At 72.9% G+C, this 57,671-nt stretch carries 51 protein-coding genes and 2 pseudogenes (1 of these 53 running past the window's edge); 23 read left to right on the forward strand and 30 right to left on the reverse strand.

Annotation, left to right across the window (positions count from 1 at the left end):
• A partial coding sequence (locus tag BBK14_RS23325; protein ID WP_131802403.1) for an RNA-guided endonuclease TnpB family protein occupies positions 1–394 on the forward strand: 394 nt, incomplete at its 5' end.
• Positions 395–918: 524 nt separating this feature from the next.
• Here BBK14_RS23325 and BBK14_RS23335 read toward each other — a convergent pair.
• Positions 919–1,350: a nitroreductase/quinone reductase family protein gene (locus BBK14_RS23335; RefSeq protein ID WP_071065405.1), complete on the reverse strand. Its 432-nt coding sequence runs from the start codon at positions 1,348–1,350 to the stop codon at positions 919–921.
• Positions 1,351–1,689: 339 nt separating this feature from the next.
• Between BBK14_RS23335 and BBK14_RS23340 the strand changes: the two genes are divergently transcribed.
• Positions 1,690–2,415, forward strand: coding sequence for a TNT domain-containing protein (locus tag BBK14_RS23340; protein ID WP_071065406.1), 726 nt, complete (start codon positions 1,690–1,692; stop codon positions 2,413–2,415).
• Positions 2,416–2,464: 49 nt separating this feature from the next.
• Here the strand turns inward: BBK14_RS23340 and BBK14_RS23345 are convergent, their stop codons facing one another.
• Entirely contained in the window at positions 2,465–2,827 is a 363-nt protein-coding gene (locus BBK14_RS23345; RefSeq protein ID WP_235014504.1) for a VOC family protein, read from the reverse strand.
• A gap of 243 nt (positions 2,828–3,070) precedes the next feature.
• Entirely contained in the window at positions 3,071–4,303 is a 1,233-nt protein-coding gene (locus tag BBK14_RS23350; protein ID WP_071065408.1) for an aminotransferase class I/II-fold pyridoxal phosphate-dependent enzyme, read from the reverse strand.
• Between the two features lie 366 nt (positions 4,304–4,669).
• On the opposite strand from BBK14_RS23350, the gene BBK14_RS23355 reads away from it, so the two are divergent.
• On the forward strand, positions 4,670–5,569 hold the full coding sequence (locus BBK14_RS23355; protein ID WP_083391196.1) for an LLM class flavin-dependent oxidoreductase: 900 nt from the start codon (positions 4,670–4,672) through the stop codon (positions 5,567–5,569).
• Between the two features lie 105 nt (positions 5,570–5,674).
• Here the strand turns inward: BBK14_RS23355 and BBK14_RS23360 are convergent, their stop codons facing one another.
• The gene (locus BBK14_RS23360; protein WP_071065410.1) at positions 5,675–6,850 is read right to left on the reverse strand and encodes an amidohydrolase family protein; all 1,176 of its coding nucleotides are present in this window, start codon (positions 6,848–6,850) and stop codon (positions 5,675–5,677) included.
• A 184-nt stretch (positions 6,851–7,034) separates the two neighbouring features.
• On the opposite strand from BBK14_RS23360, the gene BBK14_RS23365 reads away from it, so the two are divergent.
• A complete protein-coding gene (locus BBK14_RS23365; RefSeq protein ID WP_083391197.1) occupies positions 7,035–7,682 on the forward strand; it encodes a GntR family transcriptional regulator in 648 nt (215 codons plus the stop codon).
• 39 nt (positions 7,683–7,721) lie between these two features.
• On the opposite strand, the gene BBK14_RS23370 is transcribed toward BBK14_RS23365, so the two are convergent.
• Positions 7,722–9,380 (reverse strand): PKD domain-containing protein, encoded by a 1,659-nt coding sequence (locus BBK14_RS23370; RefSeq protein WP_071065412.1) that lies wholly within the window; start codon positions 9,378–9,380, stop codon positions 7,722–7,724.
• Positions 9,381–9,980: 600 nt separating this feature from the next.
• Here BBK14_RS23370 and BBK14_RS23375 point away from each other — a divergent pair.
• The gene (locus BBK14_RS23375; protein WP_071065413.1) at positions 9,981–10,643 is read left to right on the forward strand and encodes a TetR/AcrR family transcriptional regulator; all 663 of its coding nucleotides are present in this window, start codon (positions 9,981–9,983) and stop codon (positions 10,641–10,643) included.
• Positions 10,644–10,740: 97 nt separating this feature from the next.
• A complete protein-coding gene (locus BBK14_RS37865) occupies positions 10,741–10,920 on the forward strand; it encodes a hypothetical protein (protein WP_131802404.1) in 180 nt (59 codons plus the stop codon).
• A gap of 73 nt (positions 10,921–10,993) precedes the next feature.
• On the opposite strand, the gene BBK14_RS23380 is transcribed toward BBK14_RS37865, so the two are convergent.
• Both BBK14_RS23380 and BBK14_RS23385 read right to left on the reverse strand, forming a co-directional pair.
• Complete coding sequence (locus BBK14_RS23380) at positions 10,994–12,328, reverse strand: NAD(P)/FAD-dependent oxidoreductase (protein WP_071065414.1); 1,335 nt, start codon at positions 12,326–12,328, stop codon at positions 10,994–10,996.
• A gap of 9 nt (positions 12,329–12,337) precedes the next feature.
• Entirely contained in the window at positions 12,338–13,108 is a 771-nt protein-coding gene (locus tag BBK14_RS23385) for an Hsp20/alpha crystallin family protein (RefSeq protein ID WP_071065415.1), read from the reverse strand.
• A gap of 279 nt (positions 13,109–13,387) precedes the next feature.
• On the opposite strand from BBK14_RS23385, the gene dnaK reads away from it, so the two are divergent.
• From dnaK to BBK14_RS42970, 6 genes and pseudogenes are all read left to right on the forward strand, one after another.
• Positions 13,388–15,358 carry a molecular chaperone DnaK gene (dnaK, locus tag BBK14_RS23390; protein ID WP_071065416.1) on the forward strand — a complete coding sequence of 657 codons (1,971 nt, stop codon included), beginning with the start codon at positions 13,388–13,390 and terminating at the stop codon, positions 15,356–15,358.
• Positions 15,348–15,833, forward strand: coding sequence for a nucleotide exchange factor GrpE (locus BBK14_RS23395; RefSeq protein WP_235014499.1), 486 nt, complete (start codon positions 15,348–15,350; stop codon positions 15,831–15,833). The genes dnaK and BBK14_RS23395 overlap by 11 nt, the downstream gene beginning before the upstream one ends.
• Positions 15,830–16,888: a DnaJ C-terminal domain-containing protein gene (locus BBK14_RS23400; RefSeq protein ID WP_071065418.1), complete on the forward strand. Its 1,059-nt coding sequence runs from the start codon at positions 15,830–15,832 to the stop codon at positions 16,886–16,888. Before BBK14_RS23395 ends, BBK14_RS23400 begins: the two co-directional genes overlap by 4 nt.
• On the forward strand, positions 16,885–17,199 hold the full coding sequence (locus tag BBK14_RS23405) for a chaperone modulator CbpM (protein WP_071065419.1): 315 nt from the start codon (positions 16,885–16,887) through the stop codon (positions 17,197–17,199). The genes BBK14_RS23400 and BBK14_RS23405 overlap by 4 nt, the downstream gene beginning before the upstream one ends.
• A gap of 5 nt (positions 17,200–17,204) precedes the next feature.
• Positions 17,205–17,561, forward strand: a pseudogene (locus BBK14_RS42965) (alcohol dehydrogenase catalytic domain-containing protein); the annotation flags it as partial.
• A 185-nt stretch (positions 17,562–17,746) separates the two neighbouring features.
• On the forward strand, positions 17,747–18,340 hold the full coding sequence (locus BBK14_RS42970) for a zinc-binding dehydrogenase (protein ID WP_241831782.1): 594 nt from the start codon (positions 17,747–17,749) through the stop codon (positions 18,338–18,340).
• 95 nt (positions 18,341–18,435) lie between these two features.
• On the opposite strand, the gene BBK14_RS23415 is transcribed toward BBK14_RS42970, so the two are convergent.
• The 3 genes from BBK14_RS23415 to BBK14_RS23425 all read right to left on the reverse strand — a co-directional run bounded on the left by BBK14_RS23415 (position 18,436) and on the right by BBK14_RS23425 (position 20,794).
• Positions 18,436–19,023: a TetR/AcrR family transcriptional regulator gene (locus tag BBK14_RS23415; protein ID WP_071065420.1), complete on the reverse strand. Its 588-nt coding sequence runs from the start codon at positions 19,021–19,023 to the stop codon at positions 18,436–18,438.
• Between the two features lie 5 nt (positions 19,024–19,028).
• On the reverse strand, positions 19,029–20,369 hold the full coding sequence (locus BBK14_RS23420) for an MFS transporter (protein WP_241831783.1): 1,341 nt from the start codon (positions 20,367–20,369) through the stop codon (positions 19,029–19,031).
• Positions 20,370–20,497: 128 nt separating this feature from the next.
• Positions 20,498–20,794 carry a hypothetical protein gene (locus BBK14_RS23425; protein ID WP_071065421.1) on the reverse strand — a complete coding sequence of 99 codons (297 nt, stop codon included), beginning with the start codon at positions 20,792–20,794 and terminating at the stop codon, positions 20,498–20,500.
• 431 nt (positions 20,795–21,225) lie between these two features.
• Between BBK14_RS23425 and BBK14_RS23430 the strand changes: the two genes are divergently transcribed.
• A complete protein-coding gene (locus tag BBK14_RS23430) occupies positions 21,226–23,835 on the forward strand; it encodes an MMPL family transporter (protein WP_241831784.1) in 2,610 nt (869 codons plus the stop codon).
• A 16-nt stretch (positions 23,836–23,851) separates the two neighbouring features.
• On the opposite strand, the gene BBK14_RS40505 is transcribed toward BBK14_RS23430, so the two are convergent.
• The 4 genes and pseudogenes from BBK14_RS40505 to BBK14_RS38470 all read right to left on the reverse strand — a co-directional run bounded on the left by BBK14_RS40505 (position 23,852) and on the right by BBK14_RS38470 (position 25,517).
• Entirely contained in the window at positions 23,852–24,340 is a 489-nt protein-coding gene (locus tag BBK14_RS40505) for a hypothetical protein (protein ID WP_241831788.1), read from the reverse strand.
• Positions 24,341–24,414: 74 nt separating this feature from the next.
• A pseudogene (locus BBK14_RS42380) lies at positions 24,415–24,873 on the reverse strand (DNA methyltransferase); the annotation flags it as partial.
• Complete coding sequence (locus BBK14_RS41770; RefSeq protein WP_071065424.1) at positions 24,874–25,122, reverse strand: class I SAM-dependent methyltransferase; 249 nt, start codon at positions 25,120–25,122, stop codon at positions 24,874–24,876.
• Entirely contained in the window at positions 25,119–25,517 is a 399-nt protein-coding gene (locus tag BBK14_RS38470) for a hypothetical protein (RefSeq protein ID WP_071065425.1), read from the reverse strand. The genes BBK14_RS41770 and BBK14_RS38470 overlap by 4 nt, the downstream gene beginning before the upstream one ends.
• 174 nt (positions 25,518–25,691) lie before the next feature.
• Between BBK14_RS38470 and BBK14_RS23450 the strand changes: the two genes are divergently transcribed.
• The gene (locus BBK14_RS23450) at positions 25,692–26,201 is read left to right on the forward strand and encodes a helix-turn-helix transcriptional regulator (protein WP_071065426.1); all 510 of its coding nucleotides are present in this window, start codon (positions 25,692–25,694) and stop codon (positions 26,199–26,201) included.
• 8 nt (positions 26,202–26,209) lie between these two features.
• On the forward strand, positions 26,210–26,827 hold the full coding sequence (locus BBK14_RS23455; RefSeq protein ID WP_157904323.1) for a nucleotidyl transferase AbiEii/AbiGii toxin family protein: 618 nt from the start codon (positions 26,210–26,212) through the stop codon (positions 26,825–26,827).
• 277 nt (positions 26,828–27,104) lie between these two features.
• On the opposite strand, the gene BBK14_RS23460 is transcribed toward BBK14_RS23455, so the two are convergent.
• The gene (locus tag BBK14_RS23460; RefSeq protein WP_071065427.1) at positions 27,105–29,129 is read right to left on the reverse strand and encodes a DUF6461 domain-containing protein; all 2,025 of its coding nucleotides are present in this window, start codon (positions 29,127–29,129) and stop codon (positions 27,105–27,107) included.
• A gap of 447 nt (positions 29,130–29,576) precedes the next feature.
• Between BBK14_RS23460 and BBK14_RS23465 the strand changes: the two genes are divergently transcribed.
• Entirely contained in the window at positions 29,577–30,326 is a 750-nt protein-coding gene (locus BBK14_RS23465) for a hypothetical protein (protein ID WP_071065428.1), read from the forward strand.
• Positions 30,327–30,358: 32 nt separating this feature from the next.
• On the opposite strand, the gene BBK14_RS23470 is transcribed toward BBK14_RS23465, so the two are convergent.
• The 4 genes from BBK14_RS23470 to BBK14_RS23485 all read right to left on the reverse strand — a co-directional run bounded on the left by BBK14_RS23470 (position 30,359) and on the right by BBK14_RS23485 (position 36,428).
• Positions 30,359–31,252, reverse strand: a complete 894-nt coding sequence (locus tag BBK14_RS23470; protein ID WP_071065450.1) for a pentapeptide repeat-containing protein — start codon at positions 31,250–31,252, stop codon at positions 30,359–30,361.
• 204 nt (positions 31,253–31,456) lie between these two features.
• Positions 31,457–32,203, reverse strand: coding sequence for an SDR family oxidoreductase (locus BBK14_RS23475; RefSeq protein WP_071065429.1), 747 nt, complete (start codon positions 32,201–32,203; stop codon positions 31,457–31,459).
• A gap of 167 nt (positions 32,204–32,370) precedes the next feature.
• Positions 32,371–33,381 carry an alpha/beta hydrolase gene (locus tag BBK14_RS23480; RefSeq protein ID WP_071065430.1) on the reverse strand — a complete coding sequence of 337 codons (1,011 nt, stop codon included), beginning with the start codon at positions 33,379–33,381 and terminating at the stop codon, positions 32,371–32,373.
• A gap of 119 nt (positions 33,382–33,500) precedes the next feature.
• The gene (locus tag BBK14_RS23485; protein ID WP_071065431.1) at positions 33,501–36,428 is read right to left on the reverse strand and encodes an ATP-binding protein; all 2,928 of its coding nucleotides are present in this window, start codon (positions 36,426–36,428) and stop codon (positions 33,501–33,503) included.
• Positions 36,429–36,659: 231 nt separating this feature from the next.
• Here BBK14_RS23485 and BBK14_RS23490 point away from each other — a divergent pair, with 231 nt between their 5' ends.
• On the forward strand, positions 36,660–37,652 hold the full coding sequence (locus BBK14_RS23490; RefSeq protein ID WP_071065432.1) for an NAD(P)-dependent alcohol dehydrogenase: 993 nt from the start codon (positions 36,660–36,662) through the stop codon (positions 37,650–37,652).
• A gap of 55 nt (positions 37,653–37,707) precedes the next feature.
• Here the strand turns inward: BBK14_RS23490 and BBK14_RS23495 are convergent, their stop codons facing one another.
• Genes BBK14_RS23495 through BBK14_RS23505 form a run of 3 tightly spaced genes read right to left on the reverse strand, consistent with a single transcriptional unit; the run spans position 37,708 to position 39,974 of the window.
• Complete coding sequence (locus tag BBK14_RS23495) at positions 37,708–38,214, reverse strand: hypothetical protein (RefSeq protein ID WP_476739402.1); 507 nt, start codon at positions 38,212–38,214, stop codon at positions 37,708–37,710.
• Between the two features lie 32 nt (positions 38,215–38,246).
• On the reverse strand, positions 38,247–39,431 hold the full coding sequence (locus BBK14_RS23500) for a helix-turn-helix domain-containing protein (protein WP_071065434.1): 1,185 nt from the start codon (positions 39,429–39,431) through the stop codon (positions 38,247–38,249).
• Between the two features lie 54 nt (positions 39,432–39,485).
• Positions 39,486–39,974, reverse strand: a complete 489-nt coding sequence (locus BBK14_RS23505; RefSeq protein WP_071065435.1) for a MarR family winged helix-turn-helix transcriptional regulator — start codon at positions 39,972–39,974, stop codon at positions 39,486–39,488.
• Positions 39,975–40,392: 418 nt separating this feature from the next.
• On the opposite strand from BBK14_RS23505, the gene BBK14_RS23510 reads away from it, so the two are divergent.
• Positions 40,393–41,433, forward strand: coding sequence for a phosphotransferase family protein (locus tag BBK14_RS23510; protein ID WP_071065436.1), 1,041 nt, complete (start codon positions 40,393–40,395; stop codon positions 41,431–41,433).
• Positions 41,434–41,466: 33 nt separating this feature from the next.
• On the opposite strand, the gene BBK14_RS23515 is transcribed toward BBK14_RS23510, so the two are convergent.
• From BBK14_RS23515 to BBK14_RS23535, 5 genes are all read right to left on the reverse strand, one after another.
• Entirely contained in the window at positions 41,467–42,240 is a 774-nt protein-coding gene (locus BBK14_RS23515) for a PaaI family thioesterase (protein ID WP_071065437.1), read from the reverse strand.
• 197 nt (positions 42,241–42,437) lie between these two features.
• On the reverse strand, positions 42,438–43,391 hold the full coding sequence (gene pheA / locus BBK14_RS23520; protein WP_071065438.1) for a prephenate dehydratase: 954 nt from the start codon (positions 43,389–43,391) through the stop codon (positions 42,438–42,440).
• Between the two features lie 59 nt (positions 43,392–43,450).
• Entirely contained in the window at positions 43,451–44,851 is a 1,401-nt protein-coding gene (locus tag BBK14_RS23525; protein WP_071065439.1) for a dihydrolipoamide acetyltransferase family protein, read from the reverse strand.
• Positions 44,852–44,855: 4 nt separating this feature from the next.
• The gene (locus BBK14_RS23530; RefSeq protein ID WP_116430140.1) at positions 44,856–45,833 is read right to left on the reverse strand and encodes an alpha-ketoacid dehydrogenase subunit beta; all 978 of its coding nucleotides are present in this window, start codon (positions 45,831–45,833) and stop codon (positions 44,856–44,858) included.
• An 11-nt stretch (positions 45,834–45,844) separates the two neighbouring features.
• Positions 45,845–47,107, reverse strand: coding sequence for a thiamine pyrophosphate-dependent enzyme (locus tag BBK14_RS23535; RefSeq protein WP_071065441.1), 1,263 nt, complete (start codon positions 47,105–47,107; stop codon positions 45,845–45,847).
• Between the two features lie 1,082 nt (positions 47,108–48,189).
• Between BBK14_RS23535 and BBK14_RS23540 the strand changes: the two genes are divergently transcribed.
• From BBK14_RS23540 to BBK14_RS23555, 4 genes are all read left to right on the forward strand, one after another.
• A complete protein-coding gene (locus BBK14_RS23540) occupies positions 48,190–49,353 on the forward strand; it encodes a phosphotransferase (RefSeq protein ID WP_241831786.1) in 1,164 nt (387 codons plus the stop codon).
• Positions 49,354–49,442: 89 nt separating this feature from the next.
• Positions 49,443–50,684 (forward strand): CaiB/BaiF CoA transferase family protein, encoded by a 1,242-nt coding sequence (locus tag BBK14_RS23545; RefSeq protein ID WP_198541407.1) that lies wholly within the window; start codon positions 49,443–49,445, stop codon positions 50,682–50,684.
• A 96-nt stretch (positions 50,685–50,780) separates the two neighbouring features.
• Complete coding sequence (locus BBK14_RS23550; protein ID WP_071065443.1) at positions 50,781–51,215, forward strand: hypothetical protein; 435 nt, start codon at positions 50,781–50,783, stop codon at positions 51,213–51,215.
• Complete coding sequence (locus tag BBK14_RS23555) at positions 51,212–51,508, forward strand: hypothetical protein (protein ID WP_071065444.1); 297 nt, start codon at positions 51,212–51,214, stop codon at positions 51,506–51,508. The genes BBK14_RS23550 and BBK14_RS23555 overlap by 4 nt, the downstream gene beginning before the upstream one ends.
• Positions 51,509–51,768: 260 nt before the next feature.
• Here BBK14_RS23555 and BBK14_RS23560 read toward each other — a convergent pair whose 3' ends face one another.
• The 3 genes from BBK14_RS23560 to BBK14_RS23570 form a co-directional block, all read right to left on the reverse strand.
• Entirely contained in the window at positions 51,769–52,905 is a 1,137-nt protein-coding gene (locus BBK14_RS23560; protein ID WP_071065445.1) for a hypothetical protein, read from the reverse strand.
• Positions 52,898–53,428, reverse strand: coding sequence for a SigE family RNA polymerase sigma factor (locus BBK14_RS23565; protein WP_071065446.1), 531 nt, complete (start codon positions 53,426–53,428; stop codon positions 52,898–52,900). Before BBK14_RS23565 ends, BBK14_RS23560 begins: the two co-directional genes overlap by 8 nt.
• 201 nt (positions 53,429–53,629) lie before the next feature.
• Positions 53,630–56,182 carry a CaiB/BaiF CoA-transferase family protein gene (locus BBK14_RS23570; protein ID WP_241831787.1) on the reverse strand — a complete coding sequence of 851 codons (2,553 nt, stop codon included), beginning with the start codon at positions 56,180–56,182 and terminating at the stop codon, positions 53,630–53,632.
• Between the two features lie 635 nt (positions 56,183–56,817).
• Between BBK14_RS23570 and BBK14_RS23580 the strand changes: the two genes are divergently transcribed.
• A protein-coding gene (locus tag BBK14_RS23580; protein WP_071065448.1) for a WS/DGAT domain-containing protein crosses the window boundary here: on the forward strand, positions 56,818–57,671 show its 5' portion. Its footprint extends 721 nt past the window's final position; 854 of the gene's 1,575 nt are visible here — the first part of the coding sequence; its start codon is at positions 56,818–56,820; its stop codon lies beyond the right edge, outside the window.

Below are 57,671 nucleotides of genomic sequence, written 5' to 3' on the forward strand. Positions count from 1 at the left end.
GCGTCGGGATCATCTCCACCAGCTGTCCACGAGGATCATCCGCGAGAACCAAACGGTGGTCATCGAGGATCTGTCCGTCCGCAACATGGTCAGGAACCATTCGTTCGCGCGGGCGATATCCGACGCTTCGTGGTCGGAGCTGCGGCGGATGTTGGAGTACAAGGCCGGCTGGTACGGTCGCACCCTCATTGCGATCGATCGATTCTATCCGTCGTCCAAAACCTGTTCGGTGTGTGGGTCGATCGTGAAGGAACTGCCGCTCAACGTCCGGGARTGGGCCTGTCGTGGCTGCGGCACGGTCCACGACCGGGACGTGAACGCGGCGGTCAACATTCTGGCCGCGGGGCTCGCGGTGGCTGCCTGTGGAGATGGAGTGAGACCGCCTCGCTCCTGAAGCGAGGAGGCATCCGTTGATGAAGCAGGAACCCGCACCGCGAGGTGTGGGAATCCCCGGTCTTCAAGCCGGGGAGGAGGTCAAGTCTGGTCCGGCAGCCACCACCGCGGAGTGCAGCTGCACGACCTCCGCGAGGCCGTCGTCGTGTGGGGCGCGCGGTACGGCCAGCGGGCCTGGCTGCGCCAGCTCGAGCCGACGGCGGGCCGTGAGGCCGAGGAGGCCGTCCTGCGCACGGTGGCCCACACCGTTCCCGTCCACGGCCCGGCTCGCCACCCGGTGGCTGGGGGGCCGGCTGCCGGCGCCGCGGCCGTTCCGGCGCCGCCGGGCCCGGACCGGTGTCGAGACCGGGGGTGGGCTGGAGTCCGCCTACTGTGCCGAGATCGCCGTCGAGCTGCCGGCCCCGCCGAGCCGTGGGTGAACACCACGAACACCACGAAGCCGAAGCCGACACCGAGCCCGGGGGAACGCGTGCCGCCCCCGAAGCCCGTGGCGGTCCGCCACGGGCTCCCCGCATCACGGACCGGTCAGGAGTTGCCGGCGGGGACGAGCTCGACGACGGGGATGACCCTGGACGTCGCCTCCTGCAGCACCTCGAACTGCGGGTACCGCCGCGCCTGGCGGGCGTACACCGAGCTGCGCTCCGCACCGTGCAGCTCGGTGGCCGTGACCCGGAGGACCTGGCCGTCGACCTCGATCGTGGCGTTCGGGTTCGCCCGCAGCTGTTCCATCCAGTGCGGATCCTCGTCCGCGCCGTCGTTGGCCGCGAACACGAAGTAGCGGCCGCGTTCGGCGTAGAAGTTCAGCGGGCTCACGTGCGGCGACCCGTCGGCCTCCGGACCACTGTCCAGCAGCAGCAGGGTGGCGCCCTCGAACCTGCCGGCGGGCCGGCCGCCGTTGGCCCGGAACTCCTCGATGAACTCCTTGATCTCCTGCGCGCTGTACATCTTCCTGCTCATCGTCCTGCTTCCTTCTCGTTGTGCCAGGGCCTGGCACCTGCTCGCCGTCCCAGGCCCTGAAGCCGTGCCGACTCCGCGCGAAGCACTCTGATTACGTCCCGGACCCGGCCGGCCACTGTGCGACGTCCTTCACGCGACGTGAGCCACGCTGCATCCGGCAGGCCGGTATCCGGCCACGGGGTCACGCGGGGGCGCGTTCGGAGGCCTGGGCCGCGCGGTGTTCGCCCGAAGGTGGCGACACGCGACGCAATGCTCCAATCCGACCTCGCGCTCCAGGTGAAGATCAGCTAATTACCGTTCGAAGTCGCCGCGCCAGGCGCAGGACTTCGGGAGGAAAAGGTGCGTTTCCGTAGGACGCTGGTCTCGCTGGCGGCCGGAGGGATGCTGTGCTCCGCAACGGCCCCGGCCGCCGCCGACGCGATCTCACCGCCGAAGATCCAGCCCTTCGATGAATGTTCTGCGGCGGACTACCAGAACGATCCCCGGCTGGGGCCGGCAAAGCTTCCGTTCTTCGGCGACGTCGGTGATGAGGTCGACGACTACTCGCGGACCGGCGGCCATTCGACCGATCAGTTCCTGGGGACCTGGTGGGACCCGTCCGCCAGTTTCTCGCCGTTCCCGTCCATACCGGGGAACTGGATCTTCCCGCCGGCGGACGGCTATTACATCAACCCGGACGGCTCGCCGATCAGGACCGAGGTGTCGCTGGTTCCGGGCCAGCGGATCGACCGTTTCGGCCTGCCGCGCGGCAGCTTCCTCTCGCCTCGGGGAACGGACTACGAGAACAGGTCGATCCCGCCGTCCAACCTCGACGACGCCGCGGAGCCGGGCGACTGCAATTACCACACCTACCAGGTGGTCCGGGAGTTCCGGGTGTTCTCCGGGGCGATCCGCCCGTGGTTCGACCAGCCCGGTAACGGCCTGCAGTACCAGGTCGTGTGTTCGCTCGTCCCGGGGGGGACTACGTCGCCACGGTGCAACCAGACGACGGGAAACCTGCAGGTCCAGTACCTGCTGGACAACAAGTACCTCGTGGAAGTTCCCACGGACGACCGGATCGTCTGACCCGCCGGCCCGCCTCGGTGAAACGGGCTCGGCCGGCGGGCCCGGTGGGCTACCGGCCGAGCATGGCCTCCAGCGCGATGTTGTCGGCGTCGCGGAAGGCGAGGATCCACCCGAACGGAAGCTCCTGGGTGGGGGTGAACACGGCCCCGGCCTTGGCCAGCCTTTCCTCGAGGACGTCGAGATCGGTCATGCTCTCGACGGAGAAGGACAGGTGGTCGAGGCCGGGCCGGGTCTCGTCGAACAGGTCCGCGCCGCCGCCGTCGTGTTCGCGCAGAACGATGCTCAGGCCGCCGGGAAGAACACCGTGGGCGAAGGACGTCGTGTCACCGCGGCCCCGCACCAGCTCCTTCCAGTCGAGAATCTCGGTGTACCAGCGGCAGCTGATGTCCAGGTCCCGCACTGTCAGGCTCACGTGTGACACACCGCTGAGCGGCATTTCCGTCCTCCAGGTCTCGGACAGCCGGACCGGCGTGCTTCGGCCTGCGCCGGCCCGCCGGGGTGTTTCGTGCCTCGGCGGCTCGTGCGGCCGTCCGGGCAGGGCCGACTGTAGGGAAGGGCGTCATCGGGTGCGCGATCCGAACGGCCTTCCTGTACACCGGGCCGGCCGCGTCCGCGACGGCCGCGCCCGCGACGGCCGCGCCCGCGACGGCCGGTCTCAGCGCGAGGCGCCGGGGTGCGCGCCGAGTTCCGCGGTGAGCGCGGCGACGAACCGGTCCCGCCGCGGCGCGGGGAGTTCCGGGTAGGCAGGCAGGAACACCAGGCCGGTCAGGACTCGCCGAGCGCCCGGTGGGGCGGGTTCGACGGCGCCTATCTGACTGGTGGTCGGCGCCGCGTCGACGCCCGCCGCCCGCAGCGCCTCGACCACGCGGGCCGGGTCGTCGACGATGACGGGGAACAGCCAGTAGGTGTGGTGTTCCGCGGCACCGCCGGGACGGAACACCTCCGGTGGCAGCGCGCCGGCGAGCGCCTCGCCGGCGGCGGCGCGTTGTCGCAGCCGGTTCGCGGGGAACCGGGCCAGGCGCCGGGTCACCGTGCGGGCGAGGGCCGGGCAGGGCCGGCGCTGCAGCCAGCCGGTGAACCCCCGTTCGTCCCGTGGCACCCGGGAGCGCACCAGTGCCTGCGGGTCCCGCCGTCGCGCACCGCCGAAGAGCAGGCCGTAGGGCCGGGGACGGGACAGCGCCAGCGCGACGACGCATACGACGGCCCGTCTGGCGTACTCGCGCCGGGACTGCGCGGGCCACCGCTCCTGGCGGGCGCGCATGTCGGCGGCGAGGTCGGGCCGGCGGGTCCAGGCGACGGCGCCGCCGAGCGCGGTGGCGGTCTTGAGCAGGCCGAAGCTGAACAGGGACACGTCGGCGCGCGGGTCGCCGCGGTCGGCCGGCCTCTGGATCGACTGGGCGCAGTCCTCGATGAGCAGCAGGCCGTGCGCGCGGGCGGCCCGGGCGGCGGCGTCGAGGCTGGACCGCGCGCCGAACAGGTGGGTGACGACGAGCGCGCGCGTCCGATCGGTGATCGCCGCGTCGAGCGCAGCCTCGTCGACGGCGAGCGTGAGCGGATCGATGTCGACGGGGACGGGCCGCAGGCCGTGCAACTCGATGATCCGGGTCATGTCCGGGTGGGTCACGGCGGAGATCGCGACGTCGCTGCCCGCCGGGAGGCACGCGGCGCTCAGCAGCAGGTGGAATGCGGACCGCACGGACAGGCACAGGAGGCCGTCGGCGTCGGCGTCGGGGCCTGGGCGGTCGCGGGGGCTGCCGAGGTCTGGATGTGGCCCGTGGCCCCTCCGGCCGATCACGGACGGTGCGCCGCGCCGCCTGACTCCGGCGGTCAGCGCGTACATCGCTCCGGCCACGGTGCAGTCGATGCGGTGCGTGGGGAAGAGGTTCACAGGTAGTACTTACCAGGGCATATGGGTTATCCATCGTACGAAGTGCTTGTCGTGGAGCATGCGCGCCCGGCGCCGCGCCGCCCGCGGGCCGACCACCACCATCCGCGGCGGCGACGGAACAGCGCGGTTGTGGAACATTGCGGACGGGTAGACAGCCGGGCGTCGACTCAATGAGATCCATGGACGCCCCGAGAACGGCGAGCCGGACCAGCCCCAGCCGTCGACTGATCAAGGCCACGCACAGGCACTGCTAACCGGCCCGTATTTGTCCTGGCCGCAGTCGTGATCTTGCGTAGTGGGTGGGGGGTCGGGCAGTCACTGGATAACAACGCTGCGGGTAGTCCGGTCCCCGGGTAGCCTCCCCACGTGCATTCCGGTATCTGTGTGCCCAATCTCGGTGAATTCGTGGATCCGCGCCGGGTCATGGACCTGGCGCGGCGAGCCGAGACCGCGGGGTGGGACGGCTTCTTCGTCTGGGACCACGTGGTCTTCCCCTACGGCCCCGCCCAGGAGGTGGCCGACCCCTGGGTGCTGCTGACCACGGTGGCGCTGGCGACCGAGCGGATCAGGTTCGGCCCGCTGGTCACCCCGGTGGCGCGACGGCGTCCCGGGTCGCTGGCCCGCCAGACCACGTCGCTGGACCGGCTCTCCGGGGGGCGGCTGGTGTTCGGCGCGGGGCTCGGCTGGACGCTGCCGGCGGAGTACGGCACCTGGGGCGAACCGGTCGAGCCCCGGGAGGTGGCGCTGCGGCTGGACGAGGGCCTGGCGGTGCTGGCGGGGCTCTGGTCGGGGGAGCGCGTGGACTTCCGCGGCGAGTACCTGACCGCCACCGACGTCACGTTCCTGCCCACCCCGGTGCAGCGCCCGCGGCCGCCGGTCTGGATCGGCTGCAACTGGCCGAACCGGCTTCCGCTGCGTCGCGCGGCCCGGTGGGACGGCATCGCCCCGATGATCATCAACCCGCGGGACGGTTCCGTGGAACCGACGGCTGCCGCGGTGGCCGAGATCGTCGCCACCGTCAGCGAGTACCGGGCCGCCGCCGAGCAGGGCGCCGGCAGTGAGCCCGGCAGTCGGCAGCGGGCCGGCGGCGAGGTGTTCGACGTGGTGATCACCGGGCGGACCGGGCCGGATGAGCCGGGCGCGGCGCGGGAGACGGTCGAGTCGATCGCGGCGGCCGGCGCGACCTGGTGGCTGGAGGGCTTCCGCCCGGCGCCCGGGGAGTACGCCGCCGCCCTGCGGAGAATCGAGGCGGGCCCGCCGCGGTGATTCGCTGGCCGTCGGAACGGTTGGCGGATCACCGCGGCTGGGATGACCGGGCGGTGGGCGGTTCGGGCCGGCCGGCACGGAGCGGCCGGCCGGGCCCGAACGGCCTCAGACGCGGTAGAGCTTGGTGGCGTTCTCGCCCATGACCTTGCGCTGTGTCTCCGGGCGCAGCGAGCCGACCTGCTCGGCGACCATCTCGAGCGGGTTCGGGTGCAGGCTGGTCGGGTGCGGGAAGTCCGTCTCGAACATGATGTTGTCCTCGCCGACGGTGTCGACGAGGTGCTGGAGGTCGCCGCGGCCCTTCTCGAACCAGAAGGTCGCGTACCAGTTCGACGTGAAGTACTCCGACGGCCGCTTCTGCAGCTTGTGGAAGTACTCCGGCGCGTTCTCCTCGAGCTCGTAGTCCATCGCCTCGAGCATGAAGGGGATCCAGCCGATGCCGCTCTCGACCGAGACCATCTTCAGGTTCGGATGGCGGTCGAACATTCCCGAGTAGCAGCTGTTGAGCAGCAGCCGGGAGTTGTTCTGGAACAGCGACGCGCCGCMGATCGCCGGCTTCACGTAGTCGTCCTGGCTCGGCCAGTAGGTCGTGCCGAAGTAGGACAGTGAGGTCTGGCTGGCGCCGATGTGGAAGTGCACCGGCAGGTTCAGCCCGGCACAGACCTCCCAGAACGGGTCCCACGCCGGGTCGCCCAGGTCCGGTGAGCCGGAGTCCTGCGGGTCGGCGGTCATGTTGACCCCGCGGTAGCCCATCTCCGCACAGCGCTGGGCTTCGCGCACGCAGGCCGCGATGTCCCATGCCGGCATGATCGGCATGGGGAGCAGCCGGTTGCCCGACTCCGCCTGGACCTCCGCCATCGCGTCGTTGTAGAGCTCCACGCAGAGCCGGACGACCGTGGGGTCGTCGACCGCGTTGAACAGGTTCTGGCCGCCGATGCCGATGGCGTTCGGGTAGACCACCTGGGTGTCGATGCCGAGCTCGTCCATCAGGGTGATCCGCCGGCCGGCGTCCCACGCCGCGGGGTGGACGCTCTCGATGCCCCAGTCCCCGCCCTGGGAGTCCTTCCACGGGTGCTTCTTGCCGTCGTGGTCGATCGTGCCACCGGAGCCCGCGCGGCCGAAGGACTTGCCGGCGACGACCCACATGTCCTGGCCGTTGATCCGCTGGACGTGCGGGACCTTGTCCTCGTAGCCCTTCGGGGCCCGCTCGGTGAACAGGTCATGGCGCTCGGTCATGTGGGAGTCGGCGTCAACTACTCGTAAACCTTCGACCAGCTTGACCACGGCGTGCCTCCTGGTGTCGACGCAGCGCCCCCGCCTGTCCGGGCGCTCCAGCCGAACGTAACTCACTACGACATGACTGGCAATTTCCAATTTTTAATCTACGATCAAGCATGTGAGTCGCCGGGGCTGCGACCATGAGGGCGTGGCCGAACATGCCTTGAAACGAGCCAGGACGAGCCGCGCCGTGGTCGAGTGGGTGCACCGGCAGATCTTCGACGGGCGCCTGCGCCCCGGCGACCGCATCGACGTCGAGAGCATCAGCGCGACCCTCGGCGTCAGCCCCACGCCCGTCCGCGAGGCCCTGGTGCTGCTCGAGCGGGACGGCGTCGTCTCCACCCAGGTGCACCGGGCCGCGTTCGTCGAGCACTTCGACGCCCGTACGCTGCGCGCCGACTTCCACGTCTTCGGCCTGCTCAGCGGCGTCACGGTGTCCCGGATCGCGCGTGGCCGCGACCCGGGCGTCCTCGCCGAGATGCAGCGCATCCTCGGCGAGCTGCGGGCCACGCCGGCGGAGGCGCGCACCCGCTGGTACGAGCTCACCACCGAGATGGTCCTGTTCCAGCACCGGGCCGGCGGCACCCCCCGGCTGCGCGCCGACCTGCGCGGCTTCGGTGACTTCCTCGACTGGACGGCCCGCCAGAGCGACCAGCGCGACCACGCCGAGGTCGTCCGGGCGCACGAGCTCGTCATCGACGCCATCGCCGCCGGCGACGAGCACGGCGCTGCCCAGGCCCGTCTCGCGGACGCCCGGGCCGTGGCCGAGGAGGTCATCCGCGAGTTCGTCCGGCGGGGGGTGCTGTCCGCCGAGGCGGGCGCGGTCGGAACTGGCTGAGCACGCTGCCCGCGGCGCGAGCGGTTACCGGACGAGCGGTTACCGGACGACGACCCGGACGCGGGCGAGGTTCTGCACGAGGCCGAAGGGCGCCTTCGGGTCGCCGTTGCGCTCGGAGGTCACCCGTACCACCGGGAAGTAGGTCCCGGGCCTGGTGAAGGTGTGGGCGATGGTCAGCCGCGCCGCACGGTCGATCCTGTCGAGTTCGGAGTGCTCCGGGTAGCGTCCGGTGCCGTCGAAGTCCCATTCCACCTTGATGATCTTTCCGGCGTCCGGGGGTGTCTCCGCCTGCACGGAGAGAGTGACCGGTTGGCCGGCGGCGGCGTCGGCGCGGGCGGCGGGCCTKACGTCACGGGTCCCGACCTTGCTGACGGCGAGGGTGACGGTCGGCTGGACGCCCCTGCGCTCCGCGGCGGTCGCCGCCGGGTGCACCTGCGTGTCGCCGTCCACGGTGTAGGCGGTGCTGGCCGGAGGTGCGGTCCCGTTCGCGACCCACTCGTCGAGGTGGCGGAGGGCCTGCTGGAGCTCGCCGTCGTAACTGACGAGGTGCGTTTCGGCCGCCGGGTTGAGCGGCTGGGTGTGTCCGGCGTTGTCCATGAACCACACGCGGTAGTTGTCGTTCAGCTTCGATCCGAGCGTGGCCTTCGCCTGCCTGGCGTACCAGTCCGCGGGCCAGGGGAACGCCTCGACGTCCATCAGTGATGCCAGCATGATCATCTTGCCGTGGAACTTCCCGGTGGGAACCCCGCCGCTCACCGCCTGGGTGAACGTCGGCCCGGCCAGTACCGTCCGTTGCGGATAGAGCGGAGCGCCGTTCGCGTCGCGGAACTGGTTCCAGCCGTACAGGTCGCGCGACGGGACCTGGTAGCGCTGGTAGTACTGCAGCGCGAGGAACCACGAGTTGTCGATGCGCACGCGGTCACCCGGCCTGATCGCGCCGGTCACCGCGGAGTCCGCGTTGTCGCCGAAGGTCACGGTGTCACCGTCCGAGCCTCCCAGCGGGACGGTCTTGCCGGCGGCGGCACCGCTGACGACGACGATGTCCGCGCCGGTCAGGTCACCGGTCGGTGCGGCGGAGAGCCTCAGCCCGCTGCCCGGGTCGCCGGTGAGTGCGGTGACGTCGGCCTCGAACCGGACCCGAGCCGTCCCGGCCGACGACGCCGGGTCGGTGCCCGTGTAGCCCGGCCTGGTCCAGAAGTCGTCGACGTAGCTCGCGTCGAGGATGCGGACACCCCCGCCCACCGCGGAGAACGCCCCGCCGTCCAGGTCCGCGTAGTTCCACCAGCCACGAAGCGGGAATCCAAGCCGTGTCGCCTCCCGGAGCACCGCCTGCTGCTCCTTGTTCAGGCCGGCATAGGGGTTGCCGCTGCCGCCGGGCTCCATCGCGTCGACGATCTGGGGGAACTTGTCGTGGAGCACCCGTAGCCCCAGCAGTTCCACGGTCATGCTGCTGGGGATCGAGTTCCCGGTCCCGGGCACCATGGGCACGCCGCCGTCCCACACGCCCTCGGTCTTCTCCAGTGCGCCCATCGTCTGGTACGCGCCGCCGCTGGCCCCGTAGATGTAGCCGCGCGGCCGGGTCGAGTCGCCGTACACCTGCGCCGCGACGACGCGGGAGAACTTCGCCGACGCCGCGTTGACGCGGTACCCCCCGAGCTCACCGGCTCCGGGCAGGCCACCGGCGTTGTTGGTGGCCACGGCGTAGGCGCCGTTCGTGACGGCGAAGGCGATGGTTCCCGGCAGGGCGTCCTCGGTCCCCAGCGTGGGGTAGGTGTACTCGAAGAAGCGCCCCTCGTACCGGTCCGGGAAGTAGAAGCAGTATCGCGGAGCCCGTCAGCAGCGGCCGGATGCGACGCCGGCGCGTACCGGCGCCCGAGTCCCCCCGGGAGCCTCGTAAGCCTCGGTCGTCTTCCGTCGTCTTCGGTCGGCCCTGTGCCGCCCGTGTGCCTCTGGTTTCGAGGTACCTGGCCAACGCTGTCACCGCGTTCCCTTCGATCCGGCGCCGCCGATGTCGCCAAAGCGCCAGCCGGCCGGGCGCGCTGGGAAGTGCTGCCGCTGGTCGGACGACCAGGACACGGGCGAGGTCCTCCGTTGGCTGGCGGCGTTCCCTACGCGCCCCGCGGCGCCTCGGATCCGGGACCAGCCACGGCGAAAAGGATCTTTCCCCCAACAAAAATTGAGCAAAGCATAAATACAAGACCCGAACAAGGCTGAGACTCGCCGATGTGTGGGGTAGAGCGTGTCGATGAGGAGCGAAAGTTAGCTCGAACTCAATGTTGGGATGCGTATCGTCTGGGCATGGCTTCCACGGCCGGTCGCGCGCGCGGCCGTTACGCGCGCACGGCCGGGCGTCGGCGGGAGATCGCCCAGGCCGTCCTCGACCTGGTTGAGGAGAAGGGGCACGCGGGGGTGACGACCGCCGAGGTCGCGAGGCGGGCCGGCACCAGCGAGGCCACGGTGCTCTACCACTACCCGAGCCGGGATCACCTGCTGGTCGCGGCGCTGGAGCGGGACGAGGAACTCACGGTGCTCCAGGCCGAGCGGGACGGCGTGCGGCCGGCCGCCGGCCTCGCGGGACTCGACCTTGACGTCCTCGGTGAGCATGCGCAGGCCGCGGCACGGCGGGAATCGCTGCTGCGGCTGCGCGTCGCCCTCGCCGGTCTTGCCGCGACCCCCGGTCATCCGGCCGCGGACTACTTCGCCCGCCACCGCCGGGTCGCGATCGAGACCTACGCCGGCCTCGTCGCCGAACGCCAACGGCGCGGCCAGGCGCACCCGAGCCTCGACCCGGTGGAGGTGGCACGGCAGGTCATGGCCACCTGGGAAGGCCTCAACGCCCAGTGGCTCCTCGCACCGGACTTCGACCTCGGGGCCACCCTCGTCAGCGCGTTCCGCAGACTGTCCGGCCAGAACTGGATGGAGGCCGCCCGCGCGGTGCTGGAGCCCCCCACGGGCATCTGACGGCCGTGCCCGCCTGCCCGCCCGTTCGGCGCCGGCAGATCACCTTGCCGCGGGTCGGTGCTCCCAGGGTCTGATGGCGAGGACCGCCGCCGAGGTCGTGAGAAGCAGCAGCAGGGCTGCCGCCAACAGAGCATGCCCCGACGAGCCACACCCGACCGGCTTCGTGGGAGTGCTGTACCGGGAGCTGCTTCCCTACGCCGACCAGCTCGCCGGCGCCGTGCACTACGCCGTCCGAGCGGAGGCGTCGCTTCGCGGGTGCGCGACGGGGCCGCCATGAACCGGATCATGATTTGGCGCAGGCCTTCGCGACCAGCGGTCACAACCCGCGTCGGATCGCCCCCGGCCGTTGCTCAGGACACCGGGCTCCCGGTCCGCGCGAGGTGCTCGTGCAGGAGCCGGATGGCGGCCGCGCCGTCGGCGACGGCTGAGGCGACCCGCCGGACGGCGCCGACGCGGACGTCGCCGACGGCGAACACACCCAGCCTGCTGGTCTCCAGCACCTGGGGCGGCCGGTCCCGGCCGGTCGCCCGTCCGGCGTCGTGGCCGGTGAGGACGAAACCGTCGGCGTCGAGCGCGACGGCGCCCGCGAGCCATCCGGTGTTCGGCCGCGCGCCGGTGAGGATGAACAGCGCCTGGGCCGGGAGCGTGCCCCGCGCCCCGGAGTGGTTCTCCCGGACGACGACCTCCCGCAACGTGCCGTCCCCGACGACGCCCGCGACCTCGGTGTGCGCCAGGACGACGACCCGGGGATGGCGGCTGATCCGGTCGACCAGGTAGCGGGACATGCGTTCACCCGGCTCGTCCTCCCGCACCACCAGGTAGACCTCGGTGGCCACGTCGGCGAGCAGGAGGGTGGCCTGCCCCGCCGAGTCGCCGCCGCCGACGACCGCGACCGGACGTCCACCGCACAGCCGGGCCTCCATGAGGGTCGCCGCATAGTGGACGCCGGCGCGCTCGAAGCCCGCGATGTCGAGACCGTTGTACCGGGCCCCGGTGGCGATCACCACCGTCCGGCTGATCATCTCGAGGGGCAGCCCGCCGGGGTCGTAGCGGACGACGTGCAGGTCGCCGTCCGGCCGCAGGGCGAGGGCTGTGGCCGGGACGCTGATCTCCGCCCCAAGTCTGTTCGCCTGGACGACGGCCCGGTCGGCGAGCTCCCGGCCGGAGATCCCGTCCGGGAACCCGAGGTGGTTCTCGACGCGGGACGAGTCGCCGGCCTGCCCGCCCGTCCCGACCGCGTCGAGGACCGTGGTGGTCAGCCCCTCCGCGGCCGCGTGGACCGCGGCCGCGAGCCCGGCGGGCCCGGCCCCGACGACCAGCACGTCCCGGATGGGGGCTCCCGGCCGCGCCGCCGGCAGGCCCAGGGCCCGGGCCAGCTCGGAGTTGCTCGGGTTGCGTAGCACCAGCCCGCCGAACCAGATCACCAACGGGGTGTCGCCGGGCGGCACGTCGGCGGCGCGCAGCATCCGCTCGCCGTCCCGGTCCTGTTCCAGGTCGACGAAGCGGTACGGCAGCCGGTTGCGGCAGGCGAACTCGCGCAGCCGGCGGCTGTCCGGGCTGAACCGGGAGCCGATCATCCAGAACCCGGCATCCAGGCCGACCGGCATCGCCCGGCGCTGGAAGTAGGCGCGCACGATGTCGTCGCCGAGCGGGGCATCGGCCGCGGGCGGCGCCGGATGCGACATGGCGCTCGGTCAGCCGGCGCCGGATGAGTCGGCGGCTCCGAAGGAGCTCTGCCCGAAGGGCGTCGGAGCGTCCGGCAGGCCGCCGCCGGACTCCTCGGCCCGCCGCGCCTTCCCGCCGCCTCCCTTGGACTCGGCTCCCTTCGACCCGGCTCCCGAGCGGCCGCCCCGCGAGGACCCGGCCCGCGCGGAACCAGCCTTCGCGGAGTCCGTTCGCGGGGAGTCAGCCTGCGTGGAGTCCGAATCTCCGGAGTCGTCCTGGGAGAGTTCGCCGGCCGAGCTGTCGATGGTGCGGCCCGGCTCGGCCGACGGCGCGGAGATCTCGATACGGCGGGGCTGGCTACGGCGGGCCTTCGCCAGCCGGACGGTCAGGAGGCCGTCGTCGAGGCTGGCGTTCACCTCGTCCGGGTCCACCTCGCCGGGCAGCAGGATGACGTGCTCGAACTGCCCCACCCGGCGGGTCTGGCGGCGCAGCGTGCCACGGCGCTCCCGTTCCCTGATCTCTCCGGTGACGAACAGCTCGCTGTCCCGGAGGTCGATCGAGAGATCCTCGGCCCGGGCCCCGGGCAGCTCGAGCTCCACGACGAACTCGTCGGCGGTCTCCTCGACGTCCACCGCCGGCGCCAGGCCGGCCAGCACGCCGTAGGGCCGCCGTTCGCCGCCGCCGGTGACGTCGCCGAGCAGGCTGCCCATGCGGGTCCAGGCGTCCTCGATCTCGCGGAGCGGATCCCATCGAATGGTCGGTACCTGGCGGCCGGATCCTGCGCGCACGGGGTTGGTCATGATTCACTCCCTGGCCATTACTCATGTTCCTGGGCGGCCTACCCGTCAATCGTCGGCGGGGTCCGCCCGGTCGGCAAGCCGCCCTGCCGTGACCTGTTCAGACGGCCATTTCTGATCTCCTGTTCGGGCAACCATTTCTGATCTCCCGGCCCGGTACGTGGTGTTGCGAGGCCCGTCGGGCTGGTCCTACCGTTAGTCGAGAGTGCTTTGCGTAGCCGAAGGTACTTCGCCGCGTCCCCGCCACCTATTTGCCGGAAGATCTCCCACCGGGAGGACATCGTGGGAAAGGCAGTTGGAATAGACCTGGGGACGACCAATTCGGTCATCGCGGTCGTCGAGGGCGGCCAGCCGACGGTCATCCCCAACGCCGAGGGCTCGCGCACGACGCCGTCGGTGGTCGCGTTCACCGAGGGTGGCGAGCGGCTGGTGGGGGAGCTGGCCCGACGGCAGTCGATCCTGAACCCCAAGGGCACGATCACCTCGGTCAAGCGCTTCGTCGGACGTCGCCACAGCGAGGTCGCCAGCGAGCTGCGGACGGTCACCTTCGATCTCGCCCCGGGCAAGGACGACGCCGTGCGGATCACGGTGCGCGGGCGGCAGTACGCGCCCGAGGAGATCTCCGCGATGGTGCTGCGCAAGCTCGTCGACGACGCGGCCCGCTTCCTGGGGGAGAAGGTCACCGAGGCCGTGATCACCGTCCCGGCCTACTTCAACGACGCCCAGCGCCAGGCGACCAAGGACGCCGGCCGGATCGCCGGCCTGGAGGTGCTGCGGATCATCAACGAGCCGACCGCCGCGGCGCTCGCCTACGGGATGGACAAGCGCTCGCACGAGACCGTCCTGGTTTTCGACCTTGGTGGCGGAACGTTCGACGTGTCCGTTCTCGACGTCGGCGACGGGATTGTCGAGGTGCGGGCGACCGCCGGTGACACCCACCTGGGCGGAAACGACTGGGACCGCCGCCTGGTCGACTTCCTCGCCGACGACTTCAAGAACCAGAACGGCATCGACCTGCGTGACGATCCGCAGGCGTTGCAGCGGTTGTTCGAGGCCGCGGAGAAAGCCAAGATCGAGCTTTCCTCGGTGAGCCAGACCCAGGTCAACCTGCCGTTCATCACCGCCGACTCGAACGGCCCGAAGCATCTCAACACCACGGTAACCCGGTCACAGTTCGAAATGAACACGTCCGACCTGCTCGAGCGGTGCATGCCGGCGGTGCGGCGGGCGATGGCCGACGCGAAGATCGCCGAACCGGACGTCGACGAGGTCATCCTGGTCGGCGGTGCCACCCGGATGCCCGCGGTACAGGCCGCGGTGCGCCGGCTCACCGGCGGCAGGGACCCGAACATGACCGTCAACCCGGACGAGGTCGTCGCCGTCGGCGCCGCCATCCAGGCCGCGGTCCTCAAGGGCGAGGTCTCCGGCGTGCTGCTGCTCGACGTCACCCCGCTCTCCCTCGGGGTGGAGACCCTCGGCGGCGTCAGCACGAAGGTGATCGAGCGCAACACGACGATCCCCGCGCGGCGGACGGAGACGTTCTCCACCGCGGAGGACGACCAGTCCGCCGTGGACATCGTCGTCCTGCAGGGCGAGCGCGAGATGGCAGCGGACAACCGGACCCTCGGCCGGTTCCGGCTGGAGGGCATCCGGCCCGCGCCACGCGGCCAGGCCCAGGTGGACGTCACCTACGACATCGACGCCAACGGCATCCTGAACGTCACCGCGCGCGACGCCGACACCGGCGCCGAGCAGCGCATCACCATCTCGGACAACACCAACCTGCCCGCGGACGAGATCGAGCGGATGGTGGCCGACGCCGAGCGTAACCGCGCTGAGGACACCCGGCTGAGAGAGAACGCCGACGCCCAGAACCAGCTCGACACGATCGCCTACCAGGTCCAGCGTCGGCTGTCCGAGCTCGGCGACGACGTTCCGGCGCACGAGCGGGCCCGCGCCGAGCAGCTCGTCGCCCACGCCCACCGGGCCCTGGCGGAGAACGCCGGCGCCGACCGGGTCCGCCCGATCGTCAACGATCTCCAGCAGGTGCTGTACGCGCTGCCCGCCCCCGGCGCGCGTGAGTCGGCGGCCGCGCCGGGCGGCGGTGGACGTTCCGCGGCGGCCGGGCCGGGCACCGGCGGCCCGGGCGGCGCCGGGCCGGGCGCGAGTGGCGCCGGGCCGGGAGTCGGCGGGCACGGCGCCGGCGGGGACGACGTGATCGACGCCGAGTTCACCACCCGCGATGATGACTGACCACCCCGCCGGCGCGGACCTGGCGGCCGAGCTGGAGGAGTCGCAGGCCAGACATCTGCGGACGCTGGCCGACTTCGACAACTACCGCCGCCGGACCGGACGGGAGATCAGCGCCGCCACGGCGGCCGAGCGGGACCGCGTCGTCCTCGCCTGGCTGCCGGTGCTCGACCACCTGGAGCTGGCCCTCGCCCACGCGGACGCCGACCCCGACTCCCTCGTCGACGGCGTGCGTGGGGTGCGCCAGCTCGCGCTCGACGCGCTGCGGATCTCCGGCGTCGCCCGGCTCGACGACGAGACCGGCCCCTTCGACCCGGCCCGGCACGAGGTCGGCGCCGTCGTCGACAGCGCCTCGACGCCGCAGCCGCCCCCGGCGGGCACCGTCGTCGAGGTCCTGCGCCCCGGCGTCGAGGCCGGCGGGCGGGTGCTGCGGCCGGCGTCGGTCGCGGTGAGCGCCGGCCCGCGGACGGCGACATGAGCGCCGGGACGACGGGACGCGCGAGCCCGGACTTCTACGAGCTGCTCGGCGTGCCGCGTGACGCCGACACCGACGCCATCCAGCGTGCGTACCGCAAGCTCGCCCGCAGGTACCACCCGGACATCAACTCCGACCCGTCCGCCGAGGAGCGGTTCAAGGACCTCTCCGAGGCGTACGACGTGCTGTCCGACCCGGACACCCGCGCACGCTACGACCGGTTCGGCCGCGATTTCCGCCGGGTGCCGGAGGGCGCCGAACGCTGGGCGGACGCCCCACGGGGCGGCTTCGGGCCGGGTGCCGGGCCGGGTGCCGGCGCCGGCGGGACCGCCGGGCGCGGCGGGGGCTTCGGCTTCGAGGGGTTCCAGGGCTTCGACTTCGAGGACCTGTTCGGCGGGGTCCGCGGGTTCGCCCGCCGGCGCGGCCGGGTGGGCCCGGTGCCCGGCGCCGACCAGGAGGCGGAGATCGAGATCCTGCTCGCCGAGGCCTACCGCGGCGCACGGCGGCGGATCACGCTGCCCGGGCCGCGCGGCCTCCGGGAGGTCGACGTGGCCGTCCCGGCCGGCGTTCGTGACGGCCAGCGGCTGCGCCTCGCCGGGCAGGGTGGGCGCGGCCGGGACGGCGGAAGCCCCGGCGACCTCTACCTCGTGGTGCGCCTGGCTCCCGACCCGCGGTTCCGGGTCGAGGGCCGCGACGTCCACACCGACCTGCCGCTCGCCCCGTGGGAAGCCGCCCTGGGAACGGCGGCCGGGCTGGACACACCGGCCGGTGAGCGGGTGACGGTCACCGTCCCGCCGGCCACCTCCAGCGGCCGCCGGCTCCGCCTGCGCGGCCGGGGCCTGCCGGCGCCTGGTCGGGACGCGGCCCGGGACGCGGCCCGGGAGGCCACGGGTGGCAGCGCCGGCGCCGCTGGCGGTGGTGGCGGTCCCGGTGGCGCGGCCGGCGACCTGTACGCGCACGTGCGGATCATGATGCCGCCCGACCCCGCGGAACGGGAGACCGAGCTGTTCCGCGAGCTCGCCCGGGTCTCGTCCTTCAACCCCAGGGAGCGGTCATGACCATGACGCTCGTCCGCACCCGCCCGCGGGACCGCGAGCTGGACCTGGAGTCCTTCTGCGCCGCCGCCCAGCTGCACCCCGACCTCGTCCACAGGCTGGTGACGCTCGGCCTGCTCGACGCCGGGCCCGGCCCCGGCGTCGGTGACCGCGGTGTCGTGCTCGCGGCGGGCGCGCTGGCGCGCGTCGGGCGCATCGAACGGCTGCGCCGCGACCTCGGGATCACCTACACCGCCACCGGGGTCGTGCTCGACCTGCTCGACCGGATCGACGAGCTCGAGCGGCTGCTGCGGCAACCCCGGCGGGGAAGGTGAGCGCCATGCGCGCAGTCGTCTACCGGGAACCGTTCCAGGTGGCCGTGGCGGACGTCCCCGACCCGCGCGTCGAGCATCCGCAGGACGCGATCGTACGCGTCTCCTCGACGAGCATCTGCGGTTCCGATCTGCACGTGTACGAGGGACGTACCAGTGTGCGGCCCGGCACGGTCCTCGGCCACGAGAACATGGGCACGGTCGTCGACCGCGGGTCGGCAGTGAGCCGCGTCCAGCTCGGCGACCGGGTCTCCGTTCCCTGCACCGTCTCCTGCGGGACGTGCGCGAACTGCGAGCGGGGCCGGACCGAGTTCTGCCTGCGCACCAACCCCGACCCGCACCGGGCCGGAGCGGCGTACGGCTGCCCGGACATGGGCCCCTACCCCGGCGGGCAGGCCGAGTACCTCCGGGTGCCGTTCGCCGACTTCAACCTGCTGCGGCTGCCGCCGGGCGACGACCAGGAGCTCGACTTCGCGACCCTCTCCGACGTCTTCCCACCGGCTTCCACGGCACCGAGCTGGCCGACGTCCAGGCCGGGAACACGGTCGTCGTGTTCGGCGCCGGGCCGGTCGGCCTGCTGGCGGCGTACTCGGCCACCCTGTGCGGCGCCGCCACCGTGCTGGTGGTCGATCCCGTGCCCTCCCGGCTCCGCCTGTGCGAGCGGATCGGCGCCACCGGGATCGACTCGTCCACCGAGGACGTCGCGGAACGGGTGCGGGAGGAGACCCGTGACCGCGGCGTCGACTGCGGCATCGACGCCGTCGGCTACCAGGCCAGGACGGCGTCCGGCGAGGAGCAGGCCGGCCTCGTCCTGAACCAGCTCGTCGACTGCGTGCGCTGGACGGGCTCGATCGGTGTCCTCGGCGTGTACCCCACCCGCGACCCCGGTGCCGCCGACGAGAGCGGCGCACGCGGCCGACTCCCGTTCGACATGGGCGCCTTCTTCGCGAAGGGGCTGCGGATGGGCAGCGGGCCGGCCAACGTGAAACGGTACAACCGGTTCCTGCGCGATCTCATCATCACCGGCCGGGCGCAGCCGTCCTGCGTCATGTCCCATCGGCTGCCGCTGGCCGACGCACCCGACGCCTACGCCCACTTCGACCACCGGGACGAGGGCTGGATCAAGATCACCCTCCAGCCCTGACTCCGGCCTCCCGGCCCGGCCCGGCGAACTGTGGCGGGTGAGTGAGTCCTGGGTGTCACTCGCCCGCCACACTTCTCAGCCCAGGAGCTGGCTGGTCACGGGCGCAGGGCGGCCATGACCAGGCCTGCGTAGCGGCGCCACTCCTTGGGGTCCCGGATCCCGAGATCGGACAGGACGCGCGCATAGCCCCCGACCAGGATGCGGACGTCCAGGGCGGTGACGTCGGAGCGCAGTGTGCCCTGCTCGCGGGCGGCGTCGACGATGCCGGCGAGCACCCTGCTGACAGGCGCCTCCGCCGTCCGGGAATCCTTCTTGGGCAGGACCTCGGCCAGGAGCACCTGGTCGTCGGCCAGCCGTTCGGAGACGTCGTAGAGGAAGCCGCGCAGCGCCGCGTAGGGGTCGCTCTCCTCGGCGGCGGCGGCCAGCCGAGCCTCCACCCAGCGGACCTGGTGCTCGGCGACGGCCCTGATCAGGTCGGCCTTGGTGGGGTAGCTGCGGTAGACCGTCGCCTTGCCCACGCCCGCCCGGGCCGCGACCTCGGGCACGGTGGCGTTGAGGCCCTTCTCCGCGAACACCGCGATGGCCGCCGCGATGATCTGCTCGTGGTTGCGCCGGGCGTCCGCGCGGCGCTCGGACCAGTCGGGGCACCCGCGTTCCGCCGTGTCACCGGGCGGGGAGGACATGGCTGTCAGTCTGCCTGATCACCGACGGTGCGGGTGACTGACGGGGCCGGGGTCGGGGTCGGGGCCGGGGTCGGGGTCGGGGCCGGGGCCGGTGACTGGGTTGTGGTTGTGGTTGTGGCCGGGGTCGCGGCCGTCACCGTCGCGGTTGCCGTCACCGTCACCGTTGCCGCTGCCGTTGCGATCGCCGCCACCGGCGGCGCCGACGGAGCGGCGGGGGCCGATGAAACGGCAGGGGCGCCGCCCCTGGACCGCCGTGGGATGAACACGGCGGACACCGCCGCGGACACCGCCCCACCGCCGCCCAGCAGGAAGGCCAGGGTGAAGGCCCCGTCGGTCGGCAGCGGGTGCGTCGCGGTGACGCTCGCGGCCAGCAGGGTCGCCGCGACCTGGGAGCCCACAGCGGAGCCCACGGAGCGCACGAGCGTGTTGACCCCGGTCGCCTGCCCGGTCATCGCGGGCGGCACCGCGCGCACGATGATGTTCGGCACGGCCGCCATGATCATGCCGATGCCGCCGAAGAGGACCACCGACAGCGCGATCACCACGCCTTCTGAGCCGTGTTCGAAGGCGAGCGCGGTCAGGCCGGTGGCGGAGATCAGGAATCCGGTGATGAGCGCGTCTCGCGAGTCGACGCGGAGTGCCAGCCGCCCCGAGACCCCGGCTGTCACGAGCATCGCCCCGCACGCCGGCAGCAGGAGCAGGCCGGCCCCGGTGGCGTCCAGCCCGAACCCGTAGCCCGAGGACTCGGGGGTCTGCGAGAGCCGCGGGACCAGCACGAACGCGCCGAACGTGCCGAAGCCGACCAGCGCGGTCGCGAAGTTCGTGGCCATGATCTCCGGGCAGCCGAGCAGTCGCATGTCGACCAGAGGTTCGGTGACCCTGCGCTCGTACCACCCGAAGAACACCAGGACGGCCAGCCCCGCCGCGATCATGCTGAGCGTGCGCGGGCTTCCCCACCCCCACGATGGCGTCCTGGTGATGGCGATGAGTGGCGCGATGAGCCCCAGCGCGAGCAGGACAGCGCCGGGCAGGTCGATCCGTCCGGGGGTGCGCCCGGCGGAGTCCCGCAGCCGCAGCGCGCCGAGGGCCGCGCCCCCGGACATGATCGCTCCGGCCCAGAAGACCCACTCCCACGAGGTGTGGTCGACCAGGAGGCCACCCATGATCAGGCCGCCGCCGGCGCCGATTCCCGAGATCGCCGACACCAGCCCGAGCGCGCCGGGCCGGCGCTCCGCGCTGAACGTGTCGTTGATCAGGCCGAAGCAGAGGGGGAAGATCCCGCACCCCGCGCTTCCGCCGTAGAAGTGGACCCTAAGGTCCGCTTGCTCGGGGGCATCCTGAGTCAAGCGAACCTTCGGGTCCACTTGGCGGTTTCGCGGGCAGGTGGTACTGGGGTGGCCGTCGAAGTGCCGCCCGCCGGGGGACGGCCGGCGGGCGTGAACGTCTACGGGCGCCAGGACGCCGGTGGGTGGTGTCAGCGGCGGCTGATGACCTGCGCGGAGGATCTGGCCGGGTGATGGAGCTGGTCGTGGGTGCTGGCCCACGAGTACGCCTCCGCGGCGACCTGGGTGAACGAGGCCGGGCCGAGGCGGCATTCGGCGCAGGAGACGCCGAACATCCGGCTCAGGGTTCGCGCGCTGCGGCTCGGGGCCACCGGGGCCTGCCCCCGGCCGAGCTCGGCGACCGCGCGGCCGCGTTCGGCGGTGGGGCGGCCGTGCTCGGTGCTGGGACGGCCGCGGTCCGAGGAGGAGCGGCGGCGGAAGAACCCCATCAGTCGGTCCCCGGTGTCGGCAGTGCGGCGACCGCGGGTGGAAGGCCGTCGCCGTTCACCGCCCCTCCTCCGAAGCGAGGGTGGCCGGCGACGGGAGCCTTGTCACCGCTCGCGTTACCGGGAGCTGGCAGCGTGGTCGTGCACCGCGGGTTCACCAGCCGATGGTAGGCCGCCGGCGTCCGAGACTCGACCAGAAGTCCTGTGAGGCATGTTGATGACAGGCCCCGGCCGCCGAAGGTCGACGCAGCGTCTCCGAGGATGTCGGATTCCCTGATCGAGTCAACCCTGGTTAGCCCGCTTCGGCGGCCTTCGACCTGCTTCGAACGTCTTGGACATGCTTAAGCCCATTTAAGGCGTGCTCGACCTTGTTTGGCATCGAACGGTCTGGAAGGCCTCGACCTGGACCACCACTTAGGTCTAACTTGTCCAAAATGAGAGGAAAGTCGGATCTCGCAGGTGGTGGTGTCGGGGCCCTAGCCGCCATGTGCGCGCGACACCGCTGGATCGTCGTCGCCCTGTGGGCGGCCGGCCTGGCAACGCTTCTCGTCTTTGTGCGGGACTCCGGCGCGCGCTTCAACACCGACGTCGCCGTCCCCGGGACGGACTCCGCGCGGGCCATGGATCTCGTCGGCGAGGTCGTACCCGGCGGTGGTCTCCCGGACACCGAGTCGATCGTGTTGCACGCCCGCCGCGGGACGGTCGACGACCCGCTGGTTCGTGAGCAGATCGCCGCGATGGCGGCGGAGCTCGGCAAGCTGCCCAAGGTGGGCGGGATCATCGACCCGTTCAACCCGGCCGGCGCGGTCGTCCTCGGCGTCGAGCCGATCAGCGCGAACCGGCGCACCGCGGTCACATCCGTGATCATGAAGGGCTCGGCGCTGAACCCGGACCGGGCCGCCGCGCGGCGCCTCATCGACACGGCGCGGGCCTATGACGGGCCGGACCTCCAGGTCGAGGCCGCCGGCCCGGGCGCGACCGCGCTGAGCGCGACCACGGTCTCACCACGACCGATCATCATCGCGCTCGTCGCCGCCCTGCTGCTGCTCGGGGTGACCCTGCGCTCCCGCGGCGCGGTCGCCGTCTGCGCCGCGACGTCCGCGGTGGCGACGGTGGCCGCCCTCGGTGCCATCGTCCTGATCTCCCACACGATCACGACCACCGCCTTCGCTCCGCTGCTCGCGGCCGTCGTCGCGGCCGGGACCAGCCTCGGCGGCGCCGTCGTCGTCGTGCACCGAGCCCAGTCCGCGCTGCGGAAGGGGGTCGGCCCGGTCGAGGCCGCGGCCCAGGCCACCGCCCGCGCCGGATCCGCCGTCGCCTACGGTGGCTTCTGCGTCACCCTCGCGATGGACGGGGTGGCACTGCTGGGGCTCAGCTTCTTCGACGGCGTCGCGCTGGGCCCCGCCGCCGCTGGGGCGGCGACCGGCCTGGTGATCATCACCCTGCTGCCCGCGCTGCTGGCGCTGAGCGGACCGCGGCTGCTCGGCTGGACCGAACGCCAGCACCTGACGACCAGCGGCCGCGGCCTGCCGCACCGCCCGGGACTGCGGGCCTGGTGGGCCCGGCAGGTGGACCGCCGGCCGGCCGGCATGGCGCTCGCCGCCGGCCTCGGGCTGATCCTGCTCGCCGTCCCCGCCGTGACCCTCGACCTCGGCGGCGCCGACGACGGGGCCGAGTCGACGTCCCTGAGCACCCGGCGGGCCTACGACCTGCTCAGCGCCGACTTCTTCCCCGGTCTGAACGGCCCGATGCTCGTCGCGGTCGAGCGGGGCGACGGGCCGTCCGCTGTGCCCGTGGCGGATGTGGTGAGCGCCATCGCGAAGACCCCCGGCGTGGTCAAAGCGGCTGTCAACCTGGAAAAGGCCGACGCCGGGCTCGCCGTGATCCGGATCGCGCCGCGGGAGGGCCCGCGATCGCCGGCGGCCGTCGACCTGCTGCACCGGCTGCGCGACGACGTCATCCCGCGCGCCGTGGCCGGCACCGGCTCCCGGGTGTACATCGGCGGCTCCACGGCACTGTTCGTCGACATGGCGGCGGACTTCCGTGGCGCGACGACACTGTTCCTGCTGGTGATCCTGCTCGTGGTCGGGGTCCTCGGCCTGCTGATCCTGCGCTCGGTGGAGATCGCGGCCGCGCTGGCGGTGACCAGCGTGCTCGCCGTGCTCGCGGCGGCCGGCGTCCTCGCCATCCTGTTCCAGACCGACCTGCTCACCACGGCGCTGGGGCTGGAGACCGGGCCGGTGGAGCCGTCCATGCTGGTACTCGTGCTGGTCGCCRTGTTCGGCTTGTTGCCAGGCCTGAACCTCAGCCTTCTCGTCCGGCTCATGGAACCGGCCGACCGCGCCGGGAACGAACCGCCCACGCGGGACGCGGAGGGCGCGGAGAGTACGCGGAACACCGGCGGGACACGGCGCGCACGGCGGCGTCGGCGTGCCGACACCGGGCCCGTCCGCCGCCGATCCGCCGGTTCCCGGCCCCGTGGACGTCGCGGCGGCACGCCGGGCCCGATCCGGCGCCACCGCACCGACACCACCCCCATCCGGCGCGGCCACGCCGACGTCGGTCACGTCATGCTGACCATGAACCTCGTGATGCTGTTCCTCTTCATGGCGATCGCCGCGCAGCCTTCCCGCACCATGAAGGTCATCGGGTGCGGCCTCGCGACCGGCGTGGCCATCGACGCGTTCATGCTGCGGGCGACGCTCCTGCCCGCCCTGCTCCACCTCCTGCGCCCCACCCGGCCCGGCTCACCCACCGGTCGCACCGGTGCGACCGGAAATAGGACGGGGGACGGCCGCCGCGCGGCCAGGGATGGCGGCAGGGCCACCGGGGACGGTGGTAAGGCCACCAGGTCTGATCGGGCCGGCCGGCGCCGTGCCCGCCCGGGGCAGTCGTCGACACCCGGACCGGCCGGCGGCTCGCCCCGCCCGGTCACCCGGGTGGCGGCGTTCTCCCCGACCGCGCTTGGTGAGGCATCTGCAGCGCGGCGTGACGGGACTGGCCGGGTCGCGCAGCCGAGCCCGCCCCGGCACCTGGCGGGATGAGCGGAGACCACCTGTCTCAGCCCTGTCTCAGTCCGAACCGCAACGGCGAGCAGGTGGCCAAGTGGGTGTTCGACGTTGCCTCGCACCATCTTGGCAGGTAGGGGCCGCCTCGGCATCCTCCCGCCCCCCGGGAGTACACCCGCCCCCGGTACGTGCCCGGCGCCCCAATGATCAGCTCCTCCGTTGAGGGCCCCATCATGACCGCCACCAACGCCACGTTCCCCGTGGTGCAGGTGAACTCGAAGTCGGCCGACACCTCCCAGTCGTCCTGACGCTGAGGCTCCCAGTCCCACGCCTCCAGCTGCGCGCCGGCCACATGATCGCCCGCCGCGCTGACGATGCTGATCCAGTCCAGCGCGGTGCGCACCAAGTCGTCGTCCTCCGGCGGCCCCGGTTCCGGCTGGCTCGAGTCGTGGAACCACGACACGCCCTTGTCCTGGATGTAGAAGTGCCCGTAGACCACCCCCGTCTGGGGGCTGACTTCCGACGCCACGGTGCGCTGCACGCGGTGCACACCCGTTCCGGTGTGCTGGCCAGCAACGGCCGCTCGATCAGCGACACTGGGAAGCTGGCGAAGTGCGAGCCCCGGTAGCCGGCCGTGGCCAGCCGCCAGACGTCGCCAGGGTTCTTGCCGAGTGGGTGTCCGGCGATGCCGTTGGCCTTCAGGGCGCTGAGTCCAGTGTTGCGCTGCGTGCGCTGGACATGGCGGATGGTGGCGACCGCCGATTCTGGTGGGTAGACCCGACCAGCGGCTCGGGCCTGCGCCGCAGCCTGGCTGCTGGCGTGCGGGGTGCGGATGGCGTCCAGATCAAAGAAGTAGCGCCGGCTGCGGGTGAGGAGATAGATCACCTCGTGTGTGGTGCTCAGGCGGTCCACGACGCTGGTCGGCATGGGGTTCGTCTTGGCCCAGACGACCTTGTTCCGCAGGATCCAGCCGTCATCGGTGAGCGCCAGCGCCAGCCGCTCAGGTCCAAGTAGCAGGCTCTTCCTCGGTGCGCCGTCCTGCGGATGGCGGGCGTAGCCGTCGCCCAGGTTCAGTCAGACCACGCCGGTGGGCTTGAGTACGCGGGCTACCGATGCCATGACGACTCGCAGTCCGGCCACCCAGCCCTGAACGTCGCCTTCCAGGCCGAGCTGTCCCGGCACGCCGTAGTCGCGAAGACCGTAGTACGGCGGGCTGGTGATCACGGCGTCGATCGAGGTGGGCGGTAGATCAGCCAGTCGGGTGCGTACATCGCCGATGAGGATGGTGTTGCGCCGGAGCTCTKCCCGGCGGACACCGATCACGAACCTCCCCCGCGCCGACCGTTGGGTTGGTCGCATAGGTCCGGTTCGTCGGACGTGTCGTCACCGTCTGTGTTCTCGACTACTTTGAGTAGCCAGCGGAGGTCGTTGAGGAGTCCAAGATTTTCGGAGTAGTGGCGCAGAAGCTCCACGAGCCGGCCCGTCGTGCTCGCTGACTTTTGATCAGCTTCGCGGCGGGCCACGATCCTGCCGACGCCACGAACCGGCTTGGTCTGGCTGGGCCCGTCGACCCCGCGCCGCGCCGCTTCCATGCTCGGGACATCCAGGTACTCGGCGCTGAACGCATCACCCGTGCGCTGACCGATGCGATCAGCGATCCGCGGCTGCGAGCCCTCCTCAACCGGCTCGGGCACCGACCCGACGGCCCGCTTGGCCATCTCCCCGGCGCGATCGACCAGGCCGTCGACAGCGTAGAAGCTGCTCGGGCCGCCTGGCGGCAGGGCTCATGCCGAGGTCACGCCGTATGGGCCGGCGAACGGATCGAAAGGCGAGTAGCGTATCTCATCGGATACGCTTCACGTCGTGATGGAGGGGATCGTGATGGAGGGGGAGTGGCGGATTCGCTGGCGGGCCGGCTGATCGAATCGGCGCGTCTGGAGGCGGGCCTGTCTGGGGCCGAGCTCGCGCGGCGGGCGCACACGTCGCGGCCGACGTTGGCGGCCTATGAGCACGGGGTGAAGTCACCGACGTTGGAGACCGCGACGCGCCTGCTGGCGGCGGCGGGCTTCCGGCTCGACGCCGTGCCGGTGCCCTCGTTCGAGGTCGTGGTGGACGGGCGGGGGCGGCCGTTCACCGTGCCGGATCGGCTGCCCCGGCTCCCGATCCGGCAGGCGTTGGCACGGGTACGCCTGCCCGTCCATCTGAACTGGTCCGACCCTGATCGGACCTACGACCTTGCGGACCGCCGACAGCGCCACCGGTTGTACGAGATCGTCCTGCGCGAGGGAACGGCGGAGGACATCCTCGCCTACGTCGACGGGGCACTGCTCGTCGACGCCTGGCCGGAGCTTGTCCTTCCCGCCTCGATCCGGCGCGCCTGGGAACGGGCCGCCCTCAGGTGATCACGCCGTTGCAGCGGGCGGTTGCGCGGATCTTCTTCGGGCTGCCCGAAAGCGTGGGCTTCGCGGTCGCGGGCGGCGCCGCGCTCATCGCACGTGATCTCGTCGACCGCGAGACCCGCGACGTCGACCTGTTCACCGCCCTCCCGCCCACGGCATCGATCCCCGACACGGCAGCGGCGTTCGAACGCGCGGCGGCCTCGCAGGGCTGGGCCACCCGGCGGGTCCAGCTCACGGACAGCTTCGCCAGACTTGTCGTCGAAGCAGACAGCGAGGCGCTGATCGTGGATCTCGGTGTCGACAGCCCGCCGGACGAACCACCCACCCTCACTGAACTCGGCCCGACACTCGGCGCCCATGACCTGGCGGCCCGCAAGACTCTCGCCCTGTTCGGCCGAGCCGAGGCACGCGATTTCACCGACGTGCAAGACCTGGCGAACGTCTTCACCAAGGAGAAACTCGTCCACCTCGCCCAAACCCAGGACGGCGGCTTCGACCTGCGGGTGTTCGCCGACATGATCGGAACCATCAGCCGGTTCACCGACGACGACCTGGGACTGCCCCGCCCGGCCGCCGACCGGCTACGCCACTTCTTCCACACCTGGCGTCAGGAAATCACCGGCGGATGAGCGACTACCGGCCTGCCCCATCCGGATCGCTGCCGTGAGCCCACGCCGGACAAGATCGTCGCCTACGATTCCCTCCCACCACAGGCGAGTGACTCACGTGGCAAGATTTCCACCGGCTCTGCGGAACGTGTGTTCGAGGTCGGCCACGGTGTGATCATTCCGATCCTGGTCCGGCGTCGTCCCTGGTCGGCTGCCGCGTCCCGACCGGGCGGACGGTGATTGCAGGACCTTCGACCAAGATCGAGCGGTTCTTCTGCTGCCACGTCAGGTCCATCCCTCATCTGTCGGGCATCAGGTAGGCCACGCCGGCCGCCTCGACCCGCTCGATGTCCACCGGACGCACCGGGCAGCCGGTGAACCGCTCGACGGCCACCAGGCATTTCGCGACCTTGCGCCGGTGGTCGGTGAGGTCCATGCCGGCCAGGTACGGCAGCACGGCCGGGGCGAGCTCGGCCACCCGGTCGAGCCAGGGTTCGAAGGAGGCGACGATCTCGCCGTGCTCCGCGAGCGACAGCCGGGTGACCGCGTTGACGTTCCAGAACATGCTGGCCGCCCGGCCCCGCCGGGACAGCGCCCGCAGCACCGGCGCCCGGGTGCCCTGGAAGCCGTTGTGCTCGACCGCCAGCACGGCACCCTCCACGGCGAGGACGGCCACGAAGAACCTGCCGGCGCTCCAGCTCTCCTGCATCTCGGTGATGGACACCGGCGTGGTGGCGTCGGCGCCGAACGCGCGGAGCACCCGCGCGATGTCGGCTCCGGGGACGACGGTGACGGTGGCTGCCTCGCCGATCGAGCTGTGGCGCACCCAGCGGTAGGCGGCCTCCGGCCGGGCCGCGGGCGGCGGCTCGCCGCGTAGCCGGTGCCCCAACTGATCGGACCGCCTGTGCACGACCTCCGGCGCGGCCGGGGCCGCCCACACGACGAGCAGGTAGCCCTCGCCGCCGCGCAGGTCGCCTTCGTATTCTTCGCCCTCGTCCCGGTCGCGGGCGTGCACACGCAGGCGGTACGTGCCCGGCCACGGCGGGGTCTCTCCTTCCAGGGCGGGGATCGCCAGGCCTGCCCCGAAGACGGTGGCGGACCCGGCCGTTGCCGTCCAACTGACCTCCACCACTTCGTCCCATCCGTCGAGCTCGACCTTGTCCGGAGGGCCCTGGAGAATCGCCAGGCGGACATGCGCCGAGCCGGCCGCCGTCCCGGTGCGGATCAGGGCGCCGCCGGGCACGGTCTCGACCAGTCCGTTCGCGGCGAACGACGTGGGCGCCGCCGCTTCCAGCGCCGGAGAGCCGGACTCGGCGAGGGCGAAGCAGTGGCCGGTCACGCTGACCCGCCCGGCGGAACCGCGCGGAAGCCGGTACTCCGCCCTGCGACGGGCCAGCGCCGCGGCCGCGTACGCGGCCGGCATCGGCGCCTCGGCGAGAACATGGGCGGCCGCGCCGAGCGCGAGACCGACGACCGCGGGTGGCCGGGCCGGCACCGCCGGCAGCCCGAGCTCACGCAGCACCGCGATGGAGACCGCCACCGCAAGGGCGAGGTGCACCGCGCCATGCCGCGCCGCGACCACCTCCTCGGCCGCTACCGTCTCTTCCTCCGCCACGACCTCCTTGTGCACGGCCTCCACTACAAGCAGCGGGGCGACCAGCGGGTGGGAGCTCAGCGTCCGCACCAGGTCGCAGGTGAGTGTGCTCGCGCCCCAGCGGACCTGGTMAAGCATGATCACGGCGGCTTCCGGCTCGCCGCCACCACTGGCCATGGCGAACGCGACCACCTGGCTACCGGCAGGCGTCGGGACGCTGGCCGCCAGCCCGGGCGGGACCCCGCCCAGCTCGAACACGCCGAGCGTCAGCTCCAGTGCGCCGAGCGGGCGTTCGGCCAGCAGCGGGCCGAGCCCGCGCAGCGCGCGCAGCACGGGCGACTCGGCCTCGCCGGCCGGGGAGGGCGGCACGAAGAACGGCTGCGGTGCGGGCCGTGGGCCCGGCCTCGGCGATGGCGGTGGGACCGGCCCGGGCCCGGACAGGCCCAGGCTCGTCACCGGCGCCGCGTGCGGTGACCGGGGCTGATCGAACACGGCCCGCCCCTGGTAGCTGACTCGGGTGGAGCGCCCTCGTAGGTTCGGGCCCTGACCGGCCGGGCCTGGAACGTGTGACCCCCCGGGCACGCCGAGCCGGCCGAGCCGGGCCGCCGCGTCGGGCGGGATGACGCCCGCCAGCGCCGGCACCACCTTGGCCACGGCGTTCGCGAGCGCATCCAGGGCCGCCGCCGGGAGCATCGTCGTGCCGTCCGCGGTTCCTGTCCGGTGTTCCACAGTCCGCCTCCTGCCTTCACGGGTCTGGTGAGGATGTGAATCCTTGGCTGGTGGTTCCTGTACGGGCCGGTTGAAACCCGCGCTCGGATGCTTGCACGAGGGTCCGACAGGAATCAGCCACGCCGGCACGACCGCTGCCGGGGCAGGCGGTTGGCGCCGACACACTCCGGAGGATCGTTCCGGCGGGGTTAGGTGCTCGTGCTGACATACCTGGAATGAAAACGTCCAAAGGATTTTTGGCCGGTGGTTCGATGTATTTCGGTAAAGCGCGCGCCGGTGAATGGCCATCACCGGTCCGGTGATTGTTCTCGCTGGTCGTCGTGGGTGGCACCAGGATCGAGTGAGCCGTCCGCGGGCCCGGGCCGGCGTCAGACGGCCGTTCCGGGCCGGTAAGGGCCCGCGTGCGTTCCGGTCAGCGGGCGCTGTTCCCACTGTCACGATGAACGGGTGGATGAGCTTGAGGACGCGTGGTTCGCGTTGAGGACGGGCATCAAGATCGGAGTGAGCCTGCCGCACCTCGCGGCGGACGCGCTGGCGGCCGGGTTCGACAGCCCCGCGCTGCGTGAGCTGGCCGCCCTCGGCGTCCGTGACGATCTCGAAGCACGCCGCCTGCTGCCCGTCGCGCTCACCGAGCTGGGCCACAGCCTCGAGCCGCAGACAGATGCGTGGGGTGAGCTGTTTCCCTGGGAGGAGTCGCGCGCCAGGTCGGGGTTGGGCAGCCGCATCTGGAGGACTGGTGAGCTGTTTCCCTGGGAGGAGTCGCGCGCCCGGTTCGAGCCCGATCTCGTGGCTCGGACCGAGCAGGCCCTGACGATCGTGCAGCGGGACCTGGACGAGACCGAGGCCGGCCTGGGCCGCCTGACGCTCCACTGGTCGGGCGAATACGGCGAGGACGGTGAGCCGCAGCTCCTCATCGGTTTCGGCGGCGAGCCCCACCGCGGCGGGGGCAACCCCGCGGAGTGCCTGGACGGTGCCGACCTGCCCCATAGGGTCCTGTCGCTCGCCGAGAACGTCCAGGAGTGCGTGATGGAGATGTTCCAGTTCTACTGGCCGACCTGCGCCCGCCATCGTCGCGGCCTGCACCTGCCGGACTGGGACTGGGACGGCGTCGGATGGCCGGTGTGGCGGTGCCGGGCCGAGGGCGGTCACGCCGTCGCCCCGATCGGAGGACTGCGGAAGGAACCGCCGGTCTCCTGATCCGCGCGGCTGGCCGCGGCACCGCCGGTGGGTCAGCCGGGCATCGGGTGATGGCGGCCGGGGCGCGTCGGCTCGTCGGAGACCTGGAAGACGCCCGGGGCGACCTGCTGGGACGCCGACCGCATCCGGTAGGTCCACTCACCGGGCGGCCAGGCCGTCGCGGTCGACCAATACACCCGGTCGAGCCGGGCGGAGCTCAGGAGGGCGGTGCCCAGGTCCGCGGCGCGCAGGTCCGCGCCGCGCAGGTCGACCCCGCGCAGGATCGCCCCGGCCAGGCGGATCCCGCGCAGGTCGGCCGCACGCAGGTCCGCCTGACGCAGGACCGCGTCGGTGGCGTCGGCCGCGCGCAGGTCCGCGCCGCGCATGATGATCCCGTCGGCGTCGGCTCCGCGCAGGTCGGCGCGGGCGAGAAAGGCCTTCCGGAGATCCGCGTTGTGGAGGAAGGCTCCGTGCAGGTCCGTCCCGTGCAGGTCGGCGCCGGTGAGGAAGGCGCCGGCGAGCAGCGCACCGGCGAGGTCCGCACCGCCGAGCGCGGCCTGACTGAGGTCGGCGTCCCGCAGGTCGGCCCCGCGCAGGCAGGCGTCCCGGAGGTCCGTCCCGCGCAGGTCGGCGCCGCTGAGGTAGGCACCGTGCAGCCGCGCCCCGCGCAGGATCCGCCCGGTGAGGCACACTCCGGCCAGGTCCGCGCCGGCCAGGTCCGCCCCGGCGGCGTACCCGCCCGTCCGAGGCCTCCCGCGCAGCGCGGCGAGCAGACCACCCAGCGACCCCAGCCGTGCGGGGGCGCTGCCATGGGGCCCGGCACCCGGCGCGGTCTGACCCGGCGCGGCATGATCTGCCGCCGCGTGATCCGGAGCTGGGCGGCCCGGCGTGTCGGAACCCGGGGTGCTGAGCGGCCGGGTGTGCAGGTCCCGGCGCTCAGCACCCATCGTGATCACCCATACGTCGCGAAGGTGGGGCGACGGGTAACTCCACCGCGGCAATCATGGTTTCTCCCCGGTAGCCCGGACGCCCGCACGTGGCTTGCGTCATAGGCGGTGACATTAGCCACATGCGGACCGAGAGGGGAGCGATTGCGCCGGACGATGTTCTCCCGGCCCGAATTTCGCTGGTTCAGGTACCTGGCCGCGCCGTCAGGCAGAGGCCGGGGGGCGTGGGGTCACGGCCACCGTGGGGATGGTGCCGCCGCAGTGCAGCACGACGTCCACCACGCGCAGCAGCTCCGCGACGTCGAGCAGCGCGCCGGCCATGTAGCCGCGCTGCGCCCAGATCTGGTGCACCTCCGCGGCGTACTCCCTGTCCCAGCCGGTGACGAACTCGGTCGACGAGTCACCCTCGCCGCCGGCGCAGTCCCCGACGACGATGCGGGTGAAGCCAACGGACGGGTGCTCACCGCGCATCGAGTCGATGAGCTTGTCGAGCGCGGCCTTGCTCACGTTGTAGGCCGCGAACCCCGGCCAGGGCGGCGTCAGCGACGCGCTCACCGACGACAGGTAGGCCGCCACGCCACCCGAGGCCTTCAGGTGGGGGAGAGCCGCGGCGGTGATCAGCGCCGCGCCGATCACGTTCGTGTCGAACGCCTTGCGCCAGGTGGCGGCGCCGATCGTCTCGAACCGGGAGAGCGGGCCGATGCCGGTGGCGTAGACGATGGCGTCGATCCCGCCCAGACCCGCCGCCGCCTCCTCGATCGCGGCCTCGCAGGACTCCTCGTCGGTCACGTCGCAGGCGATGGCGAGCGTGCCCGACCCGGCCTCCTTGGCCGCCTCGACCAACCGGTGCTGTCTGCGGGCGAGCAGCGCCACCTGGTCGCCGCGCTGGCCCCGGTCGACGCCGATACACCGGCCGAGGCCGCTCGACGCACCGACCACCACAACTCTCATCGCCTGGACTCCAGTTCTGTAGGCCGCGGGCCGCGGCACGCGGGGCCGGTCGGCACCCACGTCGTGGTAGGCGGCCCGATGTCAAGCTGCCGGGCCGCCGACAGGCCTCATAAGTGAACACATACACGGACGAGTGTCGAGTGAATCACGTCACCGCGGCAAGCGGGTCAGTCCCGCAGCAGGCGGCGCAGCCACTGGAGCCGTGCCGCCTTCGCCGCCCGCGAGAGCGCCGCCTGCGGGGCCACCAGGTCGAACCCGTGGAAGCCGCCGGGCCATACGTGCAGCTCAGCCTCGCCCCCGGCCTGCCAGATGCGGCTCGCGTAGGCGACGTCCTCGTCCCGGAACGTCTCGGCCGAGCCGACGTCGACGAAGGCGGGCGGCAGCGCGGAGAGATCCGTGGCGCGCGCCGGGGCCGCGTAGGAGGAGACATCGGGGCCACCCCGGGCCTCGCCGAGCAGAGCCGACCAGCCCATCTCGTTCATCGACCGGTCCCAGACGCCCGCCCCGGCCATCTGCCGGGCGGACGGGGTGTCGTTGCGGTCGTCGAGCATCGGGCACATCAGCAGCTGCCCGTCCAGGGCCGGGCCGCCGCGGTCGCGGGCCAGCAGCGCCGTCGCCGCAGCCAGGCCGCCGCCGGCGCTCTGTCCTGAGATGATGATCCGGGATGGGTCGACGCCCAGGTCGGCCGCGTGCGAGGCCGTCCACACCAGGCCCGCGTAGCAGTCCTCGACCGGTGCCGGATGGGGATGCTCGGGCGCGAGGCGGTAGTCCACGGAGACCACAACGAGTCCCAGCTCCTGCGCCCAGTCCAGCGGGTCGTCGAGCCCCAGTCGGTTGTCACCGATGATCATTCCGCCGCCGTGCGCGAAGTACAGGACGGCGCGGGGCGCGGTGGTCGCCGTGGGCCGGCACACGAGCAGTGACACCTCGGGCCCGCCGGGCGGGCCGGGCACCGACACCTCGGTCAGCTCGAACGCCCCGTCGCGGGCCAGCCGCGCGTCCTGGTCCCGGGCCCGGCCGGTGTGCTCACGGGCGGCCAGGACGGCGTCCAGCGTCCGCATCCCCGCCAGCGCCTGCCGCATGATCACCATTGTCGGGCGCACCTCGGCGTCGAAGGGCGGCGGCGGTCCGGCGGCGTCGTCCTGGCGCGGGGTCGATAACGGGGAGTCGACGGTCATCGGCGGTCCTCCTGCGTCGGTGCGGAGCCGTGAGCGGGCGTTATGAGACGCCCGCCAAGCATCGTCCCCGCTTGTCATCCGGCGGGCGACCGGTCGGGCCGGAGACCACGGGCTGCCGGTCAGGTGAGGAGGTCCAGGACGCCTCGCATGTACTCCAGAGCCTGACGGTCGTCCAGCCGCCGGCCGCCGGCCCGTTCCCGCTCCGGGTCGACGCCGGGGTCGGCGGCGACCCGGGCCGTCGTGCCGTCGACGAGCGTCCGCCACGCGGGATGCTCGAGCAGGCCGGTCGTCTCGAGGAAGCCCAGCATGCGTGCCGCCTCCTCGAGCCGGCCGACGGCAGCCGCCATGTTGACGAACTCGACCGTGGTGACGCAGACGGCCTGCATGTTCCCGTCGTCGAGCAGCTGCTCGACGTGCGAGTGCAGGATGGCGAACGCCCGCGCCCGCTCACCGCGTCGGAAGACCGCCCGGGCCTGGACGGCCCGGTTCGGCGAGTGCGTCCGGGCCGGCACCTCGACGCCGACGGCCTCGTCGAACAGCCGGTCGGCGCGGTCGTGCCGGCCACGCAGCAGCGCCGAGTAGCCGAGCAGCACCAGAGTCAGGTTCAGCAGGGTGGGCGGCCCCTGCCGGCGGTACCGCTCGACCAGCGCCCCGACCACGGCGTCGTGCTCGGCGAACCGGCCGGTGAACAGCAGGGCCGCGCCGACGTCCAGCTCGAACTGCTCGGCCAGGTCGTCCGCGCCGTGCCGGCGCAGCTCCGCCACGGCCGGCGCGGCCCAGGTCACATGGGCCGGGTAGTCCTCGTAGACGGACGCTCGCGCATGGCGGACCAACGGATGGTCCGGCTCGCCGTGGCGTTCGACGAGTCGTTCGTAGGCGGCGCTGTCCTGGCTCATCTTGTAGCGTTGCGCCGCCCAGGTGAGCGCGAAGACGACGAGGTCGGGGTCCGGCTCCGCCCCCGGCTGCCCGAGTGCCAGGAGCCGTTCGATCCAGTCGCCGATCTCGTGGCGGCTGCGGCGGACGATCTCCACGACGACGGGGCGCACGAGCGCCCGGGCCAGCGCCGTGTCACCGGCCGCGCACGCCCGGTCGAACGCGGCCCGCAGGTTGGGCCAGAGCTCGTCGAGACGGGCGACGCCCTCGACCTCGGCCGGGCCGGCAAGCAGCACCTGGACGCGGGTGGCCGCCTCGAGGCACCACCGGGCGTGCCGTTCGGTCGCCTGCCGGGTCTCACCGGCGTCAGCGAGCCGTTCGGCGGCGAACTGGCGCATCGTCTCCAGAAGCCGGAAGCGCCGCCCGAACGGCCCGGTCTCCGCCACGAGCATCGACCGCGCCACGAGGTCACCGAGCAGGTCCTCCGCCTCGCCCATCGCGCCGCCCGCGCCGCCCGCGCCGGCCGTGCCCGGGTCGCCCGGCCGGCCGGCGGCGCGCGAGCCGTCCGCACCGTTGCCTTCGGTGGTTGCCGCGACGGTGGTTGCCGCGCCCAGGTCGAACGGCCCGGCGAAGACCGACAGCTGCCGGAACAGGCGTTGCGCGGCGGGAGCGAGCAGGTCGTAGGACCACCGCACGGTGGCGCGCAGCGTCCGGTGGCGCTCGTCGGCCGTCCGCGCGCCGCCGACGAGCAGGCGCAGCTGGTCGTCGAGACGCTCGAGCAGGTCGGTGAGGCCGAGGGCCGCGGTGCGGGCGGCGGCCAGCTCGATGGCCAGCGGGAGGCCGTCGAGACGGCGGCAGATCTCGGTGATCTCGGCGTGGCCGGCCCGCGCGTCGAAGGCGGGGAAGACCGCGCGGGCGCGCTGCGCGAACAGCTCGGCGGCCGCCCCGGCGGGCTCCAGCGGGCCCACGGCGACGAGCCGCTCGAAGCCGTTCCCGAGGCCGAGCCGCTCCCGGGAGGTGGCGAGGATCCGCACCTCGGGGCAGCCTTCGGCGATCGCCTGGGCGAGCGCCGCGGCGCCGTCGACGACATGCTCGCAGTTGTCCAGGACGAGCAGCACCCGGCGATGGCGCAGCGCCGCCACGACGGACTCGCCCAGCGGGCGCCCGGAGGTCTCCGTCACGCCCACGACACCGGCGACCGCCCGCGCCACATCGGACGGAGCCGCGATCTCGGCCAGCTTGACCAGCCAGACGCCGTCCGCGTCGCGGTGCCGCGCCGCCGCCGCGAGGGCCAGCCGGGTCTTGCCGATCCCACCCGGCCCCACCAGGGTCACGACGGGTGAGACGGCCAGCGCGCCGCCGACGGCCTCCAGATCATGCTCGCGGCCGAGTAGCCGCCCCAGCCGGCGGGGAAGATTGCCCGGGCGCTCGCCCGGGACGGGACGTTCGCCGACCTGGCCGAATCCCTCGCCGGGCGGCAGGAGCCGTCTGTCGTGCTCCAGGACCAGTGCCTCGAGCTCGCGCAGCGCCGGCCCCGGCTCCACCCCGAGGGTGTCGACCAGGTGCCGGCGGGCGGCGCGGAACGCCGCCAGGGCCTCGGACGGGCGCCCGGCCCGGTAGAGCGCCGTCATGAGCAGCGCCCACAGGCCCTCGCGGAGCGGGTGGGCGGCGGTCAGCTCGGTGAGCCGGCCCAGCGCGGAACGCGCGTCGGTCTCCACCTGGCGCGCCAGATCCACCTCCACGGCGGCCAGCCACTGCTCGACCAGCCCGTCGACGGCTCCGGCCAGGCCGGGCACGACCAGCCCGGCCAGCGGCGGGCCCGCCCACTCGGCGAGGGCGGCGGCGACGTCCCGCTCGTCGAGTAGCCGCTGGAAGCGGACGACGTCCACCGCCTCCGGCGCGACATCCAGCAGGTAGGCGGCGCCGACCCGGCGGATCGAACCGGGACCGAGCGCCCTGCGAAGCCGGGTGGCGTACGACTGCAGGGTGCGGTCGGCCGTCCTGGGCGGGTGCGGGCCCCAGACCAGCTCCACCAGCCGCCCGACCGGCACGACCTTGCCGGGGGCGAGCGCGAGCGCGGCGAGCAGCGCCTGGCACTTCGCCGGGCCGACGTCGACCGGCTCGCCGCCGGACGTGACGGCACCGACCCCGCCCAGCAGCCGGATCCGCAGCACGGGTGCGCTCCCTGCCTCGACGACTTCCTGCCTCGACGATCAACTCTCCCGCCGCCAGTATGCGACCCGCCACCGACACTCAACCGCCGCGCCAGCGATTCACCGCCGCCGCTCAACACGGCGACGCCACCGTTGCCTCATGACGGTTCTCAGTTTGGATGCCGGGCGCGCCCGCGCCGCGGTGGCGGCCGGCCGGCCCGGTCGGCCTGGTCAGCCCGGTCGGAGGTCACGGTGAAGGCGGTCGTCCAGGACAGGTTCGGCCCGCCGGACATCCTGCGGCTGGCCGATGTCGACGTGCCGGTGCCGGGGCCGGACGAGGTGCTGGTGCGGGTGCGGGCCGCGGCGCTGAACCCGTACGACTGGCACATGCTGCGCGGCGACCCGTACGTCGCGCGGCTGATGGGCGGGATGGGGCTGCGCCGGCCGAAGAACCCGGTGGCCGGGCTGGACGCGGCCGGCGTGGTCGAGGCGGTCGGCGTGAACGTGCGCGAGCTGAGCCCGGGCACGGAGGTGTTCGGCTTCTGCCCGGGCGCCTTCGCCGAGCTCGCCCGCACCCGGCCGGGCATGCTGGCCCGCAAACCGGCCGGCCTCGCCTTCTCCGACGCGGCGGCGCTGCCGACCGCCGGTACGACGGCACTGCGCGGGGTGCGGGAGACCGGCGAGGTGCGGGCCGGGACCAGGCTGCTCGTCAACGGTGCCGCCGGTGGGGTGGGCACCTACGCCGTCCAGATCGCGGCCGGGCTGGGCGCTGAGGTGACCGGCGTGTGCAGCGGGCGCAACGCCGAACTGGTCCGCTCGCTCGGCGCCGCGCACGTCGTGGACTACACGAAGGGCGACTTCACCGCGGACGGCTTCCTCGAGCGGCATGGGGGTTACGACGTGATCCTCGACAACGTCGGGAACCACCCGCTGCGCCGGCTGCGGCGGGCGCTCGCCCCGCGCGGCACGCTGGTGGTCAACGCGGGCGGCTCACCCGGGCGGGTGTTCGGCGCGGTCGGCGCCATGCTCGGGGCGGTAGCGGCCGACAGGTTCGTCCGCCAGCACCTGCGCGTCCTGCCCACCCGCCTCGACCGCTCCGAACTGGCCGCGCTCGCCGACCTCGCCGCGGCCGGCGGGCTCACCACCGTCGTCGACCGGACGATCCCGCTGGTGGACGTCGCCGCGGGGCTGGCCCTGGTCGAGGCCGGCCACGTCCGCGGAAAGATCGTCGTCGACGTGGTGTGACCCCGGGCGCGGATGGCGGTGCGCCCGCGGCGCAGGTCACGCCCCAGGCGACCCGTCAGGTCACGAGGTCGGCGTCGGAGCGGGGCAGCCGAAGGTGCCTGCCCTCGGCTGTCATCCGGTGCATCAGGGCGACCGCGTCGCGCTTGTCGACATGGCCGTCGGCGACCGCCATTCCCATGACGTCGATCGTCTCGGCGGTGGTGATGCCGCGCCGGCGGGCGTACCGCAGGGACTCCCGGTCGTCGGAGATCCACCAGGAGCCGGCGAAGGCCGCCCACTCGAGGATCACGAAGCAGCTCTCCGCCTCACCGAGGTGCCGCAGCGGTTCGGCGTCGGTGCCGCCGAACACGGCCCGCCKGATGCGGTTGACCCGCCGGATGTCGACCTCGTCGACGATCTCGATCGCCTCGCCGAGCCAGCCCTCCGCCGGCAGCAGGGCCAGGTCGGGGAAGTAACGCGCCGAGCGGCTCGCCTCGTGGGCGACGGCGGCCGTCCAGCGCCCGCGCCCCCGGAGCACCGACCTGAGCAGGTCAAGGCGCCCCACGGCGGCGAAGTTGCACAGGACGGTGTTGTCGGGGAAGAGAAGTTCCGTGGCTACTCCCCGGGCGCCGGGCGGTCCGCTTCGAGTGCGGTGCTGAGATCATCGACGTCTACGCCGAGCAGGTTGGCATAGGGACGCAGGGTTGTCACGCCGGTTTCGTAGGCGGCGTAGGTGTCCCGGAGCATGAGCCCGGGTGGCCGCGGGGTGCCGGCGACCGCGGCCCGCCGGGCGAACTGGTCGCTGCGGCCGGCGAGGTGGGCCGCCTTCGGCCCCGTCATCCGCTTCAACCGGTCACACGTGGCCGAGTCGATCATCTGGAGGTTGCGCAGCCGGTAGGCCAGTGCCGACGGAGTCACCATCAGGTCACAGGCGAGGGTGGCGAAACAGCTGTCGGCGAAGCCGGCCGGGTCGACCGGGTCGCCGACCGCGTCGCCGAGGGCGTCGGCCGGCATCAGGAACGCCGAGGCGAACGCGTTCGCGCGGATCTCGCTGGGATCCCTCGCCTGGGCGAGGTCGAAGATGTCCCGGTCGAGGTGGACGTCCTGGTCGTCGCCGGCGAGCAGGTGGCCGAGCTCGTGGGCGAGGGTGAACCGCTGGCGGGCCGGCACCGGGGATGTCGCCAGCAGGATCAGCGCCACCTCGGCGGAGGCAACGGCCAGGCCGTCGATGCCCGGGCCGAGGTCGGCGACGGCGATGTCGACGCCGAAGACGGCCTCGATCACGCTGATCAGGTCCTCTTCCAGCACCGACCGGCCCGCCTTGTCGACCTCGTCGAGCGCGCGCCCGGCCAGCCGCCGGCCCTGCTCAGACCAGCCGACGGGAACGTGCTCCAGCCGGGGCCCCTGCCAGGGTGCCGGGTAGCCGAGTTCGGCCAGGTCGGCGCGCATCGTGCTGAGGTGTCTGGCCGTGGCGAGCGCGCCGCCCGCGTCACCGCCGGCGGTTCTGGCAGCCAGCGAGAGGGCCGGCTCGTCACCGGTGAGGAGCCAGTCGACGGTGACCTCGCAGGCCTGCGCGATGCGGGCCAGGTCCGTCGAGGAGAAGCGGCGGGTGCCGCGCAACGACTTCGACATCTTCGACTCGTCGAGCCCGATGCGCAGCCCGAAATCGCGACGGGTCAGCCCGGACGCCTCGATCAGCCCGGCGACCCGCTCGGGAACGGTGGCGTGCCTGGGGGAGGCCGCCTGCCCGGACGAAGTCGTGTGCCCGGACGAAGTCGGGCGTTCGGGGATGCTGGGCACTCTGCGACGATAACCTCGCCTTGCGATTTTCGCAAGATGGCCCGGGGTGGCGCGTCAGGCGCTGGTGTCGGAACCCGCGCCCGTGCCCGCGCCCGCACCAGTGTCGGTGTCGGTGTCGGTGTCGAGCAGGGTGGTGAGCAGGTCGCGAAGCTGGCCGAGGCCGTCGGCGCCGAGCCGGGCGGCCCACTCCCGCTCCACGGCCAGCGCGGTGGCGCGCATCGCCCGCAGCGCCACCAGGCCGAGCGCCGTCAGTCGGACGACGCGGGCCCGCCCGTCGCGCGGATCGGCCACCCGCTCGACGTAGCTGCCCTTCTCGAGCGTGGTAACCACCTGAGCCACGGCCTGTCGGGAGACGCCGAGCTGCTCCGCCAGCTCGGAGACCCGCCGTCCACCGCTCAGCAGGGGGATCAGCAACTGCGCGTGACCCGGGCGCAGCCCGGTGAGCCCGGCCTCGGTGAACCCGGCGGCCACCCGGGACGCCTGCGACCGGGCCACGGCCTGCAACAGCGCCGGGGTGGTCTGCGCGGCGGCCGGCCTGGACATGTGAGTCACGTTAGCTCTCGGCCACGTCGACATTCCGGTCGCGCGGGCAGTCCGCCGTTGCGAATAGGAAAGACCCTTGCCTATTCTGTCGGGCATGACGAAACGGGACGGACCCCAGCGCCGCCGGGCCGCCGGGCCGCCGGGCCGCCGGGCCGCCGGGCCGCCGGGCCGCCGGGCCGGCCAAGCCGTCCTACCAGGGCTAGGCCCTATATCGGACAAACCGCCTGAACGTCAGGGTGGCCTGCTCGCCTTCTGACATCCTTCTCGCCCTTTCAGACCGGATTCCGCGGAAAATGCCCCCGARATGGCGAGAAAGAAACCAAGAGGCGAGTAGCCGAGCACCAGAAGCACCAGGGCCTCCGCCGCCGGGCCGTGTCTGAGGTCAACAATCGGCACATGGGAGAGGCAGGCCGTGCACATGGCGCGCAGAGTCGTCACCCGAGAGCACCTGGAGCCTGTCGCACGCGCCGCGCTGGGCGCTGGACATCGACTCGTGGGTGTCTCCCGGCTGCGAGGCGGAAGCAGGAAGGGCGTGTACCGACTAACTCTCGACGACGACTCGACCGCGATCGTCTACATCTGGGACGACTCCGAGAACTACTGGCCCACCCCGCGGGCCGGCGGTACCGACAGCGGTACCGACAGCGATACCGATACCGACACCGACAGCCACACGGACCCGTTCGAGCCGGCCTCAGGCCTCGATCTCTTCGAGGCCGCCCACCGCGAGCTGGACGTCCTCGGCATCCGCACGCCGCGGATCCGACTGACTGACCGGAGCGGGGGTCACTACCCGGCGGACGTCGCCGTGGTCGAGGACGTGCCCGGCGACAGCCTGGAAGCACTGCTCCGGGAGGACCCGCACGGCGCGGAGGCGACGATGGCACAGCTCGCCGAGACGCTCGCCGTGATGCGGGGGCACCACGGTCCACACTTCGGCAAGGTCGCCCTGGCCAACAAGGGCGGTACGTCCAGGGGCGGCTCCTGCGAGCAGGTCGTCCTCGAACGCGCGCTCGGCGACCTCGCCGAAGCCGCCGTCCGTGACACGCGGCTCACCCGCGGCCGGGAGCGCCTGGAGTCAGTGGTCCACACACTGGCCGCGGCCGTGCGCCCGCGTTCGCGGTACGGGCTCGTCCACGGGGAACTCGGGCCGGACCACGTTCTGGTGGACCGGCGTGGGCGGCCGGTCCTCATCGACGTCGAGGGGCTGATGTTCTTCGACGTCGAGTGGGAGCACGTGTTCCTGCGGCTGCGCTTCGGCGAGCATTACCGGTGGCTGGAACACGGTGACCTCGACGCGCGGCGGCTGGCGTTCTACACGCTGGCGATGCGCCTGTCGCTCGTCGCCGGGCCGCTGCGGCTGCTCGACGGTGACTTCCCGGAGCGCGCCCTGATGAGGGATATCGCCGAACGCAATCTCYGCGAGGCGCTCGCCTTCCTGCCCGCGGACGTCCGTTGAACCCCTCCGAATGAACCCCTCCGAACAGGGCGGCTAGCCGAACACCCTGGTGGTGGCGAGGACGGCGAGGCGGTTGTCGCCGCCGGCGTCGCGGGCCTCGACGCGGCCGAGACCGTCCCGTACCTGGGCCGTGGCCACGACGGGGCCGGTGCGCACCGGGCGCAGGAAGCGCAGGGCCAGGGAGGAGAGCGAGGTGCCCGGGGTCAGGGAGAGCGCCGCCTCCTCGACGGCCAGGGCGATCAGCCCGCCGCTCACCGTCTGCGACGAGTTCAGCCCGTCCTCGGTGCGGGGGAGCGTGGCGATGCCCGGTTCGCGGATCTCGCAGCGCGCGCGCTCGGCCAGCGGGACCTGGAGCCGTCCTCCGCGGGGGCGGGAGGCCAGGCCGGTCTGCGCCGATGGCATGATCATCTCTGGGTTCGGAGCGGCCATGAAGGACGCGGTGCAGAACGCCAGCTCGTCGCCGCCGGTGCCGGTGAAGACCACCTCGACGCCACAGACCGACTTCCCGGCCTTGACCAGCCGCGCCACGGTGCTGATGGTCCCGGACTCGTGCAGCGGGCGGTAGACGTGCACGTCGAGGTCGAGGGTGACCGGAACCCGCGGGGCGACGGCGGCCATGACGGCATGCCCGCACGCGGTGTCGGCCCAGACGGCGAGAATGGAGGTCCGGACGCTCGGGGTGCCGGGCACGAACATCTCGGGGACGATCGCCGCCGACCCGCGCAGTTCGTCACCGACCCTGGTCAGCTCGAAACCGAGGTCGGACAGGATGTGCGTGCTCGGGCGCACGTCGCTGTCACTGCTCACGGAAGCCACGCTCCTGGTCCGGGGACGAGACGGGACGAGACGGGGAGGGGCGGGGGCACGTGACCTCGATGTCACGCCCGACGGCCGGAGCACGCCGTCGCTGGCCTCGTCCTCCCCGGCGGCCGCCGGAGCAGGTGCTCCGCGCACCACACTAAGCAAATATCGACGTCACAATCAAAGGAACGTGGCCGCCACGGTCAGGGCTCCCAGTCCCCGTCGTCGCCGGTCAGACAGGTGGAGAGCCAGTCCGCGGCCTCGACGAAGTCGTGCCCCGTCAGCCGCTGGCCCGCGGGCGGGGCGGGCCGGTCGGCACGGGGATAGGAACCCAGGAACCGGATCTTCCGGCAGATCCGGTGCAGCCCCATCAGGGCCTCGCTGACCCCGCGGCCGCTGACATGCCCCTCCGCGTCGATCGAGAAGCAGTACCGGCCCAGCCCCTCACCGGTCGGCCGGGACTCGATCCGGATCAGGTTGACCTTGCGGACCGCCCACTCCTGCAGCAGCGCCAGCAGCGCGCCCGGCTCGTCCTCGGTCGGCCACACCACGATGGACGTCTTGTCCGCGCGCGTCGGCGCGGTCGTCGGGCCGGGACGTCCGAGCAGGACGAACCGGGTCGTGGCGTCGGCGGCGTCGTTGACGTTGGTCAGCAGCGCCTCCAGGCCGTAGCGCCGCGCCGTGAACTCCCCGGCGAAGCAGCAGTCGAACCGCCCGTCCCGAACCAGCCTGGCTCCCTCGGCGTTGGACGCCGCCGACTCCCACTCCGCGTGCGGCAGGTTCGCCGCCAGCCACCGGCGCACCTGGGCCTGGGCGACCGAGTGGCCGGTGACCGTCTTGACGTCGTCCAGCGTCGTGCCCGGCCGCACCAGCAGCGCGAAGCTGATCGGCAGCAGCACCTCGCGGCGGATGACCAGCGGCCGGCCGGTCGCCAGCTCGTCCAGTGTGGCGGTCACCGCGCCCTCGACGGAGTTCTCGATCGGCACCAGCGCCGCGACGGCGTCCTCGTTGCGCACCGCGTCCAGCGCCGCCGCCACCGACATGGACGGGAACAGCTCGTGGGTCGCCGCCTCCGGCAGCGTGCGCAGCGCGGCTTCGGTGAAAGTCCCCTCAGGGCCCAGGTAGGTGAGGCGGGCGTGCGGGGCGTGGGCAGGCAAGACATGTCTCCTGGGACCGGTTCGGCGGCGGTCGTCGCCTGCGGGGTGAAGGTCGGCGGTCACAGGTGGCGGAGGAGCGTCGTGGGGTTCTCGACCGCGTCGGCGACGAAGCGCAGGAACGCACCGGCGGTGGCGCCGTCGCAGACCCGGTGGTCGAACGTGAACGAGAGCTGGGTGATCCGGCGGACGGCCAGCTCGCCGTCCACCGCCCACGGCCTGGGGAGGATCCGGCCGATGCCGATCATGGCCACCTCGGGATGGTTCACGATGGGCGTGGCGCCGTCGACGCCGAAGACGCCGTAGTTGTTCAGGGTGAACGTGCCGCCGGTCAGCTCGGCGGGGGTGAGCCGGCCCGCCCGGGCGGCGGCGGTCAGCCGGGTCACCTCGGCGGCGAGGCTGGCGGTGGTGTGGCCCTGGGTGTCGCGCACCACCGGGACGACGAGTCCACGCGGGGTCTGCGCGGCGAACCCGAGGTGGACGGCGCGGTGCCGGCGCACGCCGGTCGCGCGGCCGTCGGCGTCGGTGACGACGGTCGAGTTCAGGTCGGGGAAGTGGCGCAGCGCGGCGACGCAGACCCGGGCCAGCAGCGCCAGCACGCCGATGCGGGGCTCGGCGCCGCCCGCGTTGAGGGCGTCCCGGGCGGCGAGCAGCTCGGTGGCGTCCGCGTCGACCCAGGTGGTCGCGTCCGGCACCTCGCGTCGGCTGCGCCCGAACGCCTCCGCCGCGCGCCGCGCCAGCGGGCTCAACGGGACGACGTCCGGGTCGGCCGGGTCGAGGACGTCCGCGGCGGTGGCCTGGCCGGTGCGGGGGGCCGGGCCGCTTCGGGTGGCTGCGGTGATGGCCGCCTCGACGTCCCGGCGGCGGATCAGGCCGTCCGGGCCGGTGCCGGTGAGCTCACGCAGGTCGACGGCGTTGTCCCGGGCGAGCCGCCGGACCAGCGGCGAGATCACCTTGACCGCCTGCCGGGCGTCGCGCGCCGTCGGCATCGACGCGGGTGGCATCGGCACGGGTGGCGTCGACGGCAGGGACTCCGGGGCGGTCGTACCGACCAGCGACCGGTCAACGCGGCTGGCGCGGCTCGCGCGGCCGGCACGGCTGGCCGGCGCGGGCTCGGCGCGGGGGCCGTAGCCGATGAGGACCCTGCCGGACCCTCCGCCCGCCGACCCCGGAGCGCCGTCCGGGCCGTCCGGGCCGTCCGCCGGCTGTTCCGCGGATTCGTCGACCGTCACGGTGATCAGCGGGGTGCCGACCGGGACGGCGGTGCCGGGCGGGCCGGCGAGCGCGGTGACGACGCCCGCGTGCGGGCACGGCACCTCGACGACCGCCTTCGCCGTCTCGACCTCGGCCACCGGCTGGTCGACGACGATGACGTCCCCGATGCCGACCATCCAGCGGACGATCTCGGCGGAGGTCAGCCCCTCGCCGAGGTCCGGGAGGGCGAATTCGAGTACCGCGGCCACGGTGTCACTGCTCCCACTGGAGTCGGGCGACGGCGTCGAGGACGCGGTCGACGCTGGGAAGGTAGTGATGCTCGAGCATCGGCGGCGGGTACGGGATGTCGAACCCGGTGACCCGCAGCACCGGGGCGGCCAGGTGGTGGAAGCACCGCTCGGTGACCCGGGCGGCGATCTCCGCGCCGACGCCGCCGAAACCCGCGGCCTCGTGCACCACGACCGCGCGCCCGGTGGCCCGGACCGCCGCGCAGACCGTCTCGTCGTCGAAGGGCACCAGCGAGCGCAGGTCGACGACCGCCAGGTCCCAGCCCTCCGCGACCGCGGCCTCGGCGGCCCGCAGGCACACCGGCAGCGCCGGGCCGTAGGTCAGCAGCGTCGCCGAGGTGCCGGGCCGGCGGACGGCCGCCCGTCCGATCGGCCCGACCTCGGCGCGGGTGACCTCGGCGGGGGAGAGCCCGTCCTCGGTGGACCAGTAGAGCCGCTTGGGTTCCAGGAAGACGACCGGGTCGTCGGACGCGATCGCGGCGCGCAGCAGCCCGTAGCTGTCGGTGACGGTGGCCGGGGTGACCACGTGCAGCCCCGGGGTGTGCGCGTAGTACGCCTCGCTGGAGTCGCTGTGATGCTCCACGCCGCCGATGCCCCCGCCGTACGGCACGCGGATCGTGATCGGGAGCCCGACAGCCCCGCCGGTGCGGTTGCGCATCTTCGCCACGTGCGACGCGAGCTGCTCGAACGCCGGGTACGCGAAGGCGTCGAACTGCATCTCGACGACGGGCCGCAGCCCGTACATCGCCATGCCCACCGCGGTGCCGAGGATGCCCGCCTCGGCCAGCGGGGTGTCGAGGCAGCGCTGCGTCCCGAACTCGGCGGCGAGGCCGTCGGTGACCCGGAACACGCCGCCGAGCGCACCGACGTCCTCACCGAGCACGTGGACGTCGGGATCCGCCCGCAGCGAGTCGCGCAGCGCGGCGTTGAGCGCCTGTACCATCGTCGCCGCGCTCACCGGGCCTCGCCCCCGGCCGGGCCGGTGCCTGCCTGGTTGGTGCCCGCGTGGTCGGTGTCTGCGTGGTCGGTGTCCGCGGGGTCGGTCTCGGCGGCGATGCGGGCGGCCAGCTCGGCGGCCTGCTCCCGCAGCTGGCTGGTCGGACGGGCGTAGACGTGCGCGAACAGCGAGCCTGGGTCCACCGCGGGGGGCTCGGCGCCGAACTCGGAGCGCATCTCGGCGGCGAGCTCCTCGGCCGCCGCGGCCACGGCGGCCCCCGCCGCGTCGTCGAGGAGGCCGGCGTCGCGCAGATGCCGCTCCAGCAGTGTCACCGGATCCCGGGCCTGCCAGGCGGCGACCTCCTGCGCCGTGCGGTACCGGGTCGCGTCGTCGGCGCTGGTGTGCGCGTCCAGCCGGTAGGTGACCGCCTCGACCAGCACCGGCCCCCGTCCCGCCCGCGCGTGCTCGACCGCGGCGCCGAGCACGGCGTGCACCGCCGGCGCGTCGTTGCCGTCGACGAGACGTCCGGTGACGCCGTAGCCCACCGCCTTGTGAGCCAGCGTCGGCGCCGCGGACTGCCGCGCCAGCGGCACCGAGATCGCGTAGCCGTTGTTCTGCACCAGGAACACCACCGGCGCGTTCAGCACCCCCGCGAAGGTCAGCGCCTCGTGGAAGTCACCCTCGCTGGTGGCACCGTCGCCGACGAGGGCGAGGGCCACGACGTCCCGCGGCGCCCCCGGGTCCGACGCCGCGCGCAGCCGGGCGGCATGCGCCAGCCCGACCGCATGGCAGGCCTGGGTGGCCAGCGGGGTCGCCAGCGGCGCGATCCGGTGTTCCCGCGGGTTGTACCCACCGTGCGTGTGCCCCCGCATCATGGCCAGGACGTCCGCCGGCCGCACCCCGCGCGACACCACCGCCAGCGTGTCGCGGTAGGTCGGGAACAGCCAGTCCGTCTCCCGCAGCACCATCGCGGGGGCGATCTGGCACGCCTCCTGCCCGGTGGAGGCCGGATAGACCGCGATGCGGCCCTGCCGGGCCAGGGTGGTGGCCTGCTGGTTGTAGCGACGTCCCAGCACCAGGCGGCGGTGGAGCGCGCGCAGCAGCTCGGCGTCGAGCGCCCGCGCCGCCGGCGTGCCGAGCACCCGGGCCGGCTCGGGACCAGGCAGCAACGGCCCCGGCTCACGCCGCGGACCGTGGTAGACCGGACCGCGGTCGGTCGGGCCGTGGGAGCCTGGCGGCCCGGCGAGGCCGGACGCGGCGCTGGCGTCGAGGATCGTCATGGTCCACCTTCGGCAGTTGGCGGCGGAAAGGGTTCGAATGCGGCCCGTCGCCGGCTCTGCAGCCCGACCGAGACGCGGCGGTGCCCCTCACCACCCTGGTGAGCCGCCAACGCGAGGTCCGACGTTCAGGAAACGAGATGTGGCCAGCGGTGGCCGGGCGCGAGCTGTTCAGGTTCGCCGGCATGCCCGGTTCGGGCGCTGTCCGTGATCACGATCCTTCTCCGCTCGACTTCTTGGCACTGGCTGGGCTTCGCGGCTTCCCGTTGACGGTATCCAGGCGGTAGCCGGCCGCTGCCAACCGATTTTCCGCCTCTGCTCGACGGCTGGACCGTGTTCAGAATCACCCTGGGGGTTCGTGTATGGCATCAGCTGCGTGGGTCATGTCGTAGGGAAACACGGGCAGAATCTTGCGGTTGTTCTCCGCGTGACACCTTGACTACCCGGTTTTCCGGTAATAGTGGTGGCATTTCAAGGGCTGGTCGGTGCTTGCCGATCAGACTCGTTTCTGTTCCTGTTTTACCTGGTCAGAGGCATGATCGAAATCTGTTGGCCGGAATTTTCCGCAGTGGATGTGAGTAGTGCGGCACGGTATCCGCTGGCCGTTACGCGCAGTGCTCCCACGGGCCGGATGTCCAATTTCCGGGCGGCCGCGGCGCCGCCTGAACCCGCCGGACTTTCGGCCCTCCCGACCTGTGACCAGGGTCTCCGTCGGGGCCGCCGAAAGTGCCCTCGACGATTGTCATCCTGCCGTCCGGACCCGTTTCAGATCCTATTGGGTTGGGACGGACGAGCCAAAGCGCCCGGCCGGCTGAATGGCTCCGCCGTCGCTCCGAGTGCTGCTTCTGCCCCCGTGCAGGTGTCGCCGTCCGCACCCGGCCCCAGAGCAAGATCGAAGCGTGGCGGCGGAGAAGCGTGCGGCGGAGAAGCGTGGCGGCTGGGTGAGTCCATAGGCTCGCTGACTCGCCACACATCAACTGCGCACACTCCGGGGTGCCCGCCGAGTCGAGGTGTGTGGCTGAACGTGTGTGCTTGGTGGCCTGTCGGTGTTCGCTGTTCGGGGGGTGGTGGTGGGGAGGCGGATCTTGACGGCTTGGCTGAGTGAACGCATACTCGCCCGAATGTCGAACGGTGGGAACGGCGGACCGGAACCGAGGGCACTCCCGATACCGGCGGACTGGGATGACGTCACTCCCGGCTGGATGACGGCGGCGCTCGCCAGCCGGCACCCGGGCTCGGAGGTCGGCGAGGTCAGGCTGGTCCTCCGGGACGACGGCAACAACCGCCGTGCCCGGTTCGGCGTCACCTACAGCGCGGGCACCGGCCCGGACACCGTGTTCTGCAAGGCGGAGGGCCTCGGCGAGCACCGGGTGCTGCACCGGAACAACGGGAACATGTTCAACGAGCCGGACCTGTTCGCGTCCGGTGCCCCCCTCCCGGTCGATCATCCCGCCTCGTACCTGGTCGTCATTGACCGTCCGGCCGAGGACTACGTGATCGTCATGGAGGACGTGACCGGGCGCGGTGCCGATCCTCGCGACGCCACCCGGCCGATGACACCCGACCAGGTCGCGCACGGGCTGCGCGGGCTCGCCCGGCTGCACAGCCGGTACTGGGGGTTCTCCGGCGAGACGAACCCGGAGCTGGCCTGGGTACGGACCTGGGCGGCGACCGAGGGCTTCGCCGGGGCGCTGCGCACGCGCGTGCCGACCGGGGTCGAGCGCGGCATCGACCTGCTGCCCGACGAGGTCAGGTCGCGCAGCGCCGACGAGCTCGTCGGGCTGTGGTGGCGCTACGTGGAGTCGCTGGCCGCGGACCCGCCGACCCTGCTGCACGGAGACGCCCACATCGGCAACACCTACGTCCTGCCCGACGGCGACGTCGGGTTCCTCGACTGGCAGGTGGCGCGGCGCGGCGGCTGGTCGCAGGACGTCGGCTACTTCCTGGTGGGCTCGCTGACGGTGGCGGACCGGCGCGAGCACGAGGCCGACCTGGTCGCGGAGTACCTGGGGGCGCTGGAACTGCCGGGGGAGCGGCGCCCGTCGCTGGAGGCCGGCTGGCTGTCCTACCGTGCCTCGGCGGCCTACGGTCTCGCGGTGTGGCTGTCGACGTTGGGGACCGACGGCTGGCAGCGCCGGGACGTCTCGCTCGCCCTCGCCGAGCGGTACGGGGCGGCGTTCGTCGAACTGGAGACCGAGGCGGCGCTGGACCGCCTGCGCCCCTGCGCCCTTGAGCCCTTGAGCCCCTGAGCACCCGCGTCCCTGAGCACCAGCGCCGGCGACGCCCGGTCGTTGCGGGCCATAAAAAAGTGAACGTACACTTATCAGCTGTGCATCCGTTGTCTGAGCGCAAGGACGGTAAGCCGGGAAGCGGGCCGCTGGCGGGGGTGAAGGTCGTCGAGCTCGCCGGCCGCGGGCCGGGGCCCTTCGGCGCGATGATCCTCGCCGATCTGGGGGCCGAGGTCGTCCGCGTCGCCCGGCTCGAGGACGTCGCGCCGAGCGAGGAGGAGAGCGCGACCGAGCGCTCCCTGAAGGGGCACCGCCGGATCGACCTGCTGACCCGCGGACGCCGGTCCGTCGCGCTCGACCTCAAGCATCCCGGCGGCGTCGAGGCCGTCCTGCGGATGGTCGACCGGGCGGACGTCCTCGTCGAGGGGTACCGGCCGGGGGTGGCCGAGCGGCTCGGGCTGGGGCCGGACGAGTGCCTGTGGCGCAACCCCCGGCTGGTGTACGCGCGGATGACCGGGTTCGGGCAGGAGGGCCCCTACGCCCGCAGCCCCGGGCACGACATCAACTACGTCGCCCTCGCCGGGGCGCTCGATCCGCTGCGCCGCCCCGGCCAGCCGCCGGCCCCGCCGCTGAACCTGCTCGGCGACTTCGGCGGCGGCGGGATGCTGCTGGCCCTCGGCGTGCTCGGCGCGCTGGTCGAACGCGCCCGGTCCGGGCTCGGGCAGGTCGTCGACGCGGCGATGGTCGACGGGGTGGCGCTGCTGACCACTCTGTTCCACGGGATGCGCGCCGAGGGGCTGTGGTCCGACGAGCCGGGCACGAACATCCTCAGCCTGGCGGCGCCGTTCTACAACGTCTACGAGACGTCCGACGGCCGGCATGTCGCGGTCGGGGCGGGTGAGCACCAGTTCTACGCGGAGCTGCTCCAGCGGCTCGGCCTCGGCGACGAGCTGCTCCGCCAGCAGGGCGACCCGGCGACCTGGCCGGCGGGCCGGGCCGCGCTGGAGGCCGTCTTCCGCACCCGCACGCTGGCCGAGTGGACCGCCGAGCTGGAGGGCACCGACACCTGCTTCACCCCGGTGCTGACGATGGAGGAGGCCACCCGCCACCCGCACAACGTCGAACGGCGGACCTTCGTCGAGGTGGACGGCGTCGTCCAGCCGGCACCCGCCCCACGGTTCAGCCGGACCCCGGCGGGGCCGGGCGGGCCACCGGCGGCCGCGGGCCAGCACACCCGGGAGGTCCTGCTCGACTGGGGCTTCGCCCAGGACGACCTCGACGCGCTGCTCGCCTCCGGCGTGGCCCTCCAGGCCCCGACCCGCGAGACGCCCAGCGACGCCGGGCCGACGTGATCACCCGAGCCGGCCGAGTCACCTGAACCGGCCGAGTCGGCCGAGTCGCTCGCGCATCCCGCGGACCGGGGCACCGAAGCCCCGGTTCCGGGACCGGTGGCCGGCCGCCAGCCCGACGGCGTCGCCACGAGCTCCAGCACGCCGCTCACTGTCGTGCCCGCCCGCGGCGCCCCGGCGGGCGCGGCGGGCGCGGCGGGCGCGGCGGGGTCGCGCAGCTCGTACCCCGCCATGGCCTCGGTCCCGCTCAGGAAGACGACCGGCGTGACCCGGTCCACCGCGAGACCCGCGACCCCACCGGCGGATCTCCCCGCGCCGAAGCAGACCCGCACCGCGGCCTCGACCGACCTGCGCGCGCCCGCCGCGTCGGATGGGCCCGGCGGCACCGAGCCCACCACGAGGCTGTCCGCGATCCGGGCGACCTCGTCCGCCCGGCCCCCGCCGACGCTGAGCACGAGACCCGGACCGGGACTCCACAGCAGCGAGAACGACCGTCGGTCACCGATCCCGGTGCTGAGGAGGAACCCGCCGTGACCGTGGACGACGGCGGGCAGCACCGTCTCCCAGCCGGCGCCCGGAGCGTGCGCGACCTCGGCGGCCAGGTCGACCGCCGGGCCGCGCCGGACACCGATCCCGTATGTCGCCGGCCCCACCGGGAGGTCCCCACCGGTGCTGGCGTTCCCGGTGCTGGCGTCGGCGTCGTCAGATCGGGCACTCGCGGGCCGGGCGCCCGCGCGGTCGGCGGGCGCGGCGGCGTAGACCACCCGCACCTCGAAATGGTCGCGCCGCGGGCCGCGGACGTCCCGGAAGTACTCGCCCTCGCGTGACTGCCGGCGGAACCCGGCGGGAACCCACCCCACCCGCACTCCCCAGACCTGCTCCCGGATCTCGACGGTGTCGGCGGTGCTGAGCCGGCTCGGCCGCTGATGCCGCGGCCAGTCGCGCGGCGCCGCCACGACCGCGTCGGCGGCCAGGAGCGCGGCAAGCGTCACTGCGGCCGCGCCGACCACGGGTAACCCGCGGAGCCACCGACCACCGCCGGTGACTCCTTGAGGCCCGTCGGCGGGATGCCTCCGATGTCTCCCGGTCACGAGATGGTCACCGGTGGGCAGGTCAGCAGCCAGGTCGCGCTGGCACAGTAGTCCTGTTTCCTGACCTTCCACCCGTCGGCGGTCCGGATTACGCGGACCGAGCCGTACCACGAGACCTTCGCCACCCCGCCGACCGCCTGTTCCTGGGCTTCCACCTGAAAGGCGAGCACGGCTTCGGTCTCGTTCAGGAAGGTGACCGGCCCGGTTGACGCGACCCGAATGCTTTCCAACAGCTCCCGGTTGGTCCGTAGCGCCCCGTCCATGGAGGTGCGTAGGCCCTCGCCGCCCTCCACTCGGTCAAGGGTGTCCTGCGGGTCCGTTCCAGGGCCGGTGGTGAAGGCGCCGTGCACCACTTGCTCGACCTGGAGCGACTGTCCCGGGTCTGGGGAGATGTCCGGCTCCGGCCCRACGACGAGACTCTCGGCGATCCTCCGGGTGTCGGCCTCCGACGGCCCCCACACGGTGAGCACGACCGCCGGCTCCGGACTCCAGGTCAACCAGAAGGTCAGATCCTCTCCGGTGTAAGCCCCATGCGCAGGCGGCGCGTACGTATAAGTCGGGTGGCCGCGCACATCCGCTGCCCGGATCGGTTTCGCCACATCGGCCTCGCCGATCGCTTCGGTTATCCGCCGCATCCTGGCCTCAAGATCCAGGTCGGGACCGCGGCCGACCGCCACCGTGTAGCCCCGGCTCTCCGGTGTGTCGCGCACCTGGTGGGGTGCGAACCTCGCGGTCGTCGGAAGGCTGTTGTAGGTAGTGACGATCTGGAACCGGTCGAGGTTCGAAGTCGATCCCCAGAGGTTCTGGGCCTCGCGGGAACGCACGCCGTACCCGTCCGGCAGCCAGTGGACGTCCACTCCGTACACCGTGTCGAGCGGTGATCGCAGGATGCTGGTGTCGGCGGGGTACATCGCCGACTTCTTCTCGGGGAGGACCTGCGGGACGACCACCGCGCCGACGGCCGCGACCGCCAGTGCGACGGCGGCGGTGAGCGCCTTGCGTCGGCGGTGGCGGCGTCCACGTTCGATCACGTGCTGCGCCAGGCCGGGGGGCTGGTGGATGATCCGGGCGGCCGAGGTCATCGTCGCCCGCAGGCGCAGCTCGAAGCCGGGGTCCGCGTCTGTGTCAGTCATGGGCGCCGCTCCTTTCCGCGGGGGTGTACTCGGGGCCGAGGACGGTGCGCAGCCGGGCCAGTCCGCGGGCGGCGTGGGTCTTGACGCTGCCCGGGGTGCAGCCGACGGCGGTCGCTATCTGGGTCTCGGTGAGATCGTCGAAGTAGCGCAGCACGATCACGGCGCGTTGGCGCGGTGGGAGCTGGCGCAGCGCGGTGAACAGCTGGTCGCGGGTGGAGAGCGCGTCCGTGCTGTCCGGGGCGCTGTCCGCGATCGGCTCCGTGGCGGTGTCGAGCAAGTCCTCGCGGAAGCGCCGCCGGCGCCGCCGGCTGGCGGCGGCGTTGACGAGCGCCCGGCGCACGTAGGCGTCGGGGTCGTCGACGCGGCGCCAGTGTCGGTAGACGCGCAGTAGGACGTCCTGGAGCAGGTCCTCGCCCGTGTGCGGGTCACCGGCCAGGAAGACGGCGGTGCGCAGCATCGCGGTGCCGCGGGTGGCGACGAAGAGCTCGAACGTCGCCGTCTTCGAGGCGGAGCGTTCCGCCATTGATGTCCCTCCCAGCCGCCGTCCTCGGCTCCCCACTGGATGCCGCCGGAACGTCAGTCACCTTCAAGACGCAGGCGGGTGGGAAATCGGTGGACATGCGACCCGAGGAAATGCGAAAAAATTGTGCGGACGGCCCCGGACGGGAAACCGGGGCCGTCCGCACCCGGTCAGCCGACGGGCACGGTCAGCCGACGGGCACGGTCAGCCGACGGGCACGGCCTCCGGCCGGGGGATGGTGCCGGCGGCGACCAGGGCGGCCCGCTCGTCGGCGTCGAAGCCGAGAGCGTCGAGCACCTCGTGGGTGTGCTCGCCCAGCCGGGGGATGGTGCGCGGGGCGGCGGGCCGGGCCGCCGGGCCGAGCCGGAGGGGGAACGCCGGCTGGTCGATCCGGCCCCGATCGCCCCAGTCGAAGCTGACGACCCGGCCGAGCTGCTGGTTGACCGGGTCGTCGACCAGCCGGGCGATGAATCCCGTGCGGTCCACCTCGGTGACGAGCTCGACGGGCACCTCGGCCGCCTGCAGCCGGAACACCCAGTCCGCGGCGTCGCCGGTGCGGAACACCGCCTCGAGCAGTTCCTCGGCGGGCTGGCGCTCGCCCCGCCGGGTCCGCAGCGGTGGCGGGTCCTGCGGCAGGCCGCCGTCCGCGGCGACCTCGTCCGCCACGACCTCGCGCAGCCGCTGCCACGCCGCCGCGTCGGGCACCGCGAGGGCGAGCCACGCGCCGTCGCCGCACTGGTAGATCCGGTACGCCGCGCCGTAGCCGGTCTGGTCGTGGTCCAGGACCGGGCCCTCGACGACGGCGCCGTCCGCGACGAACGCGCCGGACTTCAGCATCAGCGCCGCGCCGAGCAGGGACGTCTCCACCGACTGGCCCGCGCCGCCGCGGCGGCGCGCGTACAGGCCGGCGAGCACCGCGCAGGCCGCCACCCATCCGCTGGTGACGTCGATCGCGCCCCAGACGAGGAACGTCGGCGGCTGGTCCGTCCCGCCCTGGGACGCCTCGACGCCGGACAGCGCCTGCATCAGGTGATCGTTGGCGGGCAGGAGGGCGCGGGGGCCGGTCGCCCCGAATCCGCTGGAGTGGCTGTAGACGACGTCGGGGTTGACGGCGCGCACCGTCGCCTCGTCGTAGCCGAGCCGCTCGGCGAGGCCCACCCGCGAGTTGTGGTGGACGACGTCGCTCCAGCGGAACAGCCGGCCGAGGACGTCCGCGGCGCCGGGCGCCTTCATGTTCATCGCGACGGCCCGCTTGCCGCGCTGGCCGGCGGCGAACATGGGCTCCATGCCGCGGTGGACGTCCCCGGTGCCCGGCTCCAGCTTGATCACGTCGGCGCCGAGCTCGGCGAGGATCAGCGGGGCGATCGGCCCGGCCAGGTAGGCCGACACGTCCAGGACCCGCACGCCGGTGAGCAGCCGCGTGCCCGGGTCGGGCCGGCTCGGACCGCCCGCCGCGCCCGCCCCGGTCTGAGCGCTCGGTGTCAACGCGGCGCCTGGTGCCGACGCGGTGGCTGGTGCTGACGCGGTGGCTGGTGCTGACGCGGCGTCTGGTGCCGGCCGGGCGTCTGGTGCCGGCCGGGCGTCTGGTGTCGACGCGGTGCCCGGTGTCGACGCGGTGCCCCACGGCTTCACCCGGCCGACCGGCCCCAGTGCCGTGATCGTGCCGCGGTCGGGGTCGTCGCGCTCCACGCTCAGCCCGATCTGCCGGACGTGCGGGTCCAGCAGCGCCTCGCCGGGGCGGAGCACCGGCTCGCAGCGGAAGTTCGCCCCGGCGAGGTCCCGCAGCCACCAGGACCGGTCGCGGGTCGCGAACGCGCGCGCCCACCGCTCGCTGCGGTCGGCCATCGCGCCGGACACCAGGTCGGCGGTGTAGCCCTGCTCGCTCGGCGGCTCGTTCATGTGCTCGAGGAACGCCTCGTAGGCGCCCTTGGCGCCGAACCACAGCTGGACGTACCCGCCGTCGGCGCACCGGTACGCCAGCGTCTCCGCGGGCCCCTGCTCCTTCCAGAGCAGCCTGATCGACGGCGAGGAGTTCTCCACCCGCCCGATGATCATCGGGAGGATCGCCTGGAGGCCGTCGACGAGCGAGGTCTCGGCCCAGCCGCCGCGGCCGGTCGACTCCCGCTCGTAGAGCCCGGCCAGGGCGCCCACCGTCGCCGCGAGGCCGGCGCCCGCGCTGGCCACGGTGAGGTCGGCGAACGCCGGGCCGGGACGGTTCGCCCTGATCTGGGTGAGCAGGCCGGACCGGGCCGCGAGGAGGAGCTCCAGGCCCTCGGTTCCGCCCCCCGCGTTGAAACCGTCCCCGACGCGGACGGCGACCAGCCGCGGGTTGGCCCGGCCGAGGTCCGCGCTGCCCAGCCCCCGAAGCTCGATCGCCTCCGCCGGCCCGGCCAGGAAGACCACGTCGGCGTCGCGGGTGAGCGCGGCGATGGTCTCCGCTGCCGCGGGCTCACCCTCGTCCACCTCGATGATCTGCTTGCCGTGATCCCAGACCAGGCTGAATTCCACCCCCGCGTCCAGGGTGGGACGGCGGCGCGAGCGCACCCGCGTCACCCGCGCGCCGAAGTCGCGCAGCAGCGCGCCGGGGAGGCTGGCGGCCAGCCCCGCGCCGACCGCGCTGACCCCCAGGGCGACCTCGACCACCCGGATCCCGGCCAACGGAGCGGCGCTGTCGGCGCCGATGGTGCTCGTGGTGCCGGTGGTCCCGTCGGCCGACTGCGGTAACTCCGAGTCCGATCGTGATGTTGCCGTGCTCATCGAGCCCCTCCAACCGGTGGCGGCCGGCGGGAGCCGCCAGCCGAGGGAGATTTTCGACGTAGACGTCGGTCAACTCTCTCCGGTGGGCGGGGCGGCGTGCAAGGCCGCCGTCCGCGACCTCCCGGCGGCCTGACCTGCGAGGCTCGCCGCTCTGACCAGCAGGGGCCCGCCCCATGGCCCGCGGTGCGTGCGGCACCTCGCTGGCGTGACCCGCGATGCCTCGCTGGCGTGACCCGCGATGCGCCGCCGGCGTGACCTGCGGCGGCCGGCGATGTGACCTGCGGTGCCACGCTGGCGTGACCTGCGGTGGTCTGAGCAGCTCACCCGATTCGCCTGGTTCGACCGCTTTGTGGCACTTTCGTGCGCGTGGCCGAATGTACCGTGGTCATAGCTGGACGCGGTGTATCCGCTGGTCATCCCCGTTGATCGCTCCTGGTTGTCACCTGCTTGCTGTACGTCCTGAATTCGCGGCGAGAGACCTCCGCCACAACTGCGGATGTTCCTATCGGTACGGGCAGTAATCGATGCATGGGTATAGGTATCTCTCGCGCACAGTTGCGCCGATCCGCCAGGACCGTTGATCAGTTGGTTTCGGCCTGTACCCAACGCCCGCGGACGGGTTGGGGAAGCGTCTGATGGGTCTGCTCGACGCGATCACGAACATGGGTCACACACCGGCGCACGTCCGCCCGCTGACCCCGGGCGACCGCGCCTATCTCGCCTTCGTCCGGCGCAATCCCGGTGAGTACCAGGACATCGGCGCGCTGCTGCACTTCGACGGCCCCCCGCTGGACCTGCCGGCCCTGCGGGCTCACGTGGCCGAGCGGCTGCGCGACCCGCGGGCCCGGATGCTGACCGACCGTCTCGACACGGTGCGGGTCTGGTCCCCCGAGCGGGGCGTGTCGGCCGAGGAGACCCGCTGGGTCTCCGACCCCGACATGAACCTCGACGACCACATCGTCGCCTTCGACCTGCCCCCCGCCGACGGGGACGCCGCGGCGGGGCAGGCTGCCGACGCGTCCCACGACGCCCGGCTGCGGGCCGCCGTCGACGCGATCGTCGCCCGGCCGATCGACCTCACCCGGCCGCCGTGGATGCTCTACCTCCTGCGCGACCCGACCCCGGGCGCGACGGGCACCGCGCTGGTCTACCGCTCCAGCCACGTCCAGCAGGACGGCTTCGCGCTCTACCGGGTGATGTACCTGCTGTTCGGCGAGAGCGACGAGGTCGATCTCGGGCTGGCGCCGACGATCCGCCGCCCCCGCCCGGCCGACTACGCCCGGTTCGTCGGCCGCGGGATCTCCTGCCTGCTGCCGACCCGGCGCCTCGAGTCCTGGGGCGGCCCGCCGAGCGGCCCGGCCCGGCACACCTGGGTGACCACGGAGCTCGCCACGCTGCGCGCGGTGGCCCGCCGGCACGGCGTCACCGTGAACGACGTCTACCTCGCGGCGCTCGCCGGAGCGCTGCGCGCCTGGTCGCTGCCGGAGTG

The organism is Parafrankia soli, assembly GCF_001854695.1.
Taxonomy (GTDB): Bacteria; Actinomycetota; Actinomycetes; order Frankiales; family Frankiaceae; genus Parafrankia; species Parafrankia soli.

Excerpts from the sequence above, each read along its gene's own strand:
- BBK14_RS23335 (WP_071065405.1), bottom strand. The coding sequence starts at position 1,350 with ATGAGCAGGAAGATGTACAGCGCGCAGGAGATCAAGGAGTTCATCGAG.
- BBK14_RS23375 (WP_071065413.1), top strand. The coding sequence starts at position 9,981 with ATGGCTTCCACGGCCGGTCGCGCGCGCGGCCGTTACGCGCGCACGGCC.
- BBK14_RS23380 (WP_071065414.1), bottom strand. The coding sequence starts at position 12,328 with ATGTCGCATCCGGCGCCGCCCGCGGCCGATGCCCCGCTCGGCGACGAC.
- BBK14_RS23385 (WP_071065415.1), bottom strand. The coding sequence starts at position 13,108 with ATGACCAACCCCGTGCGCGCAGGATCCGGCCGCCAGGTACCGACCATT.
- BBK14_RS23395 (WP_235014499.1), top strand. The coding sequence starts at position 15,348 with ATGATGACTGACCACCCCGCCGGCGCGGACCTGGCGGCCGAGCTGGAG.
- BBK14_RS23400 (WP_071065418.1), top strand. The coding sequence starts at position 15,830 with ATGAGCGCCGGGACGACGGGACGCGCGAGCCCGGACTTCTACGAGCTG.
- BBK14_RS23405 (WP_071065419.1), top strand. The coding sequence starts at position 16,885 with ATGACCATGACGCTCGTCCGCACCCGCCCGCGGGACCGCGAGCTGGAC.
- BBK14_RS23415 (WP_071065420.1), bottom strand. The coding sequence starts at position 19,023 with ATGTCCTCCCCGCCCGGTGACACGGCGGAACGCGGGTGCCCCGACTGG.
- BBK14_RS23425 (WP_071065421.1), bottom strand. The coding sequence starts at position 20,794 with ATGGGGTTCTTCCGCCGCCGCTCCTCCTCGGACCGCGGCCGTCCCAGC.
- BBK14_RS38470 (WP_071065425.1), bottom strand. The coding sequence starts at position 25,517 with ATGGCCAAGCGGGCCGTCGGGTCGGTGCCCGAGCCGGTTGAGGAGGGC.
- BBK14_RS23470 (WP_071065450.1), bottom strand. The coding sequence starts at position 31,252 with ATGGGTGCTGAGCGCCGGGACCTGCACACCCGGCCGCTCAGCACCCCG.
- BBK14_RS23475 (WP_071065429.1), bottom strand. The coding sequence starts at position 32,203 with ATGAGAGTTGTGGTGGTCGGTGCGTCGAGCGGCCTCGGCCGGTGTATC.
- BBK14_RS23480 (WP_071065430.1), bottom strand. The coding sequence starts at position 33,381 with ATGACCGTCGACTCCCCGTTATCGACCCCGCGCCAGGACGACGCCGCC.
- BBK14_RS23505 (WP_071065435.1), bottom strand. The coding sequence starts at position 39,974 with ATGTCCAGGCCGGCCGCCGCGCAGACCACCCCGGCGCTGTTGCAGGCC.
- BBK14_RS23530 (WP_116430140.1), bottom strand. The coding sequence starts at position 45,833 with ATGGTACAGGCGCTCAACGCCGCGCTGCGCGACTCGCTGCGGGCGGAT.
- BBK14_RS23535 (WP_071065441.1), bottom strand. The coding sequence starts at position 47,107 with ATGACGATCCTCGACGCCAGCGCCGCGTCCGGCCTCGCCGGGCCGCCA.
- BBK14_RS23565 (WP_071065446.1), bottom strand. The coding sequence starts at position 53,428 with ATGGCGGAACGCTCCGCCTCGAAGACGGCGACGTTCGAGCTCTTCGTC.
- BBK14_RS23570 (WP_241831787.1), bottom strand. The coding sequence starts at position 56,182 with ATGAGCACGGCAACATCACGATCGGACTCGGAGTTACCGCAGTCGGCC.